The organism is Escherichia sp. MOD1-EC5495 (assembly GCF_002965965.1).
Classification (GTDB): domain Bacteria; phylum Pseudomonadota; class Gammaproteobacteria; order Enterobacterales; family Enterobacteriaceae; genus Escherichia; species Escherichia ruysiae.
In genome coordinates, this window is the sequence record NZ_PTRI01000005.1 from 1 (window position 1) to 57,671 (window position 57,671).

The 57,671-nt window shown below is 50.5% G+C and carries 54 protein-coding genes and 1 pseudogene (1 of these 55 running past the window's edge); 33 read left to right on the forward strand and 22 right to left on the reverse strand.

All coding sequences use genetic code 11. From position 1 onward, the window contains the following. Positions 1 to 386: 386 nt before the first annotated feature. Both BEG40_RS05105 and BEG40_RS22310 read left to right on the forward strand, forming a co-directional pair. Positions 387 to 1,079 carry a FadR/GntR family transcriptional regulator gene (locus BEG40_RS05105; RefSeq protein ID WP_001131157.1) on the forward strand — a complete coding sequence of 231 codons (693 nt, stop codon included), beginning with the start codon at positions 387 to 389 and terminating at the stop codon, positions 1,077 to 1,079. A 154-nt stretch (positions 1,080 to 1,233) separates the two neighbouring features. Further along, positions 1,234 to 1,359, forward strand: a pseudogene (locus BEG40_RS22310) (hypothetical protein); the annotation flags it as partial. Here the strand turns inward: BEG40_RS22310 and rbsR are convergent. The 7 genes from rbsR to kup form a co-directional block, all read right to left on the reverse strand. After that, positions 1,325 to 2,317 (reverse strand): ribose operon transcriptional repressor RbsR, encoded by a 993-nt coding sequence (gene rbsR / locus BEG40_RS05115; protein WP_000224459.1) that lies wholly within the window; start codon positions 2,315 to 2,317, stop codon positions 1,325 to 1,327. The pseudogene BEG40_RS22310 and the gene rbsR sit on opposite strands and share 35 nt — an antisense overlap. A gap of 3 nt (positions 2,318 to 2,320) precedes the next feature. Further along, a complete protein-coding gene (gene rbsK / locus BEG40_RS05120) occupies positions 2,321 to 3,250 on the reverse strand; it encodes a ribokinase (protein WP_016159914.1) in 930 nt (309 codons plus the stop codon). Positions 3,251 to 3,375: 125 nt separating this feature from the next. Beyond that, positions 3,376 to 4,266, reverse strand: a complete 891-nt coding sequence (rbsB, locus tag BEG40_RS05125; RefSeq protein WP_001056273.1) for a ribose ABC transporter substrate-binding protein RbsB — start codon at positions 4,264 to 4,266, stop codon at positions 3,376 to 3,378. A 24-nt stretch (positions 4,267 to 4,290) separates the two neighbouring features. Further along, positions 4,291 to 5,256, reverse strand: a complete 966-nt coding sequence (gene rbsC / locus BEG40_RS05130; protein WP_000211858.1) for a ribose ABC transporter permease — start codon at positions 5,254 to 5,256, stop codon at positions 4,291 to 4,293. Between the two features lie 4 nt (positions 5,257 to 5,260). Further along, on the reverse strand, positions 5,261 to 6,766 hold the full coding sequence (gene rbsA, locus BEG40_RS05135) for a ribose ABC transporter ATP-binding protein RbsA (protein WP_000387777.1): 1,506 nt from the start codon (positions 6,764 to 6,766) through the stop codon (positions 5,261 to 5,263). A gap of 7 nt (positions 6,767 to 6,773) precedes the next feature. Then, positions 6,774 to 7,193: a D-ribose pyranase gene (rbsD, locus tag BEG40_RS05140; protein WP_105285007.1), complete on the reverse strand. Its 420-nt coding sequence runs from the start codon at positions 7,191 to 7,193 to the stop codon at positions 6,774 to 6,776. A 163-nt stretch (positions 7,194 to 7,356) separates the two neighbouring features. Next, positions 7,357 to 9,225, reverse strand: a complete 1,869-nt coding sequence (gene kup / locus BEG40_RS05145; RefSeq protein WP_000102310.1) for a low affinity potassium transporter Kup — start codon at positions 9,223 to 9,225, stop codon at positions 7,357 to 7,359. Positions 9,226 to 9,447: 222 nt separating this feature from the next. On the opposite strand from kup, the gene ravA reads away from it, so the two are divergent. Together ravA and viaA are read left to right on the forward strand one after the other, a co-directional pair. Next, positions 9,448 to 10,944 carry an ATPase RavA gene (gene ravA, locus BEG40_RS05150; RefSeq protein WP_105285008.1) on the forward strand — a complete coding sequence of 499 codons (1,497 nt, stop codon included), beginning with the start codon at positions 9,448 to 9,450 and terminating at the stop codon, positions 10,942 to 10,944. Beyond that, positions 10,938 to 12,389, forward strand: coding sequence for an ATPase RavA stimulator ViaA (viaA, locus tag BEG40_RS05155; RefSeq protein ID WP_105285009.1), 1,452 nt, complete (start codon positions 10,938 to 10,940; stop codon positions 12,387 to 12,389). Before ravA ends, viaA begins: the two co-directional genes overlap by 7 nt. A 4-nt stretch (positions 12,390 to 12,393) precedes the next feature. Here viaA and asnA read toward each other — a convergent pair whose 3' ends face one another. After that, positions 12,394 to 13,386, reverse strand: a complete 993-nt coding sequence (gene asnA / locus BEG40_RS05160; RefSeq protein WP_000845138.1) for an aspartate--ammonia ligase — start codon at positions 13,384 to 13,386, stop codon at positions 12,394 to 12,396. A gap of 151 nt (positions 13,387 to 13,537) precedes the next feature. Between asnA and asnC the strand changes: the two genes are divergently transcribed. The 24 genes from asnC (at position 13,538) to phoU (ending at position 38,868) form a co-directional block, all read left to right on the forward strand. Continuing rightward, positions 13,538 to 13,996, forward strand: a complete 459-nt coding sequence (gene asnC, locus BEG40_RS05165; RefSeq protein ID WP_000432970.1) for a transcriptional regulator AsnC — start codon at positions 13,538 to 13,540, stop codon at positions 13,994 to 13,996. Positions 13,997 to 14,085: 89 nt separating this feature from the next. Continuing rightward, entirely contained in the window at positions 14,086 to 14,529 is a 444-nt protein-coding gene (gene mioC, locus BEG40_RS05170) for an FMN-binding protein MioC (RefSeq protein WP_000763736.1), read from the forward strand. A gap of 378 nt (positions 14,530 to 14,907) precedes the next feature. Further along, on the forward strand, positions 14,908 to 16,797 hold the full coding sequence (gene mnmG / locus BEG40_RS05175; protein ID WP_105285010.1) for a tRNA uridine-5-carboxymethylaminomethyl(34) synthesis enzyme MnmG: 1,890 nt from the start codon (positions 14,908 to 14,910) through the stop codon (positions 16,795 to 16,797). 63 nt (positions 16,798 to 16,860) lie between these two features. After that, positions 16,861 to 17,484: a 16S rRNA (guanine(527)-N(7))-methyltransferase RsmG gene (gene rsmG, locus BEG40_RS05180; protein ID WP_105285011.1), complete on the forward strand. Its 624-nt coding sequence runs from the start codon at positions 16,861 to 16,863 to the stop codon at positions 17,482 to 17,484. Positions 17,485 to 18,100: 616 nt separating this feature from the next. Next, entirely contained in the window at positions 18,101 to 18,481 is a 381-nt protein-coding gene (gene atpI / locus BEG40_RS05185; protein ID WP_000116663.1) for a F0F1 ATP synthase subunit I, read from the forward strand. Positions 18,482 to 18,489: 8 nt separating this feature from the next. Then, positions 18,490 to 19,305, forward strand: a complete 816-nt coding sequence (atpB, locus tag BEG40_RS05190) for a F0F1 ATP synthase subunit A (RefSeq protein WP_000135622.1) — start codon at positions 18,490 to 18,492, stop codon at positions 19,303 to 19,305. A gap of 46 nt (positions 19,306 to 19,351) precedes the next feature. Then, the gene (gene atpE, locus BEG40_RS05195; RefSeq protein ID WP_000429386.1) at positions 19,352 to 19,591 is read left to right on the forward strand and encodes a F0F1 ATP synthase subunit C; all 240 of its coding nucleotides are present in this window, start codon (positions 19,352 to 19,354) and stop codon (positions 19,589 to 19,591) included. A gap of 61 nt (positions 19,592 to 19,652) precedes the next feature. Next, positions 19,653 to 20,123 (forward strand): F0F1 ATP synthase subunit B, encoded by a 471-nt coding sequence (gene atpF / locus BEG40_RS05200; protein ID WP_001052219.1) that lies wholly within the window; start codon positions 19,653 to 19,655, stop codon positions 20,121 to 20,123. Between the two features lie 14 nt (positions 20,124 to 20,137). Next, positions 20,138 to 20,671, forward strand: a complete 534-nt coding sequence (atpH, locus tag BEG40_RS05205; RefSeq protein WP_001288587.1) for a F0F1 ATP synthase subunit delta — start codon at positions 20,138 to 20,140, stop codon at positions 20,669 to 20,671. A 12-nt stretch (positions 20,672 to 20,683) separates the two neighbouring features. Continuing rightward, the gene (atpA, locus tag BEG40_RS05210) at positions 20,684 to 22,225 is read left to right on the forward strand and encodes a F0F1 ATP synthase subunit alpha (protein WP_001176745.1); all 1,542 of its coding nucleotides are present in this window, start codon (positions 20,684 to 20,686) and stop codon (positions 22,223 to 22,225) included. 50 nt (positions 22,226 to 22,275) lie between these two features. Continuing rightward, positions 22,276 to 23,139, forward strand: a complete 864-nt coding sequence (gene atpG, locus BEG40_RS05215; protein WP_000896498.1) for a F0F1 ATP synthase subunit gamma — start codon at positions 22,276 to 22,278, stop codon at positions 23,137 to 23,139. A gap of 26 nt (positions 23,140 to 23,165) precedes the next feature. After that, positions 23,166 to 24,548: a F0F1 ATP synthase subunit beta gene (gene atpD / locus BEG40_RS05220; protein WP_000190506.1), complete on the forward strand. Its 1,383-nt coding sequence runs from the start codon at positions 23,166 to 23,168 to the stop codon at positions 24,546 to 24,548. Positions 24,549 to 24,568: 20 nt separating this feature from the next. Next, on the forward strand, positions 24,569 to 24,988 hold the full coding sequence (locus BEG40_RS05225) for a F0F1 ATP synthase subunit epsilon (RefSeq protein WP_001251965.1): 420 nt from the start codon (positions 24,569 to 24,571) through the stop codon (positions 24,986 to 24,988). 405 nt (positions 24,989 to 25,393) lie between these two features. Next, positions 25,394 to 26,764, forward strand: coding sequence for a bifunctional UDP-N-acetylglucosamine diphosphorylase/glucosamine-1-phosphate N-acetyltransferase GlmU (glmU, locus tag BEG40_RS05230; protein ID WP_105285012.1), 1,371 nt, complete (start codon positions 25,394 to 25,396; stop codon positions 26,762 to 26,764). Between the two features lie 161 nt (positions 26,765 to 26,925). Then, a complete protein-coding gene (gene glmS, locus BEG40_RS05235) occupies positions 26,926 to 28,755 on the forward strand; it encodes a glutamine--fructose-6-phosphate transaminase (isomerizing) (RefSeq protein WP_000334113.1) in 1,830 nt (609 codons plus the stop codon). A 305-nt stretch (positions 28,756 to 29,060) separates the two neighbouring features. After that, positions 29,061 to 29,633 carry a chaperone-usher fimbrial major subunit gene (locus BEG40_RS05240; protein ID WP_105285013.1) on the forward strand — a complete coding sequence of 191 codons (573 nt, stop codon included), beginning with the start codon at positions 29,061 to 29,063 and terminating at the stop codon, positions 29,631 to 29,633. Positions 29,634 to 29,679: 46 nt separating this feature from the next. After that, positions 29,680 to 30,411, forward strand: coding sequence for a long polar fimbrial chaperone LpfB-O113 (gene lpfB-O113, locus BEG40_RS05245; RefSeq protein WP_000088107.1), 732 nt, complete (start codon positions 29,680 to 29,682; stop codon positions 30,409 to 30,411). Between the two features lie 24 nt (positions 30,412 to 30,435). Continuing rightward, entirely contained in the window at positions 30,436 to 32,958 is a 2,523-nt protein-coding gene (lpfC-O113, locus tag BEG40_RS05250) for a long polar fimbrial usher protein LpfC-O113 (protein ID WP_105285014.1), read from the forward strand. Between the two features lie 10 nt (positions 32,959 to 32,968). Further along, a complete protein-coding gene (locus BEG40_RS05255; RefSeq protein ID WP_016231524.1) occupies positions 32,969 to 34,036 on the forward strand; it encodes a fimbrial protein in 1,068 nt (355 codons plus the stop codon). A 246-nt stretch (positions 34,037 to 34,282) separates the two neighbouring features. Next, positions 34,283 to 35,323: a phosphate ABC transporter substrate-binding protein PstS gene (pstS, locus tag BEG40_RS05260; RefSeq protein ID WP_000867164.1), complete on the forward strand. Its 1,041-nt coding sequence runs from the start codon at positions 34,283 to 34,285 to the stop codon at positions 35,321 to 35,323. Between the two features lie 85 nt (positions 35,324 to 35,408). Continuing rightward, on the forward strand, positions 35,409 to 36,368 hold the full coding sequence (pstC, locus tag BEG40_RS05265; protein WP_000741617.1) for a phosphate ABC transporter permease PstC: 960 nt from the start codon (positions 35,409 to 35,411) through the stop codon (positions 36,366 to 36,368). Next, complete coding sequence (gene pstA, locus BEG40_RS05270; protein WP_001251991.1) at positions 36,368 to 37,258, forward strand: phosphate ABC transporter permease PstA; 891 nt, start codon at positions 36,368 to 36,370, stop codon at positions 37,256 to 37,258. Before pstC ends, pstA begins: the two co-directional genes overlap by 1 nt. A 90-nt stretch (positions 37,259 to 37,348) precedes the next feature. Continuing rightward, positions 37,349 to 38,122 (forward strand): phosphate ABC transporter ATP-binding protein PstB, encoded by a 774-nt coding sequence (gene pstB, locus BEG40_RS05275; protein ID WP_000063120.1) that lies wholly within the window; start codon positions 37,349 to 37,351, stop codon positions 38,120 to 38,122. Between the two features lie 14 nt (positions 38,123 to 38,136). Next, positions 38,137 to 38,868 carry a phosphate signaling complex protein PhoU gene (phoU, locus tag BEG40_RS05280; protein ID WP_000377802.1) on the forward strand — a complete coding sequence of 244 codons (732 nt, stop codon included), beginning with the start codon at positions 38,137 to 38,139 and terminating at the stop codon, positions 38,866 to 38,868. A gap of 69 nt (positions 38,869 to 38,937) precedes the next feature. Here the strand turns inward: phoU and yieH are convergent, their stop codons facing one another. Beyond that, positions 38,938 to 39,603, reverse strand: coding sequence for a 6-phosphogluconate phosphatase (yieH, locus tag BEG40_RS05285; protein ID WP_000078046.1), 666 nt, complete (start codon positions 39,601 to 39,603; stop codon positions 38,938 to 38,940). 166 nt (positions 39,604 to 39,769) lie between these two features. Here yieH and adeP point away from each other — a divergent pair, with 166 nt between their 5' ends. After that, complete coding sequence (gene adeP, locus BEG40_RS05290) at positions 39,770 to 41,107, forward strand: adenine permease AdeP (protein WP_010354153.1); 1,338 nt, start codon at positions 39,770 to 39,772, stop codon at positions 41,105 to 41,107. 56 nt (positions 41,108 to 41,163) lie between these two features. Here adeP and yieF read toward each other — a convergent pair whose 3' ends face one another. From yieF to BEG40_RS22315, 13 genes are all read right to left on the reverse strand, one after another. Continuing rightward, positions 41,164 to 41,730 (reverse strand): class I chromate reductase YieF, encoded by a 567-nt coding sequence (gene yieF, locus BEG40_RS05295; RefSeq protein ID WP_001291116.1) that lies wholly within the window; start codon positions 41,728 to 41,730, stop codon positions 41,164 to 41,166. A gap of 21 nt (positions 41,731 to 41,751) precedes the next feature. After that, positions 41,752 to 42,501, reverse strand: coding sequence for a 4'-phosphopantetheinyl transferase family protein (locus BEG40_RS05300; protein ID WP_010347267.1), 750 nt, complete (start codon positions 42,499 to 42,501; stop codon positions 41,752 to 41,754). Between the two features lie 156 nt (positions 42,502 to 42,657). After that, on the reverse strand, positions 42,658 to 43,617 hold the full coding sequence (yidZ, locus tag BEG40_RS05305) for an HTH-type transcriptional regulator YidZ (protein ID WP_105285015.1): 960 nt from the start codon (positions 43,615 to 43,617) through the stop codon (positions 42,658 to 42,660). Continuing rightward, positions 43,592 to 44,767 (reverse strand): multidrug efflux MFS transporter MdtL, encoded by a 1,176-nt coding sequence (gene mdtL, locus BEG40_RS05310; protein WP_105285016.1) that lies wholly within the window; start codon positions 44,765 to 44,767, stop codon positions 43,592 to 43,594. Before mdtL ends, yidZ begins: the two co-directional genes overlap by 26 nt. Positions 44,768 to 44,901: 134 nt before the next feature. Continuing rightward, complete coding sequence (tnaB, locus tag BEG40_RS05315; RefSeq protein ID WP_000138821.1) at positions 44,902 to 46,149, reverse strand: low affinity tryptophan permease TnaB; 1,248 nt, start codon at positions 46,147 to 46,149, stop codon at positions 44,902 to 44,904. A 90-nt stretch (positions 46,150 to 46,239) separates the two neighbouring features. Beyond that, complete coding sequence (gene tnaA, locus BEG40_RS05320) at positions 46,240 to 47,655, reverse strand: tryptophanase (RefSeq protein WP_001517426.1); 1,416 nt, start codon at positions 47,653 to 47,655, stop codon at positions 46,240 to 46,242. A 220-nt stretch (positions 47,656 to 47,875) separates the two neighbouring features. After that, positions 47,876 to 47,950: a tryptophanase leader peptide gene (gene tnaC / locus BEG40_RS05325; RefSeq protein WP_032147965.1), complete on the reverse strand. Its 75-nt coding sequence runs from the start codon at positions 47,948 to 47,950 to the stop codon at positions 47,876 to 47,878. A 241-nt stretch (positions 47,951 to 48,191) separates the two neighbouring features. After that, positions 48,192 to 49,556: a tRNA uridine-5-carboxymethylaminomethyl(34) synthesis GTPase MnmE gene (gene mnmE, locus BEG40_RS05330; RefSeq protein ID WP_000019085.1), complete on the reverse strand. Its 1,365-nt coding sequence runs from the start codon at positions 49,554 to 49,556 to the stop codon at positions 48,192 to 48,194. A 71-nt stretch (positions 49,557 to 49,627) separates the two neighbouring features. Further along, on the reverse strand, positions 49,628 to 51,274 hold the full coding sequence (gene yidC, locus BEG40_RS05335; protein WP_000378258.1) for a membrane protein insertase YidC: 1,647 nt from the start codon (positions 51,272 to 51,274) through the stop codon (positions 49,628 to 49,630). A gap of 2 nt (positions 51,275 to 51,276) precedes the next feature. Then, positions 51,277 to 51,534 (reverse strand): membrane protein insertion efficiency factor YidD, encoded by a 258-nt coding sequence (yidD, locus tag BEG40_RS05340; RefSeq protein WP_001307474.1) that lies wholly within the window; start codon positions 51,532 to 51,534, stop codon positions 51,277 to 51,279. Further along, positions 51,498 to 51,857, reverse strand: a complete 360-nt coding sequence (gene rnpA, locus BEG40_RS05345) for a ribonuclease P protein component (protein WP_000239730.1) — start codon at positions 51,855 to 51,857, stop codon at positions 51,498 to 51,500. The genes yidD and rnpA overlap by 37 nt, the downstream gene beginning before the upstream one ends. Positions 51,858 to 51,873: 16 nt before the next feature. Continuing rightward, positions 51,874 to 52,014: a 50S ribosomal protein L34 gene (rpmH, locus tag BEG40_RS05350; RefSeq protein WP_000831330.1), complete on the reverse strand. Its 141-nt coding sequence runs from the start codon at positions 52,012 to 52,014 to the stop codon at positions 51,874 to 51,876. Positions 52,015 to 52,252: 238 nt separating this feature from the next. Beyond that, complete coding sequence (locus tag BEG40_RS22315; RefSeq protein WP_123056761.1) at positions 52,253 to 52,324, reverse strand: hypothetical protein; 72 nt, start codon at positions 52,322 to 52,324, stop codon at positions 52,253 to 52,255. A 296-nt stretch (positions 52,325 to 52,620) separates the two neighbouring features. On the opposite strand from BEG40_RS22315, the gene dnaA reads away from it, so the two are divergent. The 4 genes in view from dnaA to gyrB are tightly spaced (at most 28 nt apart) and all read left to right on the forward strand, a layout consistent with a single transcriptional unit that may run on beyond the window. Next, positions 52,621 to 54,021, forward strand: a complete 1,401-nt coding sequence (dnaA, locus tag BEG40_RS05355; RefSeq protein ID WP_000059098.1) for a chromosomal replication initiator protein DnaA — start codon at positions 52,621 to 52,623, stop codon at positions 54,019 to 54,021. 4 nt (positions 54,022 to 54,025) lie between these two features. Beyond that, on the forward strand, positions 54,026 to 55,126 hold the full coding sequence (gene dnaN / locus BEG40_RS05360) for a DNA polymerase III subunit beta (protein ID WP_000673456.1): 1,101 nt from the start codon (positions 54,026 to 54,028) through the stop codon (positions 55,124 to 55,126). Beyond that, a complete protein-coding gene (gene recF, locus BEG40_RS05365) occupies positions 55,126 to 56,199 on the forward strand; it encodes a DNA replication/repair protein RecF (RefSeq protein ID WP_000060089.1) in 1,074 nt (357 codons plus the stop codon). The genes dnaN and recF overlap by 1 nt, the downstream gene beginning before the upstream one ends. 28 nt (positions 56,200 to 56,227) lie before the next feature. Next, positions 56,228 to 57,671 carry the 5' portion of a DNA topoisomerase (ATP-hydrolyzing) subunit B gene (gene gyrB, locus BEG40_RS05370; protein WP_000072052.1) on the forward strand. The gene runs 971 nt beyond the window's last position, so the window shows 1,444 of its 2,415 coding nt (coding positions 1-1,444); its start codon is at positions 56,228 to 56,230; the stop codon falls past the right edge of the window.

The window sequence follows — 57,671 nt, forward strand, 5'->3', positions numbered from 1 at the left end:
AATCCGTATCTTCGAGTGCCCACACAGATTGTCTGATAAATTGTTAAAGAGCAGTGCCGCTTCGCTTTTTCTCAGCGGCGCGGGGTGTGCATAATACGCTTTCCCGCTACAGAGTCAAGCATTTTTTTGCTTTTCTCTGCCGGAATTCTCAGGAGAATCCCGCTGACCCGGCGGCTTGTCTGCCGTTGTTCCGTGTCAGTGGTGGCGCATTATAGGGAGTTATTCTGAGCTGACAAGAGGAAATTTAAAATAATTTTCCAAATGCGCGTTTTTTCATCAAAACACCTGTTGGTGTGCCATAAAACAAGCAATTTGCCGTTTTTGCAACCGCAATCACACTTCCAGGTGGCATACTAAGGAGGAAAAAAAGAATAAGGAAGATGAGTATGCCATTAAGCGCACAACAGTTAGCTGCACAGAAAAACCTTTCGTATGTCCTGGCTGAGAAGCTGGCGCAACGGATCTTAAAAGGTGAATACGCACCTGGCACCATTCTGCCTGGTGAAATTGAGCTGGGTGAGCAATTTGGAGTTAGCCGTACTGCGGTACGCGAAGCGGTCAAGACGCTAACGGCAAAAGGAATGGTTTTGCCACGACCACGAATTGGTACGCGTGTCATGCCACAATCCAACTGGAATTTTCTTGATCAAGAGTTGCTCACCTGGTGGATGACTGAAGAGAACTTTCATCAAGTTATTGATCATTTTCTGGTTATGCGTATCTGTCTGGAGCCGCAAGCCTGCTTATTGGCAGCAACGGTAGGCACCGCAGAACAGAAGGCGCATCTCAATACATTAATGGCCGAAATGGTGGCGTTAAAAGAGCATTTCCGCCGGGAGCGTTGGATTGAGGTCGATATGGCCTGGCATGAACATATTTATGAAATGAGCGCCAATCCATTTTTGACATCTTTCGCTTCTCTATTTCATTCGGTTTATCACACTTACTTTACGTCAATAACCAGCGACACCGTGATAAAGCTGGATCTACACCAGGCTATTGTCGATGCAATAATCCAAAGTGATGGCGACGCTGCATTTAAAGCTTGTCAGGCGCTGCTACGCTCCCCTGATAAGTAACATAACAAACGGGGCGCTGAATACAGTATGGCGGGTTTGCCGTGCATTGCGGCAAGGGCCATCTTTATACAGACACTAAATCTCACCATCCTGAATACCACCTTATCCGCAACTACTGCCATCATCAGTCATACGCTGACGGTGGCAATTCTTATTCAGGGGAATTATTACTGTTGCTTCAGTAGCAGTGTTCATGCTTCTGAAAGCAACTGATGGTAATAATTTGATTAAAAGAAAGCGCAAATCTAAGCCGAGCCGCGCTCCATCAGAATCGGCGTAAGTTGTAGTCGTTGTTGCTGTAGATTTGGCTGTGCCATCCGGTGGATGAGTACATCAATCGCCAGCTCCCCCAGTTCATCTTTTGGTTGATGAATTGTAGTAAGCGGTGGCGTCATAAAGCTTGCCAGTTCAATATCGTCATAGCCAATCACCGCGATATCCTGCGGGACATATAACCCAGCCTGATATAGCGCCTGATAAACGCCGACTGCCATAGCGTCATTTCCAGTAAACACTGCCTGTGGGCGTAGCGGATGCGATAACAACTGCTGCATCGCGTCAAACCCGCCGTTAAATTCAAAATCGCCAGTGACTTCATAACCATCAGGAACGTCAAGGCCAGCACGCTTCATTGCCGCCCGATAACCTTCCAGCCGCAAACGTGCAGGCGTTTTATCCAACGGGCCGGTAATACAGGCAATTCGGGTATAACCTTTGTCGATTAGATATTGCGTCGCTAAATCACCGCCCAGCAACGAGTTATCCTGAATAAGATCGCTGTCGCCATCGAACGGCGCCCAGTCCATCATCACTGTAGGGATTGTTGGATAACGTTGCATTATTTCACGCGAAGGCTGGTGTGTTTCAGTACAGAGTAATAGCAAACCATCGACACGCTTTTGCATCAGCGTTTCCAGATTGCGATTCATTCGCTGCTCATCGCCTTCGGTATTACACAGAACAAGACTATAACCGCGCTCGAAACAACTACGTTCAACGCCACGCACCAGTTCAGAATAGAAAGGATTGGTACTGGCAGTGATCAACATGCCAATGGTATGTGTTTGATTGAGCTTGAGGCTACGCGCCAGAGCTGATGGCGCGTAATTGAGTTCTTTAATCGCCGCTTCAACTTTGGCGGTAATCGCTTCACTGACGAAGCGATCTTTATTGATGACGTGAGAAACTGTTGAGGTAGAAACGCCCGCCAGGCGGGCAACATCTTTCATTGTGGCCAAGCGTCACCTCTGCCTGTCTAAAAATGCTTCGATCTCTTCACGCCACGGTACGGAAGGTTGTGCGCCTTTACGTGTTACGGCAATCGCAGCGGCAGCATGGGCAAAACGAATCGCCTCTGGCAATGGTTTTTCTTCCAGCAACGCCGTGATTAACGCGCCGTTAAAGGTATCTCCGGCAGCAATGGTATCGACAGCCTGAACCCGGAATCCAGGAACGCGCTGACCTTCACCATTCACGCTAGCCCACACGCCACGACTCCCTAAGGTAATCAGCACGGTACGGATACCTTTCTCATGCAGTACCTGCGCAGCTTTCGCCGCATCTTCATCATTTGCAACACGAATACCGGTGAGCTTTTCTGCTTCCGTTTCGTTTGGCGTAATAATGTCCACCAGCGCCAGCAGTTCGTCAGGAAGTTCGCGAGCCGGAGCCGGGTTAAGCGCAACGATAGTCTTATTTTGATGGGCGATTTTCGCCGCTGCCATCACACTTTCGAGTGGTGATTCCAACTGCATTAATAATGCTGACGCGTTGGCAATACGCTCACGTTGCGCTTCCACCAGCGCCGGGGAAAGGGCAGCATTAGCGCCGGCATGAATACCGATGACATTCTCACCTTCGCCATTAACAAAAATCAGCGCCACACCTGTTGATTCGCCTTTGATCACGCTGACCGGAGAAATATCGATGTTATCAGTGGCGAGCTGCTGGCGAACACTCTCACCAATACTGTCATCCCCCGTGCAGGCAATAAACGCGATATTCGCACCGCTACGCCCTGCAGCCACAGCCTGATTCGCGCCTTTACCGCCGAATGCGACTTGATAGTGGTTACCGGTTACGGTTTCGCCTGGAGTAGGAAAAGATTGAAGATTAAGAATGTGGTCAGCATTAATGCTGCCAAGAACAACGAGGCTGCCTGCATTTTGCATATTCGGGATGTCCATAAAATGCGCCACCGTGTTAGGGTGGCGCGTGCCCTGCTTTTCTTTATATTACACGTTCATCTGTCGATGACGTATTTATGTCACCATCAGGTCATACAACCTGATTAAAACTACTGCTTAACAACCAGTTTCAGATCAACCGGATACTTAGCCTGAACTTTCTCGCCTTTCAGCACTTTATCGGCGGTTTCGACGCCTTTAGCGCCAATCTGATCGGGTAGCTGAGCGATAGTCGCTGCTAGTTTGCCATCATTCACCGCTTTTTCGCCATCCGGTGTACCGTCAAATCCGACGACCATCACATCCGATTTACCGGCAGTTTGCAGTGCGCGCAGCGCGCCCAGCGCCATTTCATCATTCTGCGCGAACACAGCCTGCACATCCGGGTGAGCGGTCAGCAGGTTCTGCATGACGTTCAAACCTTTGGTGCGATCGAAGTCTGCCGGCTGGCTGGCGAGAACGTTAAACTTGTGAGCTGCAACGGCCTGCTGGAAACCTTCACCACGTTCACGAGCAGCGGATGTACCGGCAATGCCTTGCAGTTCGATAACTTTTGCACCTTCGCCAGCTTTCTTCGCGATGTAATCACCGGCGATTTTGCCGCCCAGTACGTTATCTGAAGCAATGTGGCTCACCACTTCACCTTTCGTTGCCTGGCGGTCAAGAGTGATAACCGGAATGTTCGCCTGGTTAGCCATCTTCACGGCATTACCTACTGCGTCGGAGTCCGTCGGGTTAATCAGCAGAATTTTGGTGCCGCGAACGGTTAAGTCCTGCACGTTCGCCAGCTCTTTCGCCGGGTTGTTCTGGGAGTCCAGCACCACCAGGTTATAACCGAGTTTATCCGCCTCTTTCTGCGCACCATCTTTCAGCGAAACAAAGAACGGGTTATTGAGCGTGGAAACCACCAGCGCAATGGTGTCTTTTGCCATCGCATTCGCACTGACGGTGGCGCTTAGCGCAACAGCGGAAACCAGGGTAGCCAGTTTTTTCATGTTCATATTCAAGATGTCCTGTAGTCGTTATTACTGCTTTTTGTTGTCTACCAGCACCGCCAGCAAAATCACCACCGCTTTGACGATCATCTGGTAATAGGAGGAAACACCTAACAAATTCAAACCATTATTAAGGAAGCCAAGAATTAATGCGCCGATCAACGTCCCAACAATGCGACCTTTTCCGCCCGCCAGGCTCGTACCGCCCAGAACCACCGCAGCAATAGCATCCAGCTCATAGCCAGTACCCGCCGTGGGTTGTGCGGATGAGAGGCGCGCCACTTCAATGATCCCAGCCAGCGATGCCAGCAGACCACAAAGAGAATAGACGATGATTTTGATTTTATTGACGTTGATACCAGAAAGGCGCGTTGCCGCTTCGTTACCACCCAGCGCGTAGATGTAACGTCCCAGACGCGTGTGATGCAGCATGTACCAGGCCGCGAGGAAGACAATCCCCATGATCCAGACAGGCGTCGGAACACCCAGCGGACGACCAATACCAAACCAACCGAACAGATCGGCGTTCTCAGTAAATCCGGTATTCACCGGGCTACCGTTGGTGTAAACCATGGTCACGCCGCGCAGTAAAAGCATCATAACCAGCGTAGCGATGAACGCCTGGACGCGACCTTTCGCCACAATCACCCCGGTTACCGCACCAATTGCGGCACCTAAGGCGAGAGCGGCTGCGACAGCCACCAGCGCATTGACTTCAATGCCGACGATAGATGCAGCAACTGCGCCGGTCAGCGCCAACAGAGAACCTACCGACAGGTCTATGCCTGACGTCAGAATAACCAGCGTCATCCCGACCGCCATAATGGCGTTCACCGAGGTTTGCTGGAGAATATTGAATAAGTTATTGATGGTGAAAAAGTTCGGGCTTAACGTCGAGACAATCGCGATCAGCACCAGCAGAGCGATAAGCGATTTCTGCTCCATCAGCCACGCTTTCGTGAAATAACGGCGACCAGAGACAGTCTGGGTTGTCATTTTTTTACTCCTGATTCACGCGATTAAGCTTGCCCACAGCGGCAGCCATTAACACTTCCTGAGTGGCCTGCTCACGAGTAAATTCCCCGCTGAGATGCCCTTCATGCATGACGATAATGCGATCGCTCATGCCTAATACTTCTGGCATTTCCGATGACACCAGAATGATGCTCAAGCCATCGGCTTTGAACTGGTTAATCAGTTGATAGATCTCTTTTTTCGCGCCGACATCTACGCCACGGGTAGGCTCATCAAGGATCAACACTTTAGGGCGAGTCATCAGGCCACGAGCAATCGCCACTTTTTGCTGATTGCCACCGGAGAGCAAACCAATTGCCTGTTCCATCGACGGCGTCTTCACGTTGAACAGACGGATAAAATCACTGACCGCCTGCTGCTCATCCGCATGTTTCAGGCTACCACCAGTGCGACTGAAGTAGCGTAGCGCGGTCAGTGACATGTTCTCTTTTACTGACATCCCCAGCACTAAACCGTCGCGTTTACGGTCTTCAGAGATATACACAATGCCATTCGCCAGGCCATCCTGCGGCGAGCGGGTAACGACCTCATGCCCATCCAGGGTGACGTAACCGCTTGTGCGCGGCAGGGCGCCGTAGAGCACTTTCATCAGTTCGGTACGGCCTGCGCCCATCAAACCAGAGACGCCAAGAATTTCGCCTTTGCGTAAAGTAAAAGAGACATCGTTAACGCCGGGTCCGCAGAGATTATCGACTTTCAGTAAGACGTCCCCCGGCGCTTTGTCCAGGTGTGGATACTGATCTTCCAGCTTACGCCCCACCATCATCTCAATCAGTGAATCTTCAGTCAGTGATGCTACTTCGCGCTCGGCAATAAATTGCCCGTCACGAAAAACCGTAACGTCATCACAAATCTCGAAGATTTCTTTCATGCGGTGGGAAATATAGACAATGCCGCGCCCCTGCGATTTCAGTTCGCGGATAACGCGGAACAGGGATTCAGTTTCGGTATCGGTCAGCGCATCGGTCGGTTCATCCATAATGATGACTTTCGACTCAAAGCTCAGCACTTTGGCAATTTCCACCATCTGCTGGTCGCCAATAGAAAGATCGCCCACCAGCTTGTCGCTTTTAAAGCGCAGGTTAAGTTTGGCTAAGAGTTTATCCGCTTCGGCATACATGGTTTTCCAGTCAATTTTGCCAAAGCGATTAACAAACTCACGACCGAGGAAAATGTTTTCTGCGATGGTCAACTGCGGGATCAGGTTCAGTTCCTGGTGGATAATCCCAATCCCGGCTTCCTGGGAGGATTTCGGCCCGGTAAAAGTAGTCTCTTTCCCCAGCCATAAAAGCGTACCGGCATCACGGGTATAGATACCGGTCAGCACTTTCATCATGGTGGATTTACCCGCGCCGTTTTCACCCACCAGTGCCATCACACGACCTGGATAGACATTTAACGCGGCTCCCGAGAGAGCTTTTACGCCCGGGAACGCTTTATCGATGCCTTTAAGCTGTAGTAATGCTTCCATGGCGGCCTCAGAACGTCACGCCAGCACAGAGAATGATATTCGCATACGGAGAACATTCTCCGCTGCGAATTACCGCCTGACTTTCTGCGGTTTGTTGTTTGAATTTTTCATGCGTGGTGTAACGAATTTCAATGGTGTTTCCCTGGTGTTTTTGCAGCTGCTCAAGGTGAGTGAGCAACGTTTCGTGGAGTTGCGAATTATGTTGTTTGATCTCTTCCGCGATAATGGCTGCCTCGACCTGCATTTCACTTGTGACGACGCCCAGCACCTGCATAAAAGAAGGTACACCCTGGGTTAATGCCATATCGATACGCGTTGTCGTTTTAGGGATGGGTAAACCAGCATCACACACCACCAGCGTATCGGTATGCCCCAGGCGGGAGATCACCGACGAAATATCAGAATTAAGAACGGCGCCTTTTTTCATTTTTTTCTCCATCAGCGAAACGTTTCGCTGACCCGCAGTTTAATCCCGACTGATTAAGGAAAACCATCACGACGTTACGGAAATGTGATCAACATCGAAACGTTTTACATCGTGAGTAACCATGAAAAAAACGCCCCCTTATGGAGAAAGGAGGCGTCTGGCGTTAGATTTCGACCTGAGTACCCAGTTCGATAACCCTGTTTGGTGGAATTTCAAACTGATCTGGCGCGCGCAGCGCATTACGTTGCAACAGCAAGTATAGCTTGCCACGCAGACGCAAGTACCACGGGCGTTTGCCGAGGATTAACGACTCATGCGACATAAAGAAAGAGGTTTCCATCATCCGGCAACTTAACCCTTCCAGACCGCAACGGTGGAAAACTTCTTCCACGTTTGGCGTTTCTCGCCAACCATAACTTGCCACCACGCGCCAGAAAGTGGGCGACAGTTGTTCAATCTGTACCCGACGGACGTTATGGACATATGGCGCGTCTTCAGTACGCAGAGTTAACAGAATAACCCGCTCATGCAACACCTTGTTATGTTTAAGGTTATGCATCAACGCAAAGGGAATGACATTAATTGCACGCGACATATACACAGCTGTTCCGGGAACGCGAACAGGCGGTGATTTCTCCAGTGAAGCAATCATCGCTTCCAGAGAGTTACCATGTTCGTGCATCCGACGCAGCAGGCGGAAACGCTCGCTCTTCCAGGTCGTCATCACGATAAACATCACCGTGCCGAGGCTCAGAGGCAACCAGCCACCGGAAAGCAGTTTATCGAGGTTAGCGGTAAACAGAGGGATATCGACACACAGGAAAGCAATCAGGATCAGCGCAACAAAATACTTATTCCAGTGCCAGTTCTGACGCGCCACGGTAGTTGAAAGAATAGAAGTCAGTACCATCGTTCCGGTCACCGCAATCCCGTACGCCGCCGCCAGGTTGCTGGAGTGCTCAAAGCTGACAATGACAATCACGACTGCGACATAGAGCATCCAGTTCACAAACGGAATGTAGATTTGCCCTGACTCCATTTCAGAGGTGTGAATAATGCGCATCGGCGACAAGTATCCCAGACGTACTGCCTGACGCGTCAATGAGAAGACACCAGAGATAACCGCCTGCGAGGCAATCACCGTTGCCAGTGCTGCAATTATCAGTAGCGGGATCAGTGCCCAGTCCGGAGCCAACAGGAAGAACGGGTTCTTAATCGCTTCCGGGTGTTTTAACAGCAGCGCCCCCTGCCCAAAGTAGTTAAGGGTCAAAGACGGCAATACGACGGTGAACCACGCCAGGCGAATAGGGAACTTACCAAAGTGCCCCATATCGGCATACAGCGCCTCGACACCGGTAATCGACAGTACCACCGCGCCTAACGCAATAAAGGAAACGGTTTTATATTCAAGGAAGAAATGCACCGCCCACATCGGATTCAGCGCATGTAACACTTCCGGGTTGGCAATAATGCTACGTAACCCCAGCCCCGCCAGAATCAAAAACCAGGTCAGCATAATCGGCGCAAACAGCTTACCGACCATAGCAGTGCCATGTTTTTGAATCATAAACAGTAAAGTGAGAACGATGATTGAGAGGGGAACTATCCAGGTGTCCAGCTGCGGAGCGACGATTTCCAGACCTTCTATAGCGGACATCACCGAAATGGCAGGCGTTATGACAACTTCACCATAGAAGAAACTGCCGCCGATTAGCCCCATAATCACCAGCATTGATGTCGTTCGTGCCGACGTATTGCGCCCGGCAAGCGACATCAACGTCAGGATCCCCCCTTCACCGGCGTTATCTGCACGCATGACGAAGGTGAGATATTTTATGGAAACCACAAAGATTAGCAGCCAGAAGATCAGCGATAAAAAACCAAACACGGCATCGCGTTCAACGCCAAAACCAAACTGGCCGGACAAACATTCACGAAGTGTATATAACGGGCTGGTACCAATATCGCCGTAGACAACTCCAATCGCCGCGAGGGTAATCGCGGGCAACGATTGCTTATTATCAGTGCTCATAGACTAGTCTTTCGTTGAAATATGAAATGTGTGCGTAGTCCCTTGGCCCACAAAAAAGCGCACAGTATGCACGATTAACGGCAAAATCGTACTCCTAAATGCGGCCACATTAACCTGGCTCAAAGAAAAATAGCCCTCCTTTGAGACTATTTTTGCCACCAGCAAGAAACGTCTATACTCGCAGTTTACGCAGAACTTTTGACGAAAGGACGCCACTTCATTATGGCTCACCCTCATTTATTAGCGGAAAGAATTTCCCGTCTGAGCAGTTCGCTGGAAAAAGGGCTTTATGAACGTAGCCACGCCATCCGCCTGTGTTTGTTAGCGGCATTAAGTGGTGAAAGCGTATTCCTGCTTGGCCCGCCAGGTATTGCTAAAAGTTTAATCGCCCGGCGCTTAAAATTCGCTTTCCAGAATGCGCGCGCGTTTGAATATCTGATGACCCGCTTCTCCACACCGGAAGAAGTTTTTGGCCCCCTTTCTATTCAGGCGTTAAAAGATGAAGGCCGCTATGAGCGTTTAACCAGCGGCTACCTGCCGGAAGCGGAAATCGTCTTTCTTGATGAGATCTGGAAAGCCGGGCCAGCGATTCTTAATACCCTACTAACCGCTATTAATGAACGCCACTTCCGCAACGGCGCACATGTTGAAAAAATCCCTATGCGTCTGCTGGTGGCAGCATCCAACGAACTGCCAGAAGCAGACAGCAGCCTGGAAGCGTTATATGACCGTATGCTGATTCGTCTGTGGTTAGATAAAGTGCAGGATAAAACGAATTTTCGCTCCATGCTGACCAGCCAACAGGATGAAAACGACAATCCCGTTCAGCCATCCTTGCAGGTCACGGATGAAGAATACGAACGCTGGCAGAAAGAGATTGGTGAAATTACGCTGCCCGATCATGTATTTGAGCTGATTTTTATGCTGCGTCAGCAACTGGATAAATTACCGGATGCGCCTTATGTCTCCGACCGTCGCTGGAAAAAAGCGATCCGCTTATTGCAGGCCAGCGCCTTTTTTAGCGGTCGCAGCGCGGTTGCCCCGATTGATCTCATCTTGCTGAAAGATTGCCTGTGGTATGACGCCCAAAGTCTGAATTTAATTCAACAACAAATTGACGTATTGATGACCAGTCATGCATGGCAGCAACAGGAAATGCTGACGCGACTGAGCGCAATTGTGCAGCGTCGCCTGCAACTTCAGCAACAACAAAGCGATAAAACAGCCTTTACGGTGATTCGTCAGGGTGGCATGTTCAGCCGTCGCCCGCAGTATCAACTTCCAGCCAACATAACCGCCTCCACACTGACCCTGTTGCTGCAAAAACCATTAAAATTGCATGATATGGAAGTTGTTCATATCGCTTTTGAGCGTAGCGCGCTGGAACTGTGGCTGAACAAAGGCGGCGAGATTCGCGGCAAATTAAATGGTATCGGTTTTGCCCAGAAGCTAAATATGGAAGTTGATAGCGCCCAACATCTGGTGGTACGCGATGTGAGTTTGCAGGAGGCGACTCTGGCGCTGCCCGGCGCATCGGCAGAGGGGCTACCCAGCGAAATAAAACAACAACTAGAAGATCTTGAAAGCGACTGGCGCAAGCAACACGCCTTATTCAGCGAACAGCAAAAATGTCTGTTTATCCATAGCGACTGGTTAGGTCGCATTGAAGCCAGCCTACAGGATGTCGGCACCCAGATTCGCCAGGCGCAACAATGCTAACACTGGATACGCTCAATGTGATGCTGGCCGTCAGCGAAGAGGGATTGATCGAAGAGATGATCATCGCTCTGTTGGCCTCGCCGCAGTTGGCGGTCTTCTTTGAAAAATTCCCACGACTGAAGGCGGCAATCACTGATGATATTCCCCGCTGGCGTGAGGCGCTGCGCAGTCGGCTGAAAGATGCCAGAGTTCCGCAGGAACTCACGGAAGAGGTCATGTGCTATCAGCAAAGCCAGCTTCTTTCCACGCCGCAATTTATTGTGCAACTACCGCAGATACTGGATTTACTGCATCGACTGAATTCCCCGTGGGCCGAACAAGCCCAGCAGTTGGTTGATGCCAACAGCACGATCACTCCGGCATTACACACGCTTTTTCTCCAGCGTTGGCGCTTAAGTCTGATCGTGCAAGCGACGACGTTAAATCAACAGTTATTAGAAGAAGAACGCGAACAACTGTTGAGTGAAGTTCAGGAACGCATGACGCTAAGTGGGCAGCTTGAACCGATTCTGGCAGAAAACAACACCGCAGCCGGTCGTCTGTGGGATATGAGCGCTGGTCAGCTTAAACGCGGCGACTATCAGTTAATTGTAAAATACGGTGAATTTCTTAACGAACAGCCGGAACTGAAGCGCCTGGCGGAACAGCTGGGGCGTTCGCGGGAAGCCAAATCGATACCACGCAACGATGCGCAGATGGAAACCTTCCGCGCTATGGTGCGCGAACCGGCGACCGTTCCTGAGCAGGTTGATGGTCTGCAACAAAGCGATGATATTTTACGCCTTCTACCGCCAGAACTGGCGACGCTTGGGATAACTGAACTGGAGTATGAATTTTACCGTCGGCTGGTGGAAAAGCAGTTACTCACCTATCGCCTGCACGGTGAGTCGTGGCGTGAAAAAGTTATCGAACGCCCGGTGGTACATAAAGATTACGACGAACAGCCGCGCGGACCGTTTATTGTCTGCGTGGATACTTCTGGCTCAATGGGCGGCTTTAATGAACAGTGTGCGAAAGCGTTCTGCCTGGCATTAATGCGCATTGCCCTCGCTGAAAACCGGCGCTGCTTTATTATGTTATTTTCCACTGAGATCGTCCGTTATGAGCTTTCAGGCTCACAAGGCATCGAACAAGCGATTCGCTTTTTAAGTCAGCAGTTTCGTGGCGGCACCGATCTTGCCAGTTGTTTTCGCGCCATTATGGAACGCTTGCAAAGTCGGGAATGGTTTGACGCCGATGCGGTGGTGATTTCTGATTTTATCGCCCAGCGGTTGCCTGACGACGTGACGAGTAAAGTGAAAGAGTTGCAGCGGGTACATCAGCATCGCTTTCATGCCGTGGCGATGTCAGCACATGGCAAACCCGGCATCATGCGCATTTTCGATCATATCTGGCGCTTTGATACCGGGATGCGTAGCCGCCTGCTCAGACGCTGGCGGCGATAAATTATTACAGCAGAGAAGGGACGCTCTCACGAACTGCCGCAGGCCAAACGCCACACTGAACCTGGCCGATATGCGGCAGTTGCAGCAGTAGCATGGTCAAACGAGACTGACCGATACCGCCGCCGATAGTCTGCGGCATTTCACCGCGCAGCAGCGCCTGATGCCACTCCAGTTGCAGACGATCTTCATCACCGGTTAGCGCCAGTTGGTGCTTCAGCGTATCGGCATCCACGCGGATCCCCATAGAAGAAAGTTCAAACGCATCTTCCAGCACCGGGTTCCACACCAGAATATCGCCGTTCAGACCTGCATGGCCCAGTTCTGACGGAGTGCTCCAGTCATCATAATCCGGTGCACGCACGTCGTGGCGATGACCATCACTCAGCTTGCCGCCAATCCCGACGAGGAATACCGCGCCAAGATCTTTCGCAATCGCCCGTTCACGCCCTTTGGCATCAAGATCCGGATAACGAGACAGTAATTCCTGGCTGTGTACGAAGTGGATCTGATCCGGCAGGAACGGTGTCAGGCCAAACTCCTCACTAACAGCAGCTTCGGTTGCTTTAATTCCCGCCCAGATCGCCTCTACAGTACTTTTCAGAGTCGAGAATTGACGCTCGCCGTCGCCCATTACGCGTTCCCAGTCCCACTGGTCAACATAAACCGAGTGCAGCGGGGAAAGACGGTCTTCATCGGGGCGAAGGGCTTTCATGTGCGTGTACAGCCCTTCGCCCACGCTGAAGTCGTGTTGCCCTAACGTCTGACGTTTCCACTTCGCCAGTGAATGAACCACTTCGAACTGGGCATCAGGCAGAGCTTTCACTTTTACCTGCACCGCTTTTTCACAGCCCGACAAGTTATCCTGCGTGCCATCCCCCACACGACTAAGGATTGGCGCCTGGACTTCAATCAGTCCTAAGCGTTCTTCCAGTTGACGAGAAAAGTGAGATTTCACGAAGCTAATTTGACGTTGTTTGGCAATGTAAGCGGTTTTCATTTTTTATACTCCTGCGTCCTGTTGCTTATGATTAAGCAACAAAAACCAGCACACATGCAATAATCATTCAATAAAAAGCCTTACTCACTTTTGATTCATTAAAAAAGAAGGCTAAAATAGAATGAATCATCAATATGAATAAGAAAATCCTATGGAAAATTATCTAATCGACAATCTGGACCGTGGCATCCTGGAAGCATTAATGGGCAATGCGCGCACCGCTTACGCTGAACTGGCGAAACAATTTGGCGTCAGCCCGGGGACGATTCACGTTCGTGTAGAGAAAATGAAGCAGGCGGGGATCATTACCGGTGCGCGTATCGACGTTAGCCCGAAACAGCTCGGTTATGATGTAGGTTGCTTTATCGGCATTATATTGAAGAGTGCCAAAGACTATCCTTCCGCTCTGGCAAAACTGGAAAGCCTCGACGAAGTCACCGAAGCCTACTACACCACCGGGCACTACAGCATCTTTATCAAAGTGATGTGCCGTTCGATCGATGCCCTCCAGCATGTACTTATCAACAAGATCCAAACAATTGATGAAATTCAGTCCACTGAAACACTGATCGTCCTGCAGAACCCGATCATGCGTACTATCAAGCCATGATCGGCTTTTTTAATCCCATACTTTTCCACAGGTAGATCCCAGCGCGTTCACAGCGTACAATACGCCACTCTTAATAAAGGTGGCGGTTTATGGCAGATATCACTCTTATCAGCGGCAGCACCCTCGGCGGTGCCGAATATGTAGCAGAACACCTGGCTGAAAAGCTGGAAGAGGCGGGTTTTACCACCGAAACGCTGCACGGTCCGCTGTTGGAAGATTTATCTGCTTCGGGGATCTGGCTGGTTATCAGTTCCACCCACGGTGCCGGAGACATTCCGGACAACCTTTCTCCTTTCTATGAAGCGTTGCTGGAACAAAAACCCGATCTTTCTGCGGTACGCTTTGGTGCAATCGGTATTGGCAGTCGTGAATACGACACTTTTTGTGGTGCTATCGATAAACTCGAGGCAGAACTCAAAAATTCCGGTGCGAAACAGATGGGCGAAACACTGAAGATCAACATCCTTGATCACGACATTCCGGAAGATCCGGCAGAAGAATGGCTGGGATCGTGGATTAATTTACTCAAATAAGTATACAGATCGTGCGATCTACTGTGGATAACTCTGTCAGGAAGCTTGGATCAACCGGTAGTTATCCAAAGAACAACTGTTGTTCAGTTTTTGAGTTGTGCATAACCCCTCATTCTGATCCCAGCTTATACGGCCCAGGATCACCGATCATTCACAGTTAATGATCCTTTCCAGGTTGTTGATCTTAAAAGTCGGATCCTTGTTATCCACAGGGCAGTGCGATCCTAATAAGAGATCACAATAGAACAGATCTCTAAATAAATAGATCTTCTTTTTAATACCCAGGATCCCAGGTCTTTCTCAAGCCGTCAAAGTTGAGTAGAATCCACGGCCCGGGCTTCAATCCATTTTCATACCGCGTTATGCGAGGCAATCACCATGTTTTATCCGGATCCTTTTGACGTCATCATCATTGGCGGGGGTCATGCAGGCACCGAGGCCGCGATGGCTGCGGCGCGTATGGGTCAACAGACTCTGCTTTTGACACACAATATCGACACCCTGGGGCAGATGAGCTGCAACCCGGCAATCGGCGGTATTGGGAAGGGACATCTGGTAAAAGAAGTGGATGCACTCGGCGGTCTGATGGCAAAAGCGATCGACCAGGCGGGTATTCAGTTTAGGATACTAAACGCCAGCAAAGGGCCGGCGGTTCGTGCAACCCGAGCACAGGCGGATCGTGTGCTCTACCGTCAGGCAGTACGCACTGCTCTTGAGAATCAACCGAACCTGATGATCTTCCAGCAGGCGGTTGAGGATCTTATTGTCGAAAACGATCGTGTGGTCGGTGCTGTCACCCAAATGGGGCTGAAATTCCGTGCTAAAGCAGTCGTGCTTACTGTCGGCACTTTTCTTGACGGTAAGATTCATATCGGCCTGGATAATTACAGTGGTGGTCGTGCTGGAGATCCGCCTTCCATTCCGCTCTCACGCCGTTTGCGTGAACTTCCACTGCGCGTTGGTCGTCTGAAAACCGGTACGCCGCCGCGTATTGACGCGCGCACCATCGATTTCAGTGTGCTGGCGCAACAGCATGGCGATAACCCAATGCCGGTGTTCTCGTTTATGGGCAACGCAGCGCAGCATCCACAGCAGGTGCCGTGCTATATCACCCATACCAACGAGAAAACGCATGACGTGATCCGCAGTAACCTCGATCGTAGTCCGATGTATGCCGGAGTGATCGAAGGTGTCGGCCCACGCTACTGTCCGTCGATCGAAGATAAGGTCATGCGCTTCGCTGACAGAAATCAGCATCAGATCTTCCTTGAGCCGGAAGGGCTAACCTCGAACGAAATTTATCCGAACGGCATCTCCACCAGCCTGCCGTTCGATGTGCAGATGCAAATCGTCCGCTCCATGCAGGGGATGGAAAACGCGAAAATCGTGCGTCCGGGTTATGCCATTGAGTATGACTTTTTCGATCCGCGCGACCTGAAACCGACGCTGGAGAGCAAGTTTATCCAGGGGCTGTTCTTTGCTGGTCAGATTAACGGCACTACCGGTTACGAAGAAGCCGCTGCGCAAGGTTTGCTGGCCGGTCTTAACGCTGCCCGTCTGTCTGCTGACAAAGAAGGTTGGGCTCCGGCGCGTTCTCAGGCCTATCTCGGCGTACTGGTTGATGACCTGTGCACTTTAGGAACCAAAGAACCGTATCGTATGTTTACCTCGCGCGCAGAATATCGTCTGATGCTGCGCGAAGATAATGCGGATCTGCGTTTGACTGAAATCGGTCGTGAACTGGGCCTGGTGGATGACGAACGTTGGGCGCGCTTTAACGAGAAACTTGAGAATATCGAGCGTGAGCGTCAGCGTCTGAAATCGACCTGGGTAACCCCGTCGGCGGAAGCTGCAGCCGAAGTGAATGCTCACCTGACTGCGCCGCTTTCCCGTGAAGCCAGTGGTGAAGATCTGCTGCGTCGTCCGGAAATGACTTATGAAAAATTAACCACGCTGACGCCGTTTGCCCCTGCGTTGACAGACGAACAGGCGGCGGAACAGGTTGAGATTCAGGTTAAATACGAAGGTTATATCGCGCGCCAGCAAGATGAGATCGAAAAGCAGCTGCGTAACGAGAACACCTTGCTACCCGCGACACTGGATTACCGCCAGGTATCCGGTCTTTCTAACGAAGTGATCGCCAAACTCAACGATCACAAACCGGCCTCTATCGGTCAGGCTTCGCGTATTTCTGGCGTCACGCCTGCGGCTATCTCCATTCTGCTGGTATGGCTGAAAAAACAGGGTATGCTGCGTCGTAGCGCATAACGCATTAAAAATGCCTGGTAAGCACCTGCTTACCAGGCAACGCATCAAGAACAGGTAATCACCGTGCTCAATAAACTCTCTTCACTGCTGAAAGACGCAGGAATTTCGCTTACCGATCACCAGAAAAATCAGCTCATTGCCTACGTAAATATGCTGCACAAATGGAACAAAGCGTACAACCTGACTTCGGTGCGCGATCCAAATGAGATGCTGGTACGCCATATTCTCGACAGCATTGTCGTTGCATCTTATCTGCAAGGTGAACGTTTTATTGATGTCGGCACCGGCCCGGGTCTGCCCGGCATTCCTCTCTCTATCGTACGCCCTGACGCTCACTTCACACTACTGGATAGCCTCGGTAAACGCGTGCGTTTCCTGCGTCAGGTTCAACATGAATTGAAACTTGAGAACATTGAGCCGGTACAGAGTAGGGTAGAAGAGTTTCCGTCAGAGCCACCGTTTGATGGTGTAATTAGCCGTGCTTTTGCCTCTCTGAACGATATGGTGAGCTGGTGCCACCATCTTCCAGGTGAGCAAGGCCGCTTCTATGCGCTGAAAGGACAAATGCCGGAAGATGAAATAGCCCTATTGCCTGCAGAATATCAGGTTGAATCAGTGGTTAAACTTCAGGTTCCGGCTCTGGATGGCGAACGCCATTTGGTTGTGATTAAAGCAAATAAAATTTAATTTTTATCAAAAAAATCATAAAAAATTTATCGGTTTGACTGTTAACAACAACCAGGTTTTCTACTGATATAACTGGTTACATTTAACGCCATGTTTACCATTTTGCATCAATGAACTAACGTGGCTTTTTTGGGTAAGCAGGAAATAGGTCATCGGTGAAAATATCAGTCTGCTAAAAATCGGCGCTAAGAACCATAATTCGCTGTTAAAATATTATTAAGAATGTCAATGTCTGGTTTTTGTTATGTAAATGCCATTTATGAAAACAGTATCTGTTTTTAGACTGAAATATCAGAAACTTGCAATGGCATCATTTGCCAAGTAAATAAATATGCTGTGCGCGAACATGCTCAATCTGTGATCTGAAGCACTCTTTACCACCAGTGTTTACGCGTTATTTACAGTTTTTCATGATCTGGCATGGTTAGCAGAAAAGTCGCAATTGTATGCACTGGAAAAATATTTAAACATTTATTCACCTTTTGGCTACTTATTGTTTGAAATCACGGGGGCGCACCGTATAATTTGACCGCTTTTTGATGCTTGACTCTAAGCCTTAAAGAAAGTTTTATACGACACGCGGCATACCTCGAAGGGAGCAGGAGTGAAAAACGTGATGTCTGTGTCGCTCTTGAGTCGAAACGTTGCTCGGAAGCTTCTGCTCGTTCAGTTACTGGCGGTGATAGCAAGTGGATTGCTGTTCAGCCTCAAAGACCCCTTCTGGGGCGTCTCTGCATTAAGCGGGGGCCTGGCAGTCTTTCTGCCTAACGTTTTGTTTATGATATTTGCCTGGCGTCACCAGGCGCATACACCAGCGAAAGGCCGGGTGGCCTGGACATTCGCATTTGGCGAAGCTTTCAAAGTTCTGGCGATGTTGGTGTTACTGGTGGTGGCGTTGGCGGTTTTAAAGGCGGTATTCTTGCCGCTGATCGTTACGTGGGTTTTGGTGCTGGTGGTTCAGATACTGGCACCGGCTGTAATTAACAACAAAGGGTAAAAGGCATCATGGCTTCAGAAAATATGACGCCGCAGGATTACATAGGACACCACCTGAATAACCTTCAGCTGGACCTGCGTACATTCTCGCTGGTGGATCCACAAAACCCCCCAGCCACCTTCTGGACAATCAATATTGACTCCATGTTCTTCTCGGTGGTGCTGGGTCTGTTGTTCCTGCTTATGTTCCGTAGCGTAGCCAAAAAGGCGACCAGCGGCGTACCAGGTAAGTTTCAGACCGCGATTGAGCTGGTAATCGGCTTTGTTAATGGTAGCGTGAAAGACATGTACCATGGCAAAAGCAAGCTGATTGCACCGCTGGCCCTGACGATCTTCGTTTGGGTATTCCTGATGAACCTGATGGACTTACTGCCTATCGATCTGCTGCCGTATATCGCAGAACACTGGATCGGTTTGCCGGCACTGCGTGTGGTTCCGTCTGCTGACGTGAACGTGACGCTGTCGATGGCACTGGGCGTATTTATCCTGATTCTGTTCTACAGCATCAAAATGAAAGGCATCGGCGGCTTCACGAAAGAGTTGACGCTGCAGCCGTTCAATCACTGGGCGTTCATCCCTGTCAACTTAATCCTTGAAGGGGTAAGCCTGCTGTCCAAACCAGTTTCACTCGGTTTGCGACTGTTCGGTAACATGTACGCAGGTGAGCTGATTTTCATTCTGATTGCTGGTCTGTTGCCGTGGTGGTCACAGTGGATCCTGAATGTGCCGTGGGCCATTTTCCACATCCTGATCATTACGCTGCAAGCCTTCATCTTCATGGTTCTGACGATCGTCTATCTGTCGATGGCGTCTGAAGAACATTAATTTACCAACACTACTACGTTTTAACTGAAACAAACTGGAGACTGTCATGGAAAACCTGAATATGGATCTGCTGTACATGGCTGCCGCTGTGATGATGGGTCTGGCGGCAATCGGTGCTGCGATCGGTATCGGCATCCTCGGGGGTAAATTCCTGGAAGGCGCAGCGCGTCAACCTGATCTGATTCCTCTGCTGCGTACTCAGTTCTTTATCGTTATGGGTCTGGTGGATGCTATCCCGATGATCGCTGTAGGTCTGGGTCTGTACGTGATGTTCGCTGTCGCGTAGTAAGCGTTGCTTTTATTTAAAGAGCAATATCAGAACGTTAACTAAATAGAGGCATTGTGCTGTGAATCTTAACGCAACAATCCTCGGCCAGGCCATCGCGTTTGTCCTGTTCGTTCTGTTCTGCATGAAGTACGTATGGCCGCCATTAATGGCAGCCATCGAAAAACGTCAAAAAGAAATTGCTGACGGCCTTGCTTCCGCAGAACGAGCACATAAGGACCTTGACCTTGCAAAGGCCAGCGCGACCGACCAGCTGAAAAAAGCGAAAGCGGAAGCCCAGGTAATCATCGAGCAGGCGAACAAACGCCGCTCGCAGATTCTGGACGAAGCGAAAGCTGAGGCAGAACAGGAACGTACTAAAATCGTGGCTCAGGCGCAGGCGGAAATTGAAGCCGAGCGTAAACGTGCCCGTGAAGAGCTGCGTAAGCAAGTTGCTATCCTGGCTGTTGCTGGCGCCGAGAAGATCATCGAACGTTCCGTGGATGAAGCTGCTAACAGCGACATCGTGGATAAACTTGTCGCTGAACTGTAAGGAGGGAGGGGCTGATGTCTGAATTTATTACGGTAGCTCGCCCCTACGCCAAAGCAGCTTTTGACTTTGCCGTCGAACACCAAAGTGTAGAACGCTGGCAGGACATGCTGGCGTTTGCCGCCGAGGTAACCAAAAACGAACAGATGGCAGAGCTTCTCTCTGGCGCGCTAGCGCCAGAAACGCTCGCCGAGTCGTTTATCGCAGTTTGTGGTGAGCAACTGGACGAAAATGGTCAGAACCTGATTCGGGTAATGGCTGAAAATGGTCGTCTTAACGCGCTCCCGGATGTTCTGGAGCAGTTTATTCACCTGCGTGCCGTGAGTGAGGCTACCGCTGAGGTAGACGTCATTTCCGCTGCTGCATTGAGTGAACAACAGCTCGCGAAAATTTCTGCTGCGATGGAAAAACGTCTGTCACGCAAAGTTAAGCTGAATTGCAAAATCGATAAGTCTGTAATGGCAGGCGTTATCATCCGAGCGGGTGATATGGTCATTGATGGCAGCGTACGCGGTCGTCTTGAGCGCCTTGCAGACGTCTTGCAGTCTTAAGGGGACTGGAGCATGCAACTGAATTCCACCGAAATCAGCGAACTGATCAAGCAGCGCATTGCTCAGTTCAATGTTGTGAGTGAAGCTCACAACGAAGGTACTATTGTTTCTGTAAGTGACGGTGTTATCCGCATCCACGGCCTGGCCGATTGTATGCAGGGTGAAATGATCTCCCTGCCGGGTAACCGTTACGCTATCGCACTGAACCTCGAGCGCGACTCTGTAGGTGCGGTAGTTATGGGTCCGTACGCTGACCTTGCCGAAGGCATGAAAGTTAAGTGTACTGGTCGTATCCTGGAAGTTCCGGTTGGCCGTGGCCTGCTGGGGCGTGTGGTTAACACTCTGGGTGCGCCAATCGACGGTAAAGGTCCGCTGGATCACGACGGCTTCTCTGCTGTAGAAGCAATCGCTCCGGGCGTTATCGAACGTCAGTCCGTAGATCAGCCGGTACAGACCGGTTATAAAGCCGTTGACTCCATGATCCCAATCGGTCGTGGTCAGCGTGAATTGATCATCGGTGACCGTCAGACCGGTAAAACCGCACTGGCTATCGATGCCATCATCAACCAGCGCGATTCCGGTATCAAATGTATCTATGTCGCTATCGGTCAGAAAGCGTCCACCATTTCTAACGTGGTACGTAAACTGGAAGAGCACGGCGCACTGGCTAACACCATCGTTGTGGTAGCAACCGCGTCTGAATCCGCAGCACTGCAATACCTGGCACCGTATGCCGGTTGCGCAATGGGCGAATACTTCCGTGACCGTGGCGAAGATGCGCTGATCATTTACGATGACCTGTCTAAACAGGCTGTTGCTTACCGTCAGATCTCCCTGCTGCTCCGTCGTCCGCCAGGACGTGAAGCATTCCCGGGCGACGTATTCTACCTCCACTCTCGTCTGCTGGAGCGTGCTGCGCGTGTTAACGCCGAATACGTTGAAGCCTTCACCAAAGGTGAAGTGAAAGGGAAAACCGGTTCTCTGACCGCACTGCCGATTATCGAAACTCAGGCAGGTGACGTTTCTGCGTTCGTTCCGACCAACGTAATCTCCATTACCGATGGTCAGATCTTCCTGGAAACCAACCTGTTCAACGCCGGTATTCGTCCTGCGGTTAACCCGGGTATTTCCGTATCCCGTGTTGGTGGTGCAGCACAGACCAAGATCATGAAAAAACTGTCCGGTGGTATCCGTACCGCTCTGGCACAGTATCGTGAACTGGCAGCGTTCTCTCAGTTTGCATCCGACCTTGACGATGCAACCCGTAAGCAGCTTGACCACGGTCAGAAAGTGACCGAACTGCTGAAACAGAAACAGTATGCGCCGATGTCTGTTGCGCAGCAGTCTCTGGTTCTGTTTGCAGCAGAACGTGGTTACCTGGCGGATGTTGAACTGTCGAAAATCGGCAGCTTCGAAGCCGCGCTGCTGGCTTACGTCGACCGTGATCACGCTCCGTTGATGCAAGAGATCAACCAGACCGGTGGCTACAACGACGAAATCGAAGGCAAGCTGAAAGGCATCCTCGATTCCTTCAAAGCAACCCAATCCTGGTAACGTCTGGCGGCTTGCCTTAGGGCAGGCCGCAAGGCATTGAGGAGAAGCTCATGGCCGGCGCAAAAGAGATACGTAGTAAGATCGCAAGCGTCCAGAACACGCAAAAGATCACTAAAGCGATGGAGATGGTCGCCGCTTCCAAAATGCGTAAATCGCAGGATCGCATGGCGGCCAGCCGTCCTTATGCAGAAACCATGCGCAAAGTGATTGGTCACCTTGCACACGGTAATCTGGAATATAAGCACCCATACCTGGAAGACCGCGACGTTAAACGCGTGGGCTACCTGGTGGTGTCGACCGACCGTGGTTTGTGCGGTGGTTTGAACATTAACCTGTTCAAAAAACTGCTGGCGGAAATGAAGACCTGGACCGACAAAGGCGTTCAATGCGACCTCGCAATGATCGGCTCGAAAGGTGTTTCGTTCTTCAACTCCGTGGGCGGCAATGTTGTTGCCCAGGTCACCGGCATGGGGGATAACCCTTCCCTGTCCGAACTGATCGGTCCGGTAAAAGTGATGTTGCAGGCCTACGACGAAGGCCGTCTGGACAAGCTTTACATTGTCAGCAACAAATTTATTAACACCATGTCTCAGGTTCCGACCATCAGCCAGCTGCTGCCGTTACCGGCATCAGATGATGATGATCTGAAACATAAATCCTGGGATTACCTGTACGAACCCGATCCGAAGGCGTTGCTGGATACCCTGCTGCGTCGTTATGTCGAATCTCAGGTTTATCAGGGCGTGGTTGAAAACCTGGCCAGCGAGCAGGCCGCCCGTATGGTGGCGATGAAAGCCGCGACCGACAATGGCGGCAGCCTGATTAAAGAGCTGCAGTTGGTATACAACAAAGCTCGTCAGGCCAGCATTACTCAGGAACTCACCGAGATCGTCTCGGGGGCCGCCGCGGTTTAAACAGGTTATTTCGTAGAGGATTTAAGATGGCTACTGGAAAGATTGTCCAGGTAATCGGCGCCGTAGTTGACGTCGAATTCCCTCAGGATGCCGTACCGCGCGTGTACGATGCTCTTGAGGTGCAAAATGGTAATGAGCGTCTGGTGCTGGAAGTTCAGCAGCAGCTCGGCGGCGGTATCGTGCGTACCATCGCAATGGGTTCTTCTGACGGTCTGCGTCGCGGTCTGGATGTAAAAGACCTCGAACACCCGATCGAAGTCCCGGTAGGTAAAGCGACACTGGGCCGTATCATGAACGTACTGGGCGAACCGGTCGACATGAAAGGCGAGATCGGTGAAGAAGAGCGTTGGGCGATTCACCGCGCAGCACCTTCCTACGAAGAGCTGTCAAACTCTCAGGAACTGCTGGAAACCGGTATCAAAGTTATCGACCTGATGTGTCCGTTCGCTAAGGGCGGTAAAGTTGGTCTGTTCGGTGGTGCGGGTGTAGGTAAAACCGTAAACATGATGGAGCTCATTCGTAACATCGCGATCGAGCACTCCGGTTACTCTGTGTTTGCGGGCGTAGGTGAACGTACTCGTGAGGGTAACGACTTCTACCACGAAATGACCGACTCCAACGTTATCGACAAAGTATCCCTGGTGTATGGCCAGATGAACGAGCCGCCGGGAAACCGTCTGCGCGTTGCTCTGACCGGTCTGACCATGGCTGAGAAATTCCGTGACGAAGGTCGTGACGTACTGCTGTTCGTTGACAACATCTATCGTTACACCCTGGCCGGTACGGAAGTATCCGCACTGCTGGGTCGTATGCCTTCAGCGGTAGGTTATCAGCCGACTCTGGCGGAAGAGATGGGCGTTCTGCAGGAACGTATCACCTCCACCAAAACCGGTTCTATCACCTCTGTACAGGCGGTATACGTACCTGCGGATGACTTGACTGACCCGTCTCCGGCAACCACCTTTGCGCACCTTGACGCAACCGTGGTTCTGAGCCGTCAGATCGCGTCTCTGGGTATCTACCCGGCCGTTGACCCGCTGGACTCCACCAGCCGTCAGCTGGATCCGCTGGTGGTTGGTCAGGAACACTACGACACCGCTCGTGGCGTTCAGTCCATCCTGCAACGTTATCAGGAACTGAAAGACATCATCGCCATCCTGGGTATGGATGAACTGTCTGAAGAAGACAAACTGGTGGTAGCGCGCGCTCGTAAGATCCAGCGTTTCCTGTCCCAGCCGTTCTTCGTGGCAGAAGTATTCACCGGTTCTCCGGGTAAATACGTCTCCCTGAAAGACACCATCCGTGGCTTTAAAGGCATCATGGAAGGCGAATACGATCACCTGCCGGAGCAGGCGTTCTACATGGTCGGTTCCATCGAAGAAGCAGTGGAAAAAGCCAAAAAACTTTAACGCCTTAATCGGAGGGTGATATGGCAATGACTTACCACCTGGACGTCGTCAGCGCAGAGCAACAAATGTTCTCTGGTCTGGTCGAGAAAATCCAGGTAACGGGTAGCGAAGGTGAACTGGGGATCTACCCAGGGCACGCACCGCTGCTCACCGCCATTAAGCCTGGTATGATTCGCATCGTGAAACAGCACGGTCACGAAGAGTTTATCTATCTGTCTGGCGGCATTCTTGAAGTGCAGCCTGGCAACGTGACCGTTCTGGCCGACACCGCAATTCGCGGCCAGGATCTCGACGAAGCGCGAGCCATGGAAGCGAAACGTAAGGCTGAAGAGCACATTAGCAGCTCTCACGGCGACGTAGATTACGCTCAGGCGTCTGCGGAACTGGCCAAAGCGATCGCGCAGCTGCGCGTTATCGAGTTGACCAAAAAAGCGATGTAACACCGGCTTGAAAAGCACGAAAGCCAGTCTGGAAACAGGCTGGCTTTTTTATTGCGTGCGCCGCGCATATTTTCATCTGGATAGTAGTACAGCAGGATTTGTGCTGTGATCATTCATGTTCCGCGATTAACACTTTTTATATAAACCAGCGAAATTCTTTGCTGGTTTTCTCGTTTATTCATTGATCGAAATAAGAGCAAAAACATCATGTAGACACTTAAATGAAGGTGCTACCTTACTTTTATGCAGACAAAAGGCGCGCCAATGGTCGAAAATGGTGTTTTCGTCAGTAGGGATAATCCTTTATTGCACAATTTATCCTCTGTCCATTTCACGATGAAAAAAATGTAGTTTTTTCAAGGTGAAGCGGTTTAAATTCGTTCTCAAATCACAGTCAGGACGCGTATGTTGAATAATGCTATGAGCGTAGTGATCCTTGCAGCAGGCAAAGGCACTCGCATGTATTCCGATATTCCAAAAGTGCTGCATACCCTTGCCGGGAAAGCGATGGTTCAGCATGTCATTGATGCTGCGAATGAATTAGGCGCAGCGCACGTTCACCTGGTTTACGGTCACGGCGGCGATCTGCTTAAACAGTCGTTGAAAGATGACAATCTGAACTGGGTGCTTCAGGCTGAGCAGTTGGGTACTGGTCATGCAATGCAGCAGGCCGCACCTTTCTTTGCCGATGATGAAGACATTTTAATGCTCTACGGCGATGTACCGCTGATCTCGGTCGAAACACTCCAGCGCCTGCGTGATGCAAAACCGCAGGGTGGCATTGGTCTGCTGACAGTGAAACTGGATGACCCGACCGGTTATGGCCGCATTACCCGTGAGAATGGCAAAGTTACCGGCATTGTTGAGCATAAAGATGCTACCGACGAGCAGCGTCAAATCCAGGAGATCAACACCGGTATTCTGATCGCCAACGGTGCAGATATGAAACGCTGGCTGGCGAAGCTGACCAATAATAATGCACAGGGCGAGTACTACATTACCGATATTATTGCGCTGGCGTATCAGGAAGGGCGTGAAATTGTCGCTGTACATCCGCAGCGTTTAAGCGAAGTTGAAGGTGTAAATAACCGTCTGCAACTCTCCCGTCTGGAGCGCGTTTATCAGTCCGAACAGGCAGAAAAACTGCTGCTGGCGGGAGTTATGCTGCGCGATCCGGCGCGTTTTGATCTGCGCGGTACGCTTACTCACGGGCGCGATGTTGAAATTGATACTAACGTTATCATTGAGGGTAATGTTACTCTCGGCAATCGCGTGAAAATTGGCACTGGTTGCGTGATTAAAAACAGCGTGATTGGTGATGATTGCGAAATCAGCCCATATACCGTGGTGGAAGACGCGAATCTGGCTGCGGCCTGTACCATTGGCCCGTTTGCCCGTCTGCGCCCCGGTGCAGAGCTGCTGGAAGGCGCACACGTCGGTAACTTCGTTGAGATGAAAAAAGCGCGTTTGGGTAAAGGCTCGAAAGCCGGTCATCTGACTTACCTGGGCGATGCGGAAATCGGCGATAACGTTAACATCGGCGCGGGAACCATTACCTGCAACTACGACGGTGCGAATAAATTTAAAACCATTATTGGCGACGATGTATTTGTCGGTTCTGACACCCAACTTGTTGCACCGGTAACGGTTGGTAAAGGCGCGACCATTGCTGCGGGTACTACTGTAACGTGCAATGTTGGTGAAAATGCCCTGGCAATCAGCCGTGTGCCGCAGACACAAAAAGAAAGCTGGCGTCGTCCGGTTAAGAAAAAGTAATTCTGGCTGGGTAATCCGGCCATCAGGGATGAGGAGATAACATAATCTCCCGCCCACAAGCAGTAACTATAAAAATAACCCCACTCTCTACAAGGCTCGGGGCGCCCGAAAAATCGGGCATACAGGTTGACCGACAACGATATCAATCGGAATTAAAAACTATGTGTGGAATTGTTGGCGCGATCGCGCAACGTGATGTAGCTGAAATCCTTCTCGAAGGTTTACGTCGTCTGGAATACCGTGGTTATGACTCTGCCGGTCTGGCTGTTGTCGACGCAAACGGAAATATGACCCGCTTACGTCGTCTCGGTAAAGTCCAGATGCTGGCTCAGGCAGCGGAAGAACATCCTCTGCATGGCGGCACCGGTATTGCTCACACTCGCTGGGCAACCCACGGCGAACCTTCTGAAGCGAATGCGCATCCGCATGTTTCTGAACACATTGTGGTGGTGCATAACGGCATCATCGAAAACCATGAGCCGCTGCGCGAAGCGTTAAAAGCGCGTGGCTATACCTTTGTTTCTGAAACTGACACCGAAGTTATTGCTCACCTGGTGAACTGGGAACTGAAACAGGGCGGCACCCTGCGTGAGGCCGTTCTGCGTGCTATCCCGCAACTGCGTGGCGCGTACGGTACGGTGATCATGGACACCCGCAACCCGGATACTTTGCTGGCGGCACGTTCCGGTAGCCCGCTGGTGATTGGCCTCGGTATGGGCGAAAACTTTATCGCTTCTGACCAGCTGGCGCTGTTGCCAGTGACTCGTCGCTTTATCTTCCTTGAAGAGGGCGATATTGCGGAAATCACTCGCCGTTCGGTAAACATCTTCGATAAATCTGGCGCGGAAGTAAAACGTCAGGATATCGAATCCAATCTGCAATATGACGCAGGCGATAAAGGTATTTACCGCCACTACATGCAGAAAGAGATCTACGAACAGCCAAACGCCATCAAAAACACTCTCGCCGGACGTATCAGCCACGGTCAGGTTGATCTAAGCGAGCTGGGCCCGAACGCCGATGAACTTCTGTCGAAGGTTGAGCATATTCAGATCCTCGCCTGTGGCACTTCTTACAACTCTGGTATGGTTTCCCGCTACTGGTTTGAATCGCTGGCAGGCATTCCGTGCGACGTCGAAATCGCCTCTGAATTCCGCTATCGCAAATCAGCCGTGCGTCGTAACAGTCTGATGATCACTCTGTCACAGTCTGGTGAAACGGCAGATACTCTGGCTGGCCTGCGTCTGTCAAAAGAGCTGGGTTACCTTGGTTCGCTGGCAATCTGTAACGTTCCTGGCTCTTCTCTGGTGCGTGAATCCGATCTGGCGCTGATGACCAATGCCGGTACTGAAATTGGCGTGGCATCTACCAAAGCATTTACCACTCAGTTAACTGTGCTGTTGATGCTGGTGGCCAAACTGTCTCGCCTGAAAGGTCTGGATGCTTCCATTGAACATGACATCGTGCATGGTCTGCAGGCGCTGCCGAGCCGTATTGAGCAGATGCTGTCTCAGGACAAACGCATTGAAGCCCTGGCAGAAGATTTCTCTGACAAACATCACGCGCTGTTCCTGGGCCGTGGCGATCAGTACCCCATCGCGCTGGAAGGCGCATTGAAGCTGAAAGAGATCTCCTATATTCATGCTGAAGCCTACGCTGCGGGTGAACTGAAACACGGTCCGCTGGCGCTGATTGATGCAGATATGCCGGTTATCGTCGTTGCGCCAAACAACGAACTGTTGGAAAAACTGAAATCCAACATTGAAGAAGTTCGCGCGCGTGGCGGTCAGTTGTACGTTTTTGCCGATCAGGACGCTGGTTTTGTGAGCAGCGACAACATGCACATCATCGAGATGCCGCATGTGGAAGAGGTGATTGCACCAATCTTCTACACCGTTCCGCTGCAACTGCTGGCGTACCATGTCGCACTGATCAAAGGCACTGATGTTGACCAGCCGCGTAACCTGGCGAAATCGGTTACGGTTGAGTAATACTAACTGTTAAGTAAGCAAGGGCTGCCAGTGGGTGGCCCTTTTTCATATTTATTTTCAATAAACTTTCCATTTAGATAACTAAATAAATATATTCCGAATTTTTACCAATGTCCGCTTACGAACTTGATTTACTATTATTTTAATAATATTTATATAATAAATTTATATTCTCAGATTGATTTATAAATATTAATTTAGCTAAACCTGTGTCATTAATGTAATATGTGTGCGAATCATAAATACACTTATTAATATAAGTGTATGGTTCGGGTTGAAGGATATATTATATCAATGGAGTTTTTATGAAACGTAATATTATTGGTGGTGCATTCACGCTGGCATCTTTAATGCTGGCCGGACATGCGCTCGCAGAGGATGGTGTTGTTCACTTTGTTGGTGAAATTGTTGACAGTAGTTGTGAAGTTACCTCCGATACAGCGGATCAAACCGTTCCTTTTGGAAAAGTCAGTAAAAATGCATTTTCGGGTGTAGGCAGCATGGCATCGCCACAGCAGTTTAGTATTAAACTGGAGAAATGTCCGGCAACGTACACGCAGGCTGCGGTTCGTTTTGATGGTACAGAAGCACCTGGCGGCGATGGCGATCTGAAAGTGGGTACTCCGACTACAGCTGCCGATCCGGGTGATTATACCGGCACCGGGGCAGCGATTGTGGCCACTGGTGTTGGTATCCGTATCTTTAACCAGGCTGACAACTCTCAGGTCAAACTTTATAACGACTCAGCTTATACCACAATCGATGGTAACGGCGCTGCGGAAATGAAATTTATTGCACGCTATGTTGCAACAAATGCAGTCGTAACGGCGGGTACAGCGAACGCCGATTCACAATTTACTATCGAATATAAGAAATAATTTATCAGAGCCTTTTTATTCAGTTGGCTTTGGCCAGGGAGTTATTATGTCCAGAAAAAGTTGTTTAATCAGGCTCTTTAAAACAACCCTTTGGTACAAATTATTTATCGCGATTATATTAAGCCTTTTTTTAGGCCAGCCAGCATTAACCTATGCAGGCGTTGTCATTGGCGGTACGCGGGTTGTTTACATAAGTAATAATGCAGATAAATCTATTTCTGTATTCAGCAAGGAAGAAAAGATCCCTTATCTCATCCAGTCATGGGTGGATCCGTTTAATAAAGATGATAAAAGTAAAGCGCCCTTTACTGTTATACCTCCTGTATCCCGACTTGAACCCGGACAAGAAAAAGTATTACGTATTCTTCACATGAAGGGAATGTCATTACCCGACGACCGTGAATCCGTCTTCTGGCTGAATATCAAAAATATTCCGCCTGCAGCAACCAATAAAGCAGCGAACTCATTGGAAATTGCTGTTAAAACGCGTATCAAGCTGTTCTGGCGACCAGCAACTATTAGCCTTATTCCTGAAGATGCAGCGCCTAAGGTTAAGTGGCGTCGTGAAGGAAAAAATCTGATTGCTGAAAATCCAAACCCGATTCATATCAGTGTGATGGATGTCATTGTTGATGGCCATGATGTGCCTCTCAACATGATCCGTCCTTTCGAAACGCTCTCTTTACCGTTGCCTGCCAATTCTGCGGGTAACCAAATGACCTGGCGATTCATAAATGATTATGGCGCGATAAGCGAACCGCTAAAAAACGCGCTGTAAGCATGGCATAAGGATAGGCGTATTATGGTTACGACCAGAATAGCGGTTGGCCTGATGGCAGGGACGTGTCTGATATTCTCACATAGTCTGATGGCCCAGGTCAGCGTATTTAATCCGGCGCTACTGGAAATCGACCATCAATCCGGGGTCGACATTCGTCAGTTTAACCGGGCAAATATGATGCCTCCCGGCGTTTATAGCGTTGATATTTTTATCAACGGTAAAATGTTTGAACGTCAGGATGTGACATTTGTTCAGGATAATCCCGATGCTGATTTACACGCCTGCTTTGTCGCTATTAAAAAAACGCTGACCTCCTTTGGCGTAAAAGTTGATGCACTGAAATCGCTCAATGATGTGGATGAAACGGTCTGTATTGATCCTGAGCCACGCATTGAAGGCTCATCCTGGCAACTGGACAGCGATAAACTGCAACTGAATATCTCCATTCCCCAAATCTACATGGACGCGATGGCCTACGATTACATAAGCCCTACGCGTTGGGATGAGGGAATTAATGCACTCACCATCAACTACGATTTTTCCGGTTCACATACCCTGCGTTCGGATTATGGTTCTCAGGAGACGAATACCAGTTATCTCAACCTGCGCAACGGACTGAATATTGGGCCGTGGCGATTACGCAATTACAGTACCTTAAACACAACCGATGGTCGTGCGGATTACAACTCTATAAGCACCTGGATACAACGTAATATTGCCGCGTTACGAAGCCAGATTATGATCGGCGATACTTGGACGGCGAGCGATATTTTCGACAGTACGCAAATCCGTGGCGCACGTCTTTATACCGATAACGATATGTTGCCTGCCAGCCAGAATGGGTTTGCCCCTGTGGTACGTGGCATTGCCAAGTCCAACGCCACGGTCATCATTCGTCAAAGTGGTTATGTGATTTACCAGTCTGCCGTTCCACAAGGTGCCTTTGAAATTACCGACCTGAACACTGCCAGTTCGGGGGGAGATTTGGACGTAACTATCAAGGAAGAAGATGGTAGCGAACAACGATTCACCCAACCTTACGCCACTTTGGCAATCCTTAAGCGTGAAGGTCAAACGGATGTCGATATCAGTGTGGGTGAATTACGTGATGAAGATGGATTTGCGCCAGATGTCATCCAGGCGCAGATCCTTCATGGCCTGCTGCACGGGTTTACGTTATATGGTGGTTTACAGGCTGCCGAGAATTATGGTTCAGCAGCGTTGGGGATGGGTAAAGATCTTGGTTCTTTGGGCGCTATCTCGTTCGATGTGACTCATGCGCGTGCAAAATTTAGTCATGATGATACGGAAACCGGACAGTCCTATCGCTTTCTGTATTCGAAACGTTTTGATGATACGGACACCAGTTTACGTCTGGTTGGCTATCGTTATTCCACCGAAGGCTACTATACCCTCAACGAATGGGCGTCACGGAGCAACAGTCCTGACGATTTCTGGCAAACAGGTAACCGCCGCAGTCGTGTGGAAGGAACGCTAACGCAGTCGCTGGGAAGAGATTACGGCAACGTATACCTGACACTAAGTCGTCAGCAGTACTGGCATACCGATGATGTTGAACGATTAATGCAATTTGGCTACAGCAGTAGCTGGAAGCGTCTCTCGTGGAATATATCCTGGAGTTATTCCAATACCGCTCGTCAGGGGACGAGTAATAATTATGCCAGTGATAACAGCAGTGAGCAGATCTACATGCTCTCTTTATCTGTGCCTTTATCTGGCTGGTGGGGAAATAGCTACGCCACGTATTCCGTTTCACAAAATGATAATTCCGGTAGTTCACATCAAGTAGGGATAAGCGGAACAGCCCTGGAAAAAAATAATCTGTCCTGGAATTTAATGCAGACTTATAACAGCCACGATGATGAAGTTGGCGGTAATATGTCGCTGTCTTATGACGGCACCTACGGTTCACTGAACGGCAGTTATAATTACAGCCAAAATTCCCAGCGACTCAATTACGGCATTAAGGGCGGTATTCTGGCGCACAGCGAAGGGGTAACGTTAAGTCAGGAGTTAGGTGAAACCATCGCTCTGGTTAAAGCACCAGGCGCAGCCGGGCTGGAAATTGATAATATGCGCGGTGCCGCAACGGACTGGCGTGGCTACACGGTCAAGACACAACTAAATCCGTATGATGAAAACCGAGTGGCAATCAGTGATAACTATTTCTCGAAAGCAAATATCGAGCTTGATAATACCGTCGTGACGATGATTCCGACGCGTGGCGCGGTGGTTAAAGCAGAGTTTGTTACGCATGTGGGTTACCGTGTTTTATTCAGAGTCATGAATGTAAACGGTAAGCCAGCACCATTTGGTGCGATGGCTTCAGTACAAAGTACGTCCTCTGCAAACTCAGGGATTGTGGGGGAGCATGGCGAGCTTTATCTCTCGGGACTTCCTGAAAAGGGGCAAGTAACATTATCCTGGGGCGAAAATGCGACCACAAAATGTACCTTCGATTACACACTCTCATTACCTGCAAGTGAAAGTGGATTAATTGAGCAAGACGTGACATGTCATTAAAAGGATTTTTATGAACAAGAATATTATACGATGGTGGCTAGCTGTTCTTATTATCTCTTTTAGTGGCACAACTCTAGCTGCTCCTAAAGGTATCTGCACCCCAGATAATGGTGCTTTTCATAGTACGCTTGATTTTTCAGGCTACCTTATTACAGCAAACCAGAATAAGGTTGGGACGTTATTCAATACCACAGTGACTAATGGGGCTTCTTACCCGGGGCGCTGTCATTGTGATACAGGATCTATAGGTCGGTTTTCCTATATTTACTATACTGCCATAATTAATAATGCGTTAAGTTTCTCTGGTGTTCATTCAAATTTGAATTATTATAATCTTAATCCCAATCTCGATGTGGGGATTGCGATAGATATTCTCGGTGTAGGAATGGTTAATGCGCCATTTGAATATAAAGCTAATAAACCATCTTCTTATTATGATTGTGGTCGCGCAGCTCCTTTAAATATTTCCAGTGGTGCTAAAGCTCAAATTTATTTTTACATTAAAAAAACATTTGCAGGAAAGTTAATTATTCCTGAAACACATATATCTACGTTGTATGGAACTATAAGTCGTGATACTCCGGTTGATTATTCTCAACCGCTGGCAGACGTTTACATTCGTGGCGATATAACTGCGGCACAAACCTGCGAAATTAATAATTTACAGCCGATTTATTTTGATTTTAAAGAAATACCCGCCGCAGATTTTTCATCTGTTGCCGGGAATGCGGTAACAACGCATAAAATCACTAAAACCGTCACTATTGAGTGTGAAAACTTAGGATTACTGAATACAGACGATATCACCACATCATTTTATGCTACAGAATCCAGTACCGATAACTCAATGGTTGTAACGTCAAACCCCAACGTGGGGGTAAAAATCTACGATAAAAATAATAAGGAAATCAAAGTAAACGGAGGCGAATTGTCGACAGATATGGGCAAAACAACCGTCTATGGCGAGAAAGCTGGTAACGTCACTTTTTCTGCCGCACCTGCAAGCCTCACTGGAGCTCGCCCTGCGCCAGGAACATTTACCGCGACTGCAACCATAACAATTGAGATTGTTCGCTAACCGAACTGACAGCGGTGCTCCTCACACCGTTGTCATTTTACGTATTTTTGCCTGCATATTTTCATTCGACATGACAAAACGATGACATCGCTTTTCTTTTTTTATTCAAATAAATCAAATGTTTAAATAATAATTCTGATTTGTCATAAAACTGTCATAAACCTTACATATAACTGTCACCTGTTTGTCCTATTTTGCTTCTCGTAGCCAACAAACAATGCTTTATGAATCCTCCCAGGAGACATTATGAAAGTTATGCGTACCACCGTCGCAACTGTTGTCGCCGCGACCTTATCGATGAGTGCTTTCTCTGTGTTTGCAGAAGCAAGCCTGACAGGTGCAGGTGCAACCTTCCCTGCGCCGGTGTATGCCAAATGGGCTGACACTTACCAGAAAGAAACCGGTAATAAAGTTAACTACCAGGGTATCGGTTCTTCCGGTGGCGTAAAACAGATTATCGCTAACACCGTTGATTTCGGTGCTTCTGATGCGCCGTTGTCTGACGAAAAACTGGCTCAGGAAGGTCTTTTCCAGTTCCCGACCGTGATTGGCGGCGTGGTACTGGCGGTTAACCTGCCGGGTCTGAAATCTGGTGAACTGGTGCTGGATGGTAAAACTCTCGGTGACATCTACCTGGGCAAAATCAAAAAGTGGGATGACGAAGCCATCGCCAAACTGAATCCGGGTCTGAAACTGCCTTCACAGAACATTGCCGTAGTGCGCCGCGCAGATGGCTCCGGTACTTCCTTCGTCTTCACCAGCTACCTGGCGAAAGTGAACGAAGAGTGGAAAAACAACGTTGGCACTGGCTCTACCGTAAAATGGCCGATCGGTCTGGGCGGTAAAGGTAACGACGGTATCGCCGCGTTCGTTCAGCGTCTGCCGGGTGCCATTGGTTACGTTGAATATGCTTACGCGAAGCAGAACAACCTGGCGTACACCAAACTGATCTCCGCTGATGGCAAACCGGTTAGTCCGACCGAAGAAAATTTTGCCAATGCAGCAAAAGGCGCAGACTGGAGCAAAACCTTCGCTCAGGATCTGACCAACCAGAAAGGCGAAGATGCATGGCCGATCACCTCTACCACGTTCATACTGATCCACAAAGATCAGAAGAAACCTGAGCAGGGTGTAGAAGTGCTGAAGTTCTTCGACTGGGCATACAAAACCGGGGCTAAACAGGCTAATGACCTGGATTACGCCAGCCTGCCGGAGAGCGTTGTAGAACAGGTTCGCGCTGCGTGGAAGACCAATATTAAAGACAGTAGCGGTAAGCCGCTGTACTAATAAAACACCATGCCGGATAAGGTCTTTACGTCGTATCCGGCATTACAAAATGACTTTGTAAACGCGTTTAACTGAAGAGTAACTTATGGCTGCAACCAAGCCTGCTTTTAACCCACCGGGTAAAAAGGGCGACATAATTTTCAGCGTGCTGGTAAAACTGGCGGCGCTGATTGTGCTATTGATGTTGGGTGGCATTATTGTCTCTCTGATCATCTCCTCCTGGCCGAGCATTCAGAAATTTGGTCTGGCTTTCCTGTGGACCAAAGAGTGGGATGCACCGAACGATATTTACGGGGCGCTGGTGCCGATCTACGGTACGCTGGTGACCTCGTTTATCGCGCTGCTGATCGCCGTTCCGGTGAGTTTCGGTATCGCCCTGTTCCTGACCGAGCTTGCGCCAGGCTGGCTGAAGCGCCCGCTGGGTATCGCCATTGAGCTGCTGGCAGCCATTCCAAGTATCGTTTACGGCATGTGGGGCCTGTTTATCTTTGCGCCGCTGTTCGCCGTTTACTTCCAGGAGCCGGTCGGCAATATTTTGTCGAATATCCCGATTGTTGGCGCGCTGTTCTCTGGCCCGGCATTTGGTATCGGTATCCTCGCGGCAGGCGTGATCCTCGCCATCATGATTATTCCGTACATTGCGGCGGTAATGCGCGATGTGTTCGAGCAAACTCCGGTGATGATGAAAGAGTCGGCCTACGGTATTGGCTGCACCACCTGGGAAGTTATCTGGCGTATCGTTCTTCCGTTCACCAAAAATGGGGTTATCGGCGGCATCATGCTGGGGCTGGGGCGTGCGCTCGGTGAAACCATGGCGGTGACCTTTATTATCGGTAACACCTACCAGCTCGACAGCGCCTCGCTGTACATGCCGGGCAACAGTATCACCTCTGCACTGGCGAACGAATTTGCGGAAGCGGAATCCGGTCTGCACGTTGCCGCACTGATGGAACTGGGCCTGATCCTGTTTGTGATTACCTTCATCGTCCTCGCCGCATCGAAGTTTATGATTATGCGCCTGGCTAAGAATGAGGGGGCACGCTAATGGCTATGGTTGAAATGCAAACCACTGCGGCGCTGGCTGAATCCCGCCGTAAAATGCAGGCGCGTCGCCGCCTAAAAAACCGTATTGCGCTGACGCTCTCGATGGCGACGATGGCCTTCGGCCTGTTCTGGCTGATCTGGATTTTAATGTCCACCATCACTCGCGGTATCGACGGTATGTCGCTGGCGCTGTTCACTGAAATGACGCCACCGCCAAATACGGAAGGCGGTGGTCTGGCGAACGCCCTGGCAGGTAGCGGGCTGTTAATTTTGTGGGCCACGGTATTCGGTACGCCGCTGGGCATTATGGCGGGGATTTATCTGGCGGAATATGGTCGTAAATCCTGGCTGGCAGAAGTGATTCGCTTCATTAACGACATTCTGCTCTCCGCACCGTCGATTGTGGTTGGTCTGTTTGTTTACACCATCGTGGTGGCGCAGATGGAGCACTTCTCCGGCTGGGCGGGCGTAATTGCCCTGGCGCTGTTGCAGGTGCCGATTGTTATCCGTACCACCGAGAACATGCTGAAACTGGTGCCGGACAGCCTGCGTGAAGCGGCTTATGCGCTGGGTACGCCGAAGTGGAAGATGATCTCCGCGATTACGCTGAAAGCGTCGGTATCCGGGATCATGACCGGTATCCTGTTGGCGATTGCCCGTATTGCTGGTGAAACTGCGCCGCTGCTGTTTACCGCGCTCTCCAACCAGTTCTGGAGCACCGACATGATGCAGCCGATTGCCAACCTGCCGGTGACGATCTTTAAGTTTGCGATGAGCCCATTTGCGGAATGGCAGCAACTGGCCTGGGCCGGGGTATTGATAATCACCCTGTGCGTCCTGCTGCTGAACATTCTGGCGCGCGTTGTTTTTGCGAAGAATAAACACGGTTAACACTTTGCCGGATGCGGCGTGAGCGCCTTATCCGGCCTACGGTAAGCCTGATTAGCGAAGTGCATCAGGCACGATGAGGAAAAGATTGCAATGAGTATGGTTGAAACTGCCCCGAGTAAAATTCAGGTTCGTAATTTGAACTTCTACTACGGCAAATTCCATGCCCTGAAAAACATCAACCTGGATATCGCTAAAAACCAGGTTACGGCGTTTATCGGGCCGTCCGGCTGCGGTAAATCGACGCTGCTGCGTACCTTCAATAAAATGTTTGAACTGTACCCGGATCAGCGTGCGGAAGGTGAAATTCTGCTCGATGGCGACAACATCCTGACTAACACTCAGGATATCGCCCTGCTTCGTGCGAAAGTGGGCATGGTGTTCCAGAAACCGACGCCGTTCCCGATGTCCATTTACGACAACATCGCTTTTGGTGTCCGTCTGTTTGAGAAGCTCTCTCGTGCCGACATGGACGAGCGCGTACAGTGGGCACTGACCAAGGCGGCATTGTGGAACGAAACCAAAGATAAATTGCACCAGAGCGGTTACTCTCTCTCTGGTGGTCAGCAACAGCGTCTGTGCATTGCACGTGGTATCGCCATTCGCCCGGAAGTGCTGCTGCTCGACGAACCGTGTTCGGCACTCGACCCTATCTCCACCGGGCGTATTGAAGAGCTGATCACCGAACTGAAGCAGGATTACACCGTGGTGATCGTCACCCACAACATGCAGCAGGCTGCGCGTTGTTCCGACCACACGGCATTTATGTATATGGGCGAATTGATTGAGTTCAGCAACACGGACGATCTGTTCACCAAGCCAGCGAAGAAACAAACAGAAGACTACATCACCGGTCGTTACGGTTGATTCAGGAGTGCGTTATGGACAGTCTCAATCTTAATAAACATATTTCTGGCCAGTTCAATGCCGAACTGGAAAGCATCCGCACGCAGGTGATGACCATGGGCGGCATGGTGGAGCAACAGCTTACTGATGCCATCACCGCCATGCACAACCAGGACAGCGATCTGGCGAAGCGTGTGATCGAAGGTGACAAAAACGTCAACATGATGGAAGTGGCGATCGATGAAGCCTGCGTACGCATTATTGCCAAACGTCAGCCGACGGCGAGCGATCTGCGTCTGGTGATGGTGATCAGTAAAACCATTGCCGAGCTAGAGCGTATTGGCGACGTGGCGGACAAAATCTGCCGTACTGCGCTGGAGAAATTCTCCCAGCAGCATCAGCCGTTGCTGGTAAGTCTGGAGTCGCTGGGCCGTCATACCATCCAGATGCTGCACGACGTGCTGGACGCGTTCGCGCGCATGGATATTGACGAAGCGGTACGAATTTATCGTGAAGATAAAAAAGTCGATCAGGAGTACGAAGGTATTGTTCGTCAACTGATGACCTACATGATGGAAGATTCGCGTACCATTCCGAGCGTACTTACCGCGCTGTTCTGCGCGCGTTCTATCGAACGTATCGGCGACCGCTGTCAGAATATCTGTGAATACATTTTCTACTACGTGAAGGGTCAGGATTTCCGTCACGTCGGCGGTGATGAGCTGGATAAACTGCTGGCAGAAAAAGATCCGAAAGCGTCACGCTAAGCGTATACCGCATCCGGCAATCTGCGAGTACGTAATCTGACCGGTGAGATATATCACCGGTCTCTTTATTTACTGAGTGATATCCCAGCCGCGAGCCTTCCAGAGTTCTGGTAACTGTGAAAGATGGGTAAAAGTAGTGACTTTCGGATGAACGATCGGCTTATTGTGCGGGTCAGCGCAGAAGTAAAACACTTCCATACCGGCATCGATTCCTGACTGCGCACCGGCGCTGGAGTCATCAACCAGAATGCAGTTTTCAACGTTCACATTCATCGCTTTTGCAGCATGGAACATTAACGCCGGATCGGGCTTCCAGCGTTGGATGTCGTAACCGCTGAACAGTTTTTCCGGGAAATAGTGCAGCATATTGAGTTTGCCAAGCGAATGTTGCATTTTGCTGACCGGGCCGTTAGAGACGACGCACATCGGCACGTTAACGCTCGCCAGCAATTCGTTAGCACCCGCAATCACCTCCAGTTCGCTATCAAACAGACGCGCCACTTCCGCACGGTAAACGTGCTCGGCATCGGCACGAACTATTTCTACGCCCTGTTCTTTGCTAATGATGTCGATGATTTCGTAGAGTTTTACGCCTTTAAAACGGGTAAAAATTTCTTCCAGGTCAACGTGAATGCCAAATTCCCTGAACATTGTGACATAGGCGCGAGAGCAAATGACCTCGCTATCGACCAGCGTACCGTCACAGTCGAAAAATACCGCTTCTATCTGGGACATGTCTTTCCTTTATCGTTAGTTTAACGTTTTCGTCATGCAGATTGGCGTGACGCAATCGTTGCCGTATAAGCAAATACAATGAAAAAAAGTTATCTTCAGCCGTCCATATTGTCTCATTTTGGTATACGATAGCGACGGATTTTCCCTCCTTGTTCGGAAATAGATAATGAGTCAACAACACACAACCCAGGCTTCTGGCCAGGGGATGCTGGAACGCGTGTTTAAACTGCGCGAACATGGCACGACGGCACGGACCGAAGTGATCGCTGGTTTTACCACCTTCCTGACGATGGTTTACATCGTTTTTGTTAACCCGCAAATTCTCGGCGTCGCTGGCATGGACACCAGCGCCGTCTTCGTCACCACCTGTCTGATTGCTGCGTTCGGCAGTATTCTGATGGGGCTGTTTGCTAACCTGCCAGTCGCGCTGGCTCCCGCTATGGGTCTGAATGCGTTCTTCGCTTTTGTCGTTGTGCAGGCGATGGGCTTGCCATGGCAGGTCGGGATGGGCGCAATCTTCTGGGGCGCGATTGGTCTGCTGTTACTGACGATTTTCCGCGTTCGCTACTGGATGATTGCCAACATTCCGGTGAGTCTGCGTGTGGGGATCACCAGCGGTATCGGCCTGTTCATTGGTATGATGGGGCTGAAAAACGCAGGTGTTATTGTCGCTAACCCGGAAACGCTGGTCAGCATCGGTAACCTGACTTCTCACAGCGTGCTGCTAGGTATCCTCGGCTTCTTCATCATTGCTATTCTGGCCTCGCGCAACATTCACGCGGCGGTACTGGTTTCCATCGTGGTGACGACGCTGCTGGGCTGGATGCTGGGTGATGTGCACTACAACGGCATTGTCTCCGCACCGCCGAGCGTGATGACGGTAGTGGGTCATGTGGATTTGGCCGGGTCGTTTAACCTCGGACTGGCAGGGGTGATTTTCTCTTTCATGCTGGTCAACCTGTTTGACTCTTCCGGTACGTTGATTGGCGTGACCGATAAAGCGGGTCTGGCGGATGAGAAAGGTAAATTTCCGCGCATGAAGCAGGCGCTGTATGTCGACAGTATCTCTTCTGTTACCGGTTCATTTATCGGTACATCTTCCGTCACGGCGTACATTGAGTCTTCTTCCGGCGTTTCCGTTGGCGGTCGTACCGGTCTGACGGCAGTGGTTGTCGGCCTGCTATTCCTGCTGGTTATCTTCCTGTCACCGTTGGCGGGAATGGTGCCTGGCTATGCCGCTGCTGGCGCGCTGATCTACGTGGGCGTACTAATGACTTCAAGTCTTGCTCGCGTGAAATGGCAGGATCTTACTGAATCTGTTCCGGCGTTTATTACCGCCGTGATGATGCCGTTCAGCTTTTCTATTACCGAAGGTATCGCGCTGGGCTTCATTTCCTACTGCGTAATGAAAATCGGCACCGGACGTCTGCGTGATCTAAGTCCGTGCGTAATCATCGTTGCGCTGCTGTTTATCCTGAAGATTGTGTTTATCGACGCCCACTAAAATCGATAACTCGTTAAAAAAACCCGCCATGAGTTACCGCTGGCGGGTTTTTTTATTTAGAGTTTCACCCGCTGAATAAACTCGCCAAATGCGGTCAATTGCCCGGTCAGGTGATCCAGTGTTCCTTGATCAATCACTTCTCCGGTTTGCGGATCGACTTTGTTCTGAATCACACCGCCCATAAACTCTGGTTTGTTCATTACCATCGCGTCGAGAAAAACCAGAATCTGGCGCAGGTGATACTGACAGCGCGCGCCGCCAATCACGCCCATTGAGCTGGTCTGAATCAACACCGGTTTACCGGCCAGCGGTTGATCCGGCAGGCGAGATAGCCAGTCGATGGCATTTTTCAGTCCGCCCGGCACGGAGTAGTTATATTCCGGCGTGACGATCACTACGCCGTCAGCCTGACGGATCTGTTCCGCCAGAGCTTCAACTGTCGCTGGAAAACCTTCTTCCTGCTGTACGTCAGCGTCATACAGGGGAATGTCGGCAATGGAAGGTAACGCATTAACTTCCATACCCGCAGGGGCAATTTTCGGCAGTGTACGTGCAACCATGCCATTAAATGAGCCTTTGCGCAGGCTCCCCAGTAACGTAACCACCTTCAATTTTTCAGACATGATGACTCCTGTGGTTGTCTATCAATTTGGCGAAAAAGACTTCACGGTAGAGAGCTGGGCAAAACGCATCATCCGGCTGGTGGGGTTGTTGGCGCGACTGTGAATATCCGGCAGACTTTTCCAGCCTTGCTTACCATCTAACTCCCAGACACTGAGCTTCTCAATCGCAGGAGTGACCGCCACGGACCACACCAGCACGTCCTCTGCGTCGCATAACGCTTCTACATGATTTACATGGGCACATTTCAGGCGTCCGGCAATGGGCAGCAATTGCAGATCGCGCGGGTCGTCATTCAGTACATCGCCGGTAAGTTTTAGCACGCTTCGGCGCAAAGTAATGAGTTGTGCTCGTGCTTCATTAGGATCGTTCTGCTTACTGATCCATAACGATTCATTGCTGGAAAAAATAGGGTTATCGGGTGCGTGGGGACTATGAAACCCGCGTGTCGCGCGCTGTAGCTCCATATCGAGACCACACTCACCTTCGGTTGTTAACGCCACGCCGACCATATTTCCGGCATAGGATATTGAAAATGATGGCAAATTTTTATCGAGGAAAACCGGCTTTCCTTTAGCCTGGGTGACGATCTCTGGTAATTCGCTTATGCCATACAGCATAGACATCAGTTCTGCGAGTAAACCTCTGGACGCCAGAAAACGACTTTGACGATGAGGGGGTAGATTTCGGGCTTCTTGATGACACCGGGAGGGGAGACGAACAGATATCAGATGTCCTTCCGTTAAAATCCCTCGGGCAAAGTGAGTCGCCATTTTTCGCTCCATGCTTAATGGTCCATTATGAATACAAGAGTAATCATTTGCTGGAACTATGGACAGACTAAAGAGGCGAAAAGTTCGATTTGGATAAGTTTATTACATGTTTTTTACATTCCATCGTGAAATATGGTCGCGTTTTATACGATTTTATTATGCTATCGAGGCGTAAATATTTTTTATGGTTTCCCGTAACCAGACGAGCTTTGGGTTATGGCTATTCCGTTTGTGCCACAGCAGAGTAAACGGTACTTCCAGCTTTTTTTGCTGGCTTTCGTCAAACGGGAGAGGAAGAGCAACCAACGGCAGTTGGTGGAGCTGATTGTAGTACTGACAGTAGCGCGGCGCGGTTGCCAGTAGCATATTGTCGGGCTGCGCCGCCATAAATAGCGCCTGCTCAAATTCTGGCAGACTCATGGTAATCGTACGTTCTCGGCCTAGCTCCTGTAACACATTGTCCAGCGCCCAGGTGTCGCTCTGTTCCCAGCAAATGCTGATATGCGGATAACGTAAAAAGGTATCCAGATCCCACGCTTCACGTAGTGCCGGATGATCTTTGCGTAGCCAGACGCAGGGTACATCACTAAACAGCACTTCATAATCAATGGATAACGGCAGTGAACTTAGTAGCTCCCGCGAACGGGGATGGCTTTCACGACCGGAAAAGCCGATATCCACTTCGCCACGGGTAATCGCATCCAGCGAATCGTAATCCCAGTTGCGCAATTTGATCGTCGCCTGCGGGTAACGTTGGTAGATCCGTTTCGACAGCGCATTAAGCATGATCATCATCAGCGGTGATTCTGCCGCCAGTTCAAACTTAAGACCGCGCGGCGTTTCGTGGTGTGGTTTATCCAGCAGCAGGTTGCTCATTTGCATCCATTCCGCCAGATTTTGCTCCATGCTGACCATCAGCGGTGTAGGCGTCAGACCCAGCGGTGAATTCACAAAGAGCGGATCATCAAACCATGCCCGAAGTTTTGCCAATGACTTGCTCACCGCCGAAGGCGTTACGTTCATCCGCTTCGCCGCTTTGGTTACGCTGCGCTCCTGCATCAGTAGTTGCAGGCAGAGCAGCAAATTAAGGTCAAGAGTGGTGATGGATTTCTTCATGAGCGGTAACGGGGTGTCCAGGAGTGACGAACATAATCAGCAACAGGCTCACTATGCTACAGGCAATCAGAATCCCGATCAGCATATTCCATGTACCGACACCGACCACCGCCGCCAGCCAAATCCACAGTGATGAACCGCAAACCTGCGCGATGCCTAAGGTCGAGCTGGCCACGCCTGCGCGCAACGAAAACGGGCCTAATGCCTGACTCATTGCCACGCCGAAGCCCACCGAAAAACCGGCGCAAATCAGCGTGATGCCAAACAGAGAAATCACGTGGGAAGGTGAAATGGCAAGGGTGATACCCGCCGCCAGGAATAACACCTGCGAGGTGATCATCAGCGTTCGCGGCTTAAAAATTCCCAATGCAAACGGCGTGGAGAATGAAACGGTCATGCTGACGCCTGCGGTCAGCGCCATAATGGTGGCGTATTCTCCGCGCTCAAAACCCATGATTTCCATCATCAATACAGGCGACGTATTCACGAAGGTGAGGATCACCGAAACGCTGAGGGTGGTGATAACAACACGGCTGAGGAAAAACCGATTAAGCAGCGACTCGCTATTTTCTCGTGGTTTGTCAGAAGCTGCGGGGGCGGCAGGGCACGTTTCTTTTAAGATAAACAAAGACAATATCAGTACCGCGATGCCCATCATTGCCATCGCCCAGAACAGACTCTGCCACGGGAATTTAAGCATAATCAGATGTCCGAGCACTGGCGCTAACACCGGAATGATGCAGGTAATGCCGTTGAGTAACGACAGCACTTTTGCCCGACGTCGATCATCCAGCGTGTCGCGCAAAATGGCGAACGCCACCACGTAACAACAGCCCGCGCCCAGCCCCTGCAGAAATCGCCCGGCAAGAAATAACGTGCTGGTTTCAGCCAGTGAACAGAACACCGAGGCGATAATAAATAGCGCCGCGCCGGGTATGGCGACCGGTTTTCTCCCTGAACGATCGGCCACTTTACCGGCAAATAACATCGCTGCCGCCATCCCCGCCAGATAAACGGAGAACGCAATATGCAACTGCGCTTCGCTGGCATTGAGGTCGGCGGCGATGCGCGGTAAACCAACGAGGTACATATCAATCCCTGCGGGATAAAGTAAAACCAGGGCAAAACTACAAATTAAGAAACGGGACATGAGCTAAAGCGTCCTGACGGAAAGGTGACGCAAAGCATACGTGGTGAAGGAAAATCAGGCGAGTTGCCATTTGGACATGAGTGATTTCCTGGCAGGCAAGAAGCCAGCGAATGTTCGCTGACTTCTTGAAGAGCTTAGCCAAATTTAGGTAACACGTTAAAGACGTTACCGAACCAGCACAAAATCACGGCTATGCCAAAGAGGATAACAATCGCTGGAATGAGATTGCCGCCCCAAACCGTGAACATCTGGTTGGGAAACTTCTTGCGGGCTTTGATTGCCAGTACCGCAGGGATAATGACCGCCCAGATGGTGGCGCACAGCCCGGCACCGCCGATCCCGTAAATAAAGCCGTTCGGGAAGACCAGATACAACAACGCTGGTGGCAGGAAGGTTAACAGCACGGTTTTGAAACGACCGGCGTGGGAGTTATCAATCTTAAACAGATCCGCCAGATAATCGAACAATCCCAGCGTGACGCCAAAGAACGAACTGGCGACAGCCAAGTTAGAGAACACCAGCAGGCAAAACTCGATAATGCCATGTTGTTTGGTGCCGAGGAACGATTTCACCAGTGAATCGACATTGCCGCCGGAGGAGATAATCGCTTTAAAACTTTCACGTGGAATATTCCCCATCGTGCAATACAGCCAGAAGAGATAAATCACCAGTGCCAGCAGCGAACCGAAAACCACGCTTTTGATTAGCTTATCTTTGCGTTTGCCATAGCAAATAATCAGGCTGGGAATATTGCCGTGGAAACCAAATGACGCAAGGCACACTGGCAGAGCCATAAAAATGTACGGGAAGTAAGACGTCCCCGCAGTCGTGCTGGTGGCATCACGTAGAACGGAATAATCGACCTGGAAGAAGAAAGAGCCAAACACAATGACAAAGGAGATAATCTTCAGACCGAGGAACAATGAGGTAATACGGCTGGCGGCTAACGAACTTATCCATAATATGCTGGCGACGAAAATGGCCGTGCAGATCCCGACAATGCGAGGATTGGCATGGTAGCCCAAATTCATTGATATCGTTTCGCTAATGATCGCGCCGTTAGCAGAGATATAGGCGTAAGTGAGAATATAGAGAACGAAGGCAACGGTAATGCCGCTGATAATGTTCCAGGTGTTACCGATTAAATCTTTAGTGATGGTATTAAAACTGGAGCCGACGGGATAATTTAAATTTGCTTCTAATAATAGTAACCCAGAATGTAGCATTGAAAACCAGGCAATGATAAGGATAAAGGCACCCCAGAAAAACCAGGCGCCGGCAAGATCAACAGGTAAAGCAAACATACCTCCACCGATTACTGTACCTGCTATAACCATAACACCCCAAAATGCAGAGTGTTTTTTTTCTGCTTGTTCAGTCATGATGCCACCTTTAGAGGTAGGCTATTTTTGTTATTGAGGATGTAGGGAATGGAGTGGCTAACATCCTTATAGCCACTCTGAGTGTATTAATTAAACTTCTTTCAGTTTTGCGGTGAAGTGACGCAATACTTTCGGTTCGTAGGTAAAGGTTAACCCTTTAATATTCGCCGCGTTCTCTTTCACATGTTTGAAGGCTTCAATAATGAAGTCCATATGTGTTTGAGTATATGTTGCGCGCGGAATGGTTAAACGCAGCAGTTCAGCCGGGCATGGCAGTTGTTTACCGGTTTTCGGATCGCGGCCTAACAGGAAAGAGCCAATTTCTACCGCGCGGATACCGGCGACTTTATACAGCTCGCAGGCCAGCGCCTGTGCCGGGAACTGATCTGCCGGGATATGCGGCAGCAGTTTACCGGCATCAACGAATGCCGCGTGACCGCCCGCCTGCTGGCAGACAACGCCAATCTCTTCCAGACCATCGACCAGATACTGCACCTGCGCGATACGATAAGCCAGCCAGTCCAGATTCATGCCGTCATACAGACCTACGGCCAGACGCTCCATCGCGCCGCCTTCCAGACCACCATACGTCGGGAAGCCTTCCTGCACCACGCAAAGGGTTCTGCACTCGGTATAGACATCGAAGAAGCTGTCGTCTTTCACGCACAGCAGGCCGCCCATTGGCACCATCGCATCTTTCTTGGCGGACATTGCCAGCATATCGGCATATTTGTAGGTTTCGCGGGTAATCTGCTCGATAGTCCAGTCTTTGTATTCCGCTTCACGTTGCTTGATGAAATAGGCGTTTTCAGCAAAGCGCGCGGAGTCCATCACTACAGGAATGTCATATTTCTTCGCAATGCTGTACATCGCTTTCATATTTGCCAGAGATACCGGCTGACCGCCTGCGGAGTTACTGGTGATGGTAGCAACGATATACGGCACGTTATTCGGGCCAACTTCTTCAATACCGCGTTCTAAACCTTCGAGGTCAAAGTTACCTTTAAAGTCGTAACGCACGCCCGTATCGAAGGCTTCTTTGATATAGACGTTACGCACGGTACAGCCGTTAATCTGGCTATGGCCCTGCGTGGTATCAAAGAAATAGTTAGAGAATGCCACCATTTTGCTGCGATCCAGGCCTTTTTCCTGCTCGCGTTTTTTAATCAGTACCGGAATATAGATTTGTTCTGCACCACGGCCCTGGTGAGTCGGAATGGTGTATTGATAACCAAAGATATTCTTCACTGACTCGGCTAATGCGTAGTAGCTGCGGCTGCCGCTGTAGGCTTCGTCGCCGCGCATCATCGCTGCCTGCATACTCTGCGTCACCGCCCCAGTGCCACTGTCGGTCAGTAAATCGATAAACACATCTTCGCTATCCAGCAGAAATGGGTTCATACCGGATTTAATAATCGCTTCTTCACGGTAAGCACGAGTGGTACGTTTTACTGGTTCAATAACACGAATGCGGAACGGTTCAGGGAGGTGTTTAAAGTTTTCCATTGCATAATCCTTCATTTATTTTAATTGCAGTGATCCCTGTGAATATTACATTTGCAATATCTATTAATTTTCCACATATATACAAGAACCGTTACTGTTTTAAGAAAGCAATTAAATCAGTAATAGCGTATATAAAAAAAGAAAATAAAGACGTAGCAAACTCATAGATCACATTGAATCTAATTCGGTTTGACTCTGGTGATGGCTACAGAAGGGCAAATTAAGGGCGGTGATCGACAATTCTGTTGTCAATATTAAACCACTTTGAGGTCACACATATATGTAAGGTATTCATAATGTACTTATCCTCGAAAGACACAACGTTACAGTATAATACTCAAGATTTTTGTCTATTCTGAAATTGTTTAAATGTGAATCGAATCACAAACGGTTGCGAAACAATATTAAATTCTTTTTTAAGAAAATAAGTTACGTAAGAAGGCTAAGGTTTATAAAAAGGGTTGAGTAATAATAAGAGTGCTAACAAGAAAGCAAAGCCGCATCAGGCAATCTGGATGCGGCTTTGTAGGTACGGGTTACTTACCGATACAGAAGCTGGAGAAAATTCGCCCCAGCAGATCGTCAGAAGTAAATTCCCCGGTGATTTCGCTTAAGTTTTGCTGTGCCAGGCGTAGTTCTTCCGCAAGTAATTCACCCGCCCATGCACCTAACAGTTGCGCTTTGCCCTGTTGCAGATGCTCCGCCGCTTGTTCCAGCGACTGCAGGTGACGACGGCGCGCCAGGAAACCGCCTTCCATATTAGTGTCGAAACCCATGCTCTGTTTGAGATGGTTACGCAACACATCCACGCCTTCGCCAGTCCTTGCAGAGAGACGAATCAACGCGTGACCGTTCACTTCGCTCATTCCCAGCGTTTCGCCGGTGATATCAGCTTTATTGCGCACAACAGTGATCGGTAGTTTCGCAGGCAGACGGGCGATAAATTCCGGCCAGATTTCTGCCGGATCAACGGCGTCTGTCGTCGTGCCATCAACCATAAACAGCACGCGGTCGGCCTGTTCAATTTCCTGCCACGCTCGCTCGATACCAATACGTTCAACTTCATCGCTGGCTTCACGTAGCCCGGCGGTATCGATGATATGCAGTGGCATTCCGTCAATGTGGATATGCTCACGCAGCACGTCACGCGTGGTTCCGGCTATATCAGTCACTATCGCCGCTTCACGCCCTGCCAGCGCGTTTAACAGGCTCGATTTACCGGCGTTAGGACGCCCGGCAATCACCACCTTCATCCCTTCGCGCAGCAGACTGCCCTGACGTGCTTCTGCACGTACTGCATCGAGATCGGCAATCACGTCATTGAGCTGGGCTTCAATTTTACCGTCGGAGAGGAAATCGATCTCTTCATCGGGGAAATCAATCGCCGCTTCGACGTAAATGCGCAAGTGGGTGAGGGCTTCAACCAGATGATTGACCCGTGCGGAGAACGCGCCTTGCAGTGAGTTAAGCGCCGAACGAGCCGCCTGTTCTGAGCTGGCGTCGATAAGATCCGCAATCGCTTCGGCCTGGGCTAAATCGAGTTTATCGTTAAGAAACGCGCGTTCTGAAAACTCACCAGGGCGAGCAATCCGCAGTCCAGGAATGGTCAGAATACGTTTTAACAGCAGGTCGAGGATGACCGGACCGCCATGACCTTGCAGTTCCAGCACATCTTCACCGGTGAACGAGTTCGGGCCAGGGAACCATAGCGCGATGCCCTGATCCAGCACGCTGCCGTCGGCGTCTTTGAACGGAAGATAATCGGCGTAGCGCGGCTTAGGCAATTTACCCAGCACGGTTTCGGCAACTTCACGGGCTTTGAGGCCGGAGATGCGCAGGATGCCCACACCACCGCGTCCCGGTGGGGTTGCCTGGGCGACGATAGTGTCGTTATGGCTCATGGTTTATCTCATCAATACAAATAAAAAAGGCGGTCAACTGACCGCCCTTATTTTAGCGAAAACTCACCGAATCAGGATTTTTTCTTCTCGCGGCTATGCAGACCACGTTTTTCCAGACCACGGTAAATCAGCTGCTGCTGAATAATGGTTACCAGGTTGCTGACGATATAGTACAGCACCAGACCTGACGGGAACCACAGGAAGAACACGGTGAAGATGACCGGCATGAAGGTCATGATCTTCTGCTGCATCGGGTCGGTCACGGTGGTCGGCGACATCTTCTGAATGAAGAACATCGTTACGCCCATCAGGATCGGCAGGATGTAGTACGGGTCCTGTGCAGACAGGTCGTGGATCCACAGTGCAAACGGCGCCTGGCGCAGCTCAACGGAACCCATCAGCATGTAGTACAACGCCAGGAAGATTGGCATCTGGATCAGCAGCGGGAAGCAGCCGCCCAGCGGGTTAACCTTCTCAGCTTTATACAGCGCCATCATTTCCTGGCTGATACGCTGTTTGTCATCGCCCAGACGCTCACGCATTGCCTGAATCTTCGGCTGCAGCATACGCATCTTCGCCATGGAGGTGTACTGCGCTTTGGTCAGCGGGTACATGATGCCACGAACGATAAAGGTGATGATGATAATGGAGAAGCCCCAGTTACCCACAAAGCTATGGATCCATTTCAGCAGTTTGAACAGCGGCTGAGAGATGAACCACAACCAACCGTAATCAACGGTCAGATCCAGGTGCGGAGCAACGGCCGCCATTTTGTCCTGGATTTCCGGGCCAACCCACAGGGTGCTGTTCATCGCGCCAGTCTGACCTGGCTGAACCAGTACCGGCTGAGACTTATAGCCGATAGCGGCAATGCCGTTACCCAGATTAGCGGTATAGAAGTTGTTGGTGCCGTCGTTATGCGGGATCCATGCAGTTGCGAAATACTGTTGCAGCATCGCAACCCAACCACCTTTCGAAGAGATGTTCAGGTTTTCGTTGTCAGCAATAGTATCGAACTTGTATTTCTCGTACTTCTCGTCAGGCGTGGAGTACGCCGCGCCACGGAAGGTATGCAGCGCAAAGTTGCTGCTTCCGGTATCGAGATGCGGTGGCAGAGTGATGGATTGCTTCAACTGACCAAAAGTGGAGATCTCCAGCGGTTTTTCGCCAGCGTTCTGCACGTTGTAGTTGACGTTGACAGCGTAATCACCACGTTTCAGGACAAACGTTTTGGTAAACGTGTTGCCTGCCGCGTCGGTATACGTCATCGGCACCTGCAGTTCGTTTTGGCCTTCCGCCAGCACATAAGCGTCTTTTTCGACGTTATACAGCGGACGCGGGCCATTAGCCGGGTTATCCGGGCCATCACGACCGGTCAGACCGCTCTGTGCCTGATAAATAAACTGCGGTGAGGTTTCCAGCAGCTGGAACGGCTGGGTAGAGTTCAGTTCTTTCGGGTAAGCCGGCAGCAGGGCCTGCTCAACATCACCACCACGGGTGTTGATGGTCAGATCAAGCACGTCGGTTTTAACCGAAATCAGTTTCCCCTGGCCACTGGCCGGTACGCCCTGGTCGGCGGCGCTACCCGCTGCGGTGGTCGTTGTCTGCGTGGTCTGTTGAGCCTGAGGTTGCGGGTTTTTATCCTGCTCCCAGGCTTGCCAGATCATGAAAGACACGAACAGCAAAGCGATGACTAAAAGATTGCGTTGCGAATCCATCGTTAGTGTTCTCTGGTATCAAATGGTCCGGGCGGGACGGGATCGTCACCACCAGGGTGTAAAGGGTGGCATTTTAATACGCGTTTCACCGTCAACCAACTGCCTTTTATCACTCCAAACCTGCGCAATGCCTCAATTCCGTAGCTTGAACAGGTTGGAGTGAAACGACAATGCGGCCCGAGTAGCGGACTAATCAGGCGTTGGTAGACCCGAATGAGGGCTATCAGGACCCGCGAGCCAGGCGACAGTGGCGGCGCCATAATTTTTCCAACGCTTCCGAGAGAGCACGGTTATCGAGGTCGGCAACCCCTTTTTTCGCCACCACCACGAAATCCATAGCCGGGAGTTCATGTTGGCGTAGACGGAAGCTTTCACGCGTCAGACGTTTAATCCGATTGCGTTCATGCGCTCGTCGAACGTTTTTCTTGGCGACTGTAAGACCGATACGGGGATGCCCCAGCGAATTCAGGCGGCCGAGGATGGTGATTTGCGGCGTGCCAGCCCGTTGTGGCTGCTGGAAGACGAATGTGAATTGACTGGGAGTTAACAAGCGTAACTCCCTGGGAAATGCGAGCTTAACCACTCAGGGGTTAGCTTTATTACTTAGAAACGGTCAGACGAGCACGGCCTTTAGCACGACGACGTGCCAGTACCTGACGACCATTTTTAGTAGCCATACGAGCACGGAAGCCGTGAGAACGGTTGCGCTTCAGTACAGACGGTTGAAAAGTGCGTTTCATGGCGATTTCTACCTAAACTTGAATAAATTCAATGGCTTTATTGGATATCCGTCCGAAAATCGAACGATGGACACCGAAGCCATGGGTGATTAAAGAGGCCGGATTGTAATAATTGTACACTCCGGAGTCAATTCTCTTTCCTTATTTACCGCGCTTTTCCGCACCTTTTCACAGGGAAAAAGTGCAACTGTATACCGGTGAAAACCAGCATTGCGCGCCGGGTGGAGGATTATACGGGCTACCAGGTAAAGCGCAAGGATCGCTCAGGATCTTTATTAGATCGATTAAGACTAATTTTGTTTATGGTCATTAAATTTTCCAATATGCGGCCTAAATCGTGCCCGCCTTGTGCCTGGATCGTTTACACTTAACGGGTTCTGGAAAGCCCTGTGGATAAATCGGGAAAATCTGTGAGAAACAGAAGATCTCTTGCGCAGTTTAGGCTATGATCCTCGGTCCCGATCGTTTTGCAGGATCTTGATCGGGCATATAACCGCAGACAGCGGTTCGTGCGTCACCCTCATGCAGGGTCTTTTCGACGTGCGTCAACAATCATGAATGTTTCAGCCTTAGTCATAATCGACTTTTGTTCGAGTGGAGTCCGCCGTGTCACTTTCGCTTTGGCAGCAGTGTCTTGCCCGATTGCAGGATGAGTTACCAGCCACAGAATTTAGTATGTGGATACGCCCATTGCAGGCGGAACTGAGCGATAACACGCTGGCCTTGTACGCGCCAAACCGTTTTGTCCTCGACTGGGTACGGGACAAGTACCTCAATAATATCAATGGACTGCTAACCAGTTTCTGCGGAGCGGATGCCCCACAGCTGCGTTTTGAAGTGGGCACAAAGCCCGTGACACAAACGCTGAAAGTCCCTGCCAGTAACACCGTTGCACCCGCTCAGGCCGCTCAGGTGCAACCGCAACGTGCTGCACCTGCGGCGCGCTCGGGTTGGGATAACGTTCCGGCTCCGGCAGAACCGACCTATCGTTCCAACGTTAACGTTAAACATACATTTGATAACTTCGTCGAAGGTAAATCTAACCAACTGGCGCGCGCGGCGGCTCGCCAGGTGGCAGACAATCCTGGCGGTGCCTATAACCCGCTGTTCCTTTATGGCGGCACGGGGCTGGGTAAAACTCACCTGCTCCATGCGGTGGGTAATGGCATTATGGCGCGCAAGCCCAATGCCAAAGTGGTTTATATGCACTCCGAACGTTTTGTGCAGGACATGGTAAAAGCCCTGCAAAACAACGCGATTGAAGAGTTTAAACGCTACTACCGTTCTGTTGATGCGCTGCTGATCGACGATATTCAGTTTTTTGCTAATAAAGAACGATCCCAGGAAGAGTTTTTCCACACCTTCAACGCCCTGCTTGAAGGTAATCAGCAGATCATTCTCACCTCGGATCGCTATCCGAAAGAGATCAACGGCGTTGAGGATCGTTTGAAATCCCGCTTTGGCTGGGGACTGACTGTGGCGATCGAACCGCCAGAGCTGGAAACTCGCGTGGCGATCCTGATGAAAAAGGCTGACGAAAACGACATTCGTTTGCCGGGCGAAGTGGCGTTCTTTATCGCCAAGCGTCTACGATCTAACGTACGTGAGCTGGAAGGGGCGCTGAACCGCGTCATTGCTAACGCTAACTTTACCGGACGGGCGATCACCATCGACTTCGTGCGTGAGGCGCTGCGCGACTTGCTGGCATTGCAGGAAAAACTGGTCACCATCGACAATATTCAGAAGACGGTGGCAGAGTACTACAAGATCAAAGTCGCAGATCTCCTTTCCAAGCGTCGATCTCGCTCGGTGGCGCGTCCGCGCCAGATGGCGATGGCGCTGGCGAAAGAGCTGACTAACCACAGTCTGCCAGAGATCGGCGATGCGTTTGGCGGTCGTGACCACACGACGGTGCTTCATGCCTGCCGTAAGATCGAGCAGTTGCGTGAAGAGAGCCATGATATCAAAGAAGATTTTTCAAATTTAATCAGAACATTGTCATCTTAATCCTATGAAATTTACCGTAGAACGTGAGCATTTATTAAAACCGCTACAACAGGTGAGCGGTCCGTTAGGTGGTCGTCCTACGCTGCCGATTCTCGGTAATCTGCTGTTACAGGTTGCTGACGGTACGTTGTCGCTGACCGGTACTGATCTCGAGATGGAAATGGTGGCACGTGTTGCGCTGATTCAGCCGCACGAACCAGGGGCGACGACCGTTCCGGCGCGCAAATTCTTTGATATCTGCCGTGGTCTGCCTGAAGGCGCGGAAATCGCCGTGCAACTGGAAGGTGAGCGGATGCTGGTACGCTCCGGGCGTAGCCGCTTTTCACTCTCTACCCTGCCAGCGGCGGATTTCCCGAACCTTGATGACTGGCAGAGCGAAGTTGAATTTACCCTGCCGCAGGCGACGATGAAGCGTCTGATTGAAGCGACCCAGTTTTCCATGGCCCATCAGGACGTTCGCTATTATTTAAACGGTATGCTGTTCGAAACCGAAGGCGAAGAGCTGCGCACCGTGGCGACCGACGGTCACCGTCTGGCGGTCTGCTCAATGCCGATTGGTCAGTCTTTGCCGAGTCATTCGGTGATTGTGCCGCGTAAAGGTGTGATTGAACTGATGCGTATGCTCGACGGCGGCGACAATCCGCTGCGCGTGCAAATTGGCAGCAACAACATTCGCGCTCACGTTGGCGACTTTATTTTCACCTCCAAACTGGTGGATGGTCGCTTCCCGGATTACCGTCGCGTTCTGCCGAAGAACCCGGACAAACATCTGGAAGCAGGCTGCGATCTCCTCAAGCAGGCTTTTGCTCGTGCGGCGATTCTCTCTAACGAGAAATTCCGTGGCGTGCGTCTGTATGTCAGTGAAAATCAGCTGAAAATCACCGCTAATAACCCAGAACAGGAAGAAGCGGAAGAGATCCTCGACGTCACCTACAGCGGCGCAGAGATGGAAATCGGCTTTAATGTCAGCTATGTGCTGGATGTTCTGAACGCGCTGAAATGCGAAAACGTGCGCATGATGCTGACTGATTCGGTTTCCAGTGTGCAGATTGAAGATGCCGCATCACAGTCGGCTGCCTATGTTGTCATGCCAATGAGACTGTAATGTCCCTCACCCGCTTGTTGATCCGCGATTTCCGCAATATCGAAAACGCGGATCTCGCTTTATCTCCTGGCTTTAACTTTCTGGTGGGTGCCAACGGCAGTGGCAAAACCAGCGTGCTGGAAGCCATCTATACGCTCGGTCACGGTCGGGCGTTTCGTAGTTTGCAGATTGGTCGCGTCATTCGCCATGAGCAGGAGGCGTTTATTCTCCACGGGCGATTACAGGGTGAAGAGCGTGAGACGGCAATTGGCTTAACCAAAGATAAACAGGGCGACAGCAAAGTCCGCATCGACGGTACTGACGGGCATAAAGTTGCGGAGCTGGCGCACCTGATGCCGATGCAACTGATAACGCCAGAAGGGTTTACTTTACTCAACGGCGGCCCCAAATACAGAAGAGCATTCCTCGACTGGGGATGCTTTCACAACGAACCCGGATTTTTCACCGCCTGGAGCAATCTCAAGCGTTTGCTCAAGCAGCGCAATGCGGCGCTGCGCCAGGTGACACGTTACGAACAGCTACGCCCGTGGGATAAAGAACTGATCCCGCTGGCGGAGCAAATCAGCACCTGGCGCGCGGAGTATAGCGCCGGTATCGCTGCCGATATGGCTGATACCTGTAAGCAATTTCTTCCTGAGTTTTCTCTGACTTTCTCTTTCCAGCGCGGCTGGGAGAAAGAGACAGAGTACGCTGAGGTGCTGGAACGTAATTTTGAACGCGATCGCCAGCTAACCTACACCGCGCACGGCCCGCACAAAGCGGACTTACGCATTCGCGCCGACGGTGCGCCGGTGGAAGATACCTTATCGCGTGGGCAGCTAAAGCTGCTGATGTGCGCCTTACGTCTGGCGCAAGGAGAGTTCCTCACCCGTGAAAGCGGGCGGCGGTGTCTCTACCTGATAGATGATTTTGCCTCTGAGCTTGATGATGAGCGTCGCGGACTGCTTGCCAGCCGCTTAAAAGCGACGCAATCACAGGTCTTTGTCAGTGCGATCAGTGCTGAACACGTTATAGACATGTCGGACGAAAATTCGAAGATGTTTACCGTGGAAAAGGGTAAAATAACGGATTAACCCAAGTATAAATGAGCGAGAAACGTTGATGTCGAATTCTTATGACTCCTCCAGTATCAAAGTCCTGAAAGGGCTGGATGCGGTGCGTAAGCGCCCTGGTATGTATATCGGCGACACGGATGACGGCACCGGTCTGCACCACATGGTATTCGAGGTGGTAGATAACGCTATCGACGAAGCGCTCGCGGGTCACTGTAAAGAAATTATCGTCACCATTCACGCCGATAACTCTGTCTCCGTACAGGATGACGGGCGCGGTATTCCGACCGGTATTCACCCGGAAGAGGGCGTATCGGCGGCGGAAGTGATCATGACCGTCCTGCACGCAGGCGGTAAATTTGACGATAACTCCTATAAAGTGTCCGGCGGTCTGCACGGCGTTGGTGTTTCGGTAGTAAACGCCCTGTCGCAAAAACTGGAGCTGGTTATCCAGCGTGAAGGTAAAATTCACCGTCAGATCTACGAGCACGGTGTACCGCAGGCACCGCTGGCGGTTACCGGCGATACCGATAAAACCGGCACTATGGTACGTTTCTGGCCAAGCCTCGAAACCTTCACCAATGTGACCGAGTTCGAATATGAAATCCTGGCGAAACGTCTGCGTGAGTTGTCGTTCCTCAACTCCGGCGTTTCCATTCGCCTGAAAGACAAGCGTGATGGTAAAGAAGACCACTTCCACTATGAAGGTGGTATCAAGGCGTTTGTCGAGTATCTGAACAAGAACAAAACGCCAATCCACCCGAATATCTTCTACTTCTCCACCGAAAAAGACGGTATCGGCGTCGAAGTGGCATTGCAGTGGAACGATGGCTTCCAGGAAAACATCTACTGCTTTACTAACAACATTCCGCAGCGTGACGGTGGTACTCACCTGGCAGGTTTCCGTGCGGCGATGACCCGTACCCTGAACGCCTACATGGACAAAGAAGGCTACAGCAAAAAAGCCAAAGTCAGCGCCACCGGTGACGATGCGCGTGAAGGGCTGATTGCGGTCGTTTCCGTGAAAGTGCCGGACCCGAAATTCTCCTCTCAGACCAAAGACAAACTGGTTTCTTCTGAGGTGAAATCGGCGGTAGAACAGCAGATGAACGAACTGCTGGCAGAATACCTGCTGGAAAACCCAACTGACGCGAAAATCGTGGTCGGCAAAATCATTGATGCTGCCCGTGCGCGTGAAGCTGCGCGTCGCGCCCGTGAAATGACTCGTCGTAAAGGCGCGCTGGACTTAGCTGGCCTGCCGGGCAAACTGGCGGACTGTCAGGAACGCGACCCGGCGCTTTCCGAACTGTACCTTGTGGAAGGGGACTCTGCGGGCGGCTCTGCAAAACAGGGGCGTAACCGCAAGAACCAGGCGATTCTGCCGCTGAAGGGTAAAATCCTCAACGTTGAGAAAGCCCGTTTCGATAAGATGCTTGCTTCCCAGGAAGTGGCGACGCTTATCACCGCGCTTGGTTGTGGTATCGGTCGTGACG

Coding starts and splice junctions, on each gene's coding strand:
- BEG40_RS05105 (WP_001131157.1), top strand. CDS start 387: ATGCCATTAAGCGCACAACAGTTAGCTGCACAGAAAAACCTTTCGTAT.
- rbsK (WP_016159914.1), bottom strand. CDS start 3,250: ATGCAAAATGCAGGCAGCCTCGTTGTTCTTGGCAGCATTAATGCTGAC.
- rbsB (WP_001056273.1), bottom strand. CDS start 4,266: ATGAACATGAAAAAACTGGCTACCCTGGTTTCCGCTGTTGCGCTAAGC.
- rbsC (WP_000211858.1), bottom strand. CDS start 5,256: ATGACAACCCAGACTGTCTCTGGTCGCCGTTATTTCACGAAAGCGTGG.
- rbsA (WP_000387777.1), bottom strand. CDS start 6,766: ATGGAAGCATTACTACAGCTTAAAGGCATCGATAAAGCGTTCCCGGGC.
- rbsD (WP_105285007.1), bottom strand. CDS start 7,193: ATGAAAAAAGGCGCCGTTCTTAATTCTGATATTTCGTCGGTGATCTCC.
- kup (WP_000102310.1), bottom strand. CDS start 9,225: ATGAGCACTGATAATAAGCAATCGTTGCCCGCGATTACCCTCGCGGCG.
- ravA (WP_105285008.1), top strand. CDS start 9,448: ATGGCTCACCCTCATTTATTAGCGGAAAGAATTTCCCGTCTGAGCAGT.
- viaA (WP_105285009.1), top strand. CDS start 10,938: ATGCTAACACTGGATACGCTCAATGTGATGCTGGCCGTCAGCGAAGAG.
- asnA (WP_000845138.1), bottom strand. CDS start 13,386: ATGAAAACCGCTTACATTGCCAAACAACGTCAAATTAGCTTCGTGAAA.
- asnC (WP_000432970.1), top strand. CDS start 13,538: ATGGAAAATTATCTAATCGACAATCTGGACCGTGGCATCCTGGAAGCA.
- mioC (WP_000763736.1), top strand. CDS start 14,086: ATGGCAGATATCACTCTTATCAGCGGCAGCACCCTCGGCGGTGCCGAA.
- mnmG (WP_105285010.1), top strand. CDS start 14,908: ATGTTTTATCCGGATCCTTTTGACGTCATCATCATTGGCGGGGGTCAT.
- atpI (WP_000116663.1), top strand. CDS start 18,101: ATGTCTGTGTCGCTCTTGAGTCGAAACGTTGCTCGGAAGCTTCTGCTC.
- atpB (WP_000135622.1), top strand. CDS start 18,490: ATGGCTTCAGAAAATATGACGCCGCAGGATTACATAGGACACCACCTG.
- atpE (WP_000429386.1), top strand. CDS start 19,352: ATGGAAAACCTGAATATGGATCTGCTGTACATGGCTGCCGCTGTGATG.
- atpH (WP_001288587.1), top strand. CDS start 20,138: ATGTCTGAATTTATTACGGTAGCTCGCCCCTACGCCAAAGCAGCTTTT.
- atpA (WP_001176745.1), top strand. CDS start 20,684: ATGCAACTGAATTCCACCGAAATCAGCGAACTGATCAAGCAGCGCATT.
- atpG (WP_000896498.1), top strand. CDS start 22,276: ATGGCCGGCGCAAAAGAGATACGTAGTAAGATCGCAAGCGTCCAGAAC.
- atpD (WP_000190506.1), top strand. CDS start 23,166: ATGGCTACTGGAAAGATTGTCCAGGTAATCGGCGCCGTAGTTGACGTC.
- BEG40_RS05225 (WP_001251965.1), top strand. CDS start 24,569: ATGGCAATGACTTACCACCTGGACGTCGTCAGCGCAGAGCAACAAATG.
- glmU (WP_105285012.1), top strand. CDS start 25,394: ATGTTGAATAATGCTATGAGCGTAGTGATCCTTGCAGCAGGCAAAGGC.
- glmS (WP_000334113.1), top strand. CDS start 26,926: ATGTGTGGAATTGTTGGCGCGATCGCGCAACGTGATGTAGCTGAAATC.
- BEG40_RS05240 (WP_105285013.1), top strand. CDS start 29,061: ATGAAACGTAATATTATTGGTGGTGCATTCACGCTGGCATCTTTAATG.
- lpfB-O113 (WP_000088107.1), top strand. CDS start 29,680: ATGTCCAGAAAAAGTTGTTTAATCAGGCTCTTTAAAACAACCCTTTGG.
- lpfC-O113 (WP_105285014.1), top strand. CDS start 30,436: ATGGTTACGACCAGAATAGCGGTTGGCCTGATGGCAGGGACGTGTCTG.
- BEG40_RS05255 (WP_016231524.1), top strand. CDS start 32,969: ATGAACAAGAATATTATACGATGGTGGCTAGCTGTTCTTATTATCTCT.
- pstS (WP_000867164.1), top strand. CDS start 34,283: ATGAAAGTTATGCGTACCACCGTCGCAACTGTTGTCGCCGCGACCTTA.
- pstC (WP_000741617.1), top strand. CDS start 35,409: ATGGCTGCAACCAAGCCTGCTTTTAACCCACCGGGTAAAAAGGGCGAC.
- pstA (WP_001251991.1), top strand. CDS start 36,368: ATGGCTATGGTTGAAATGCAAACCACTGCGGCGCTGGCTGAATCCCGC.
- pstB (WP_000063120.1), top strand. CDS start 37,349: ATGAGTATGGTTGAAACTGCCCCGAGTAAAATTCAGGTTCGTAATTTG.
- phoU (WP_000377802.1), top strand. CDS start 38,137: ATGGACAGTCTCAATCTTAATAAACATATTTCTGGCCAGTTCAATGCC.
- yieH (WP_000078046.1), bottom strand. CDS start 39,603: ATGTCCCAGATAGAAGCGGTATTTTTCGACTGTGACGGTACGCTGGTC.
- adeP (WP_010354153.1), top strand. CDS start 39,770: ATGAGTCAACAACACACAACCCAGGCTTCTGGCCAGGGGATGCTGGAA.
- yieF (WP_001291116.1), bottom strand. CDS start 41,730: ATGTCTGAAAAATTGAAGGTGGTTACGTTACTGGGGAGCCTGCGCAAA.
- BEG40_RS05300 (WP_010347267.1), bottom strand. CDS start 42,501: ATGGCGACTCACTTTGCCCGAGGGATTTTAACGGAAGGACATCTGATA.
- yidZ (WP_105285015.1), bottom strand. CDS start 43,617: ATGAAGAAATCCATCACCACTCTTGACCTTAATTTGCTGCTCTGCCTG.
- mdtL (WP_105285016.1), bottom strand. CDS start 44,767: ATGTCCCGTTTCTTAATTTGTAGTTTTGCCCTGGTTTTACTTTATCCC.
- tnaB (WP_000138821.1), bottom strand. CDS start 46,149: ATGACTGAACAAGCAGAAAAAAAACACTCTGCATTTTGGGGTGTTATG.
- tnaA (WP_001517426.1), bottom strand. CDS start 47,655: ATGGAAAACTTTAAACACCTCCCTGAACCGTTCCGCATTCGTGTTATT.
- mnmE (WP_000019085.1), bottom strand. CDS start 49,556: ATGAGCCATAACGACACTATCGTCGCCCAGGCAACCCCACCGGGACGC.
- yidC (WP_000378258.1), bottom strand. CDS start 51,274: ATGGATTCGCAACGCAATCTTTTAGTCATCGCTTTGCTGTTCGTGTCT.
- yidD (WP_001307474.1), bottom strand. CDS start 51,534: ATGGCGCCGCCACTGTCGCCTGGCTCGCGGGTCCTGATAGCCCTCATT.
- rpmH (WP_000831330.1), bottom strand. CDS start 52,014: ATGAAACGCACTTTTCAACCGTCTGTACTGAAGCGCAACCGTTCTCAC.
- dnaN (WP_000673456.1), top strand. CDS start 54,026: ATGAAATTTACCGTAGAACGTGAGCATTTATTAAAACCGCTACAACAG.
- recF (WP_000060089.1), top strand. CDS start 55,126: ATGTCCCTCACCCGCTTGTTGATCCGCGATTTCCGCAATATCGAAAAC.